Raw genomic sequence first — 53,944 nt, forward strand, 5'->3', positions numbered from 1 at the left:
CTCGACACCGTGGACGGCGGCAACCTCTCGGTGCACTGCCACCCCAAGGAGCCGTACATGAGGGAACGGTTCGGCTGGCCCTACACCCAGCACGAGACGTACTACCTGACCCTCGGCGGCCCCGGAGCCCGCGTGTTCCTGGGCCTTCGTGAGGACGCCGACCTGGACCTCTTCCGCAAGGAGATCGAAGAGGCCGCGCACGACGGCGTGCCGATGGACCCGGAGGACCACGTCATGACCTTCCCCGCGGAACAGGGCCGCCTCTTCATGATCCCGGCCGGCATCCCGCACGCATCCGGCGCCGGAAACGTCGTCCTGGAGATCAGCGCCACCCCCTACCTCTACTCCCTGCGCTTCTACGACTGGCTGCGCCCCGACGCGAACGGCGAACCCCGGCCGCTCCCGTACGAACACGGCCTCGCCAACCTGGAGACGGAGCGGCGCGGCGACGCCGTCGTACGGGATCTCGTCCAGGAGCCGCGCACCCTGCGCCGGGGCGCGGGCTGGCGCGAGGAACTCCTCGGCGCCCTGGCGGAGATGTTCTACGAGGTGCGGCGCCACGTCCTCGACGGCGGCGCGGTGGCCGACGACGACACTAAGGGCCGCTTCCACGTACTGAACGTGGTGGAGGGCGAGGGCGTCGTGGTGCGCACGGCCGCGGGGGAGCGGCACACCCTCTCGTACGCCGAGACGCTGACGGTGCCCGCCGCGGTCGGCCGCTACCAGCTGGCGGCGATCGGCGAACGCCCGGTAAAGGTCGTCAAGGCCCTGGTCCGGCCGGACTCCTGCCGGTCCTCCCGCGGTGACTCATGAGACCCGTCCTGGAGATCGGCGGCACCCATGTGACGGCCGCCCTCGCCGACCCGCGCACCGCGACCGTCGCCCGGAGCGTGCGGCGGCCCATCGACGCCCGGGGCACCGCCGAACACATACTCGGCGCGGTGGTCCGCTGCGCCGGCGATCTGGAGGCGGCAGCCGGACAGGTCTGGGGCGTGGCGGTGCCCGGCCCGTTCGATCATGACAAGGGCATCGCCCGGTTCGAGGGCGTCGGCAAGTTCGAGGACCTGTACGGCATCGACGTACGGTCCGTGCTCCTGGACGGGGTGTGGCCGCGCCCCGCGGAGGCGGTGTTCCTGAACGACGCACACGCCTTCCTCCTCGGCGAGTGGCGGGCGGGCGCCGCGCGCGGGCACCACCGCTGCGTGGGCATCACCCTGGGGACCGGCGTCGGTTCGGCCTTCGCCGTCGACGGCGACGTACGGCGGACGGGGTCGGGGGTGCCGCCGCAGGGCCGCGTCGACCTCCTCCGGGAAGGCGGCAGACCGCTGGAGGACTGGGTGTCGCGCCGCGCGATCCTGGCGCGCTACGGCGGTGACGGGCCGGACGGATCCCTGGACGTGCGCGAGATCGCGGACCGGGCGCGTGCGGGGGAGCGGCGCGCCCGCCACGTCTTCGAGGAGACCTTCACGACCCTCGGCACCGTCCTCGCTCCCTACCTGCGTGCCTTCGACGCGACGGCCCTCGTCGTGGGCGGCGCCATGGCAGCCTCGTGGGACCTGATCCGCCCGGCCCTGCGCGCGGGCCTCGGGGACACGCCGGTCACACTGCGCGCCGGGGCGCTCGGTGAGAACGCGGCGCTGATCGGGGCGGCGGCGTACGTGACCTGAGACGGTGGGCTCGGCGGGCGTGACGACACGGCGGGAGCGGTGGGGCGTTGGACGGAACGGAACAGCACAGAAGGGGTGGCCAGCCCACCCTGCGGGACGTCGCCGAGCGCGCGGGCGTCAGCGCGATGACCGCGTCACGCGTGCTGCGCGACGATCCGCAGGTGCTGCCCGCCACCCGTGAGCGGGTCCGGGCAGCGGCCGCCGCGCTCGGTTACCGCCCCAACGAGGTGGCCCGCAGCCTCCGGCTCGGCCGCGGCTCGGGCCTGGTCGGACTCGTCGTCACCAACCTCGCCAACCCCTTCTACTCACGCCTTGCCCTCGGCGTCGACTCCGTCGTCGTCAAGGACGGGCTGAAGACGGTCATCGGCAACACCGGGCAGGACCCGCACGCCGAACGGGAGCTGGTGGCCGACCTCGTGGCCCGCCGCGTCGACGGCATCATCGCCGTGCCCGCGGGCGCCGATCAGCGTCACCTCGCCGCGGCGGCGGCCGAGGGGGTGCCGGTGGTCCTCGCCAGCCGCCCGCCGGAGGGCTTCGCCGCCGACTGCGTCCTGGTCGACGACTTCGGCGGCGCCCATGACGCCACGGCCCGCCTCGTGCGACGCGGGCACCGCCGCATCGGCTTCCTCGGCTCCCCGCCCGCCGTGCACACCGGCACCGAACGGCTGCGCGGTTACGCGGCAGCCCTGTCCGCGGCGGGCCTCGCCGTCGACGACCGCCTCGTGCGCCAGGGCCAGACGGAACCGCACGAGGCGACGCGCGCGGCCGCCGACCTGCTCGCGCTGCGCGAGCCGCCGACCGCGCTGTTCTGCTCCAACAACCGCAACACGATAGGGGCGTTCCGCGCGATCCGCGCCCTGCGGTCCTCCGGTGGCCCCGAGGTCGCCCTCGCGGGCTTCGACGACTTCGAACTGGCCGACGCGCTGGGACTGCCCCTCACGCTCGTCGCCTACGACAGCGACGAACTGGGCCGCGCGGCAGCCCGGCTCCTCGCCACCCGCCTGAACGCCAGCGGGCCCGGCACGGCCACGAGGGGGCGTCCTGTGCCGCCGCCTCGGCAGGTCGTGGTGCCGACGAGCCTGGTGGAGTACGAGGGAGGCAGATAGTCCGCGGAACGCTCGGCGTGGGGCGGAACCGCCCGCGCGCCCCGTACGTTGAGCGGGGCGGGTCGCGCCGTGCGTGGCCGTCGGGCAGATGACCGTCGGGTGCGGACGAGGGGACGGAGGCACGCGTGTCGCAGCGGAGCCGTCCCGCGCGCCTGGCCGCCGCCGCGCTCTCCCTCGTCGTCACCGTCCTCGCCGTCTTCGCACCGTCCGCCGCCGAACCGCTCACCCACCACACGGTGGCGGCGCACGCGGGCAAGCAGACCGGGCCCGAGGATGTCCCCGCGCTGCGCGTCGTAGCGCACCGCCTCGACACCCATATCCCGGGACCGCATCCGGTCGGCCCCGCACGCACGGCCCCCGACCCGGCGCCGCACCGCGCCACGGGTGGCCCGGCGTCGCACCCGGCCGCCGCGCGAGTGCGAGCGCACGAGGCGGCCGACACCGCCGCCCCGCGCGCCCCGCCCCACCGATGAGCACACAGACAGCCCCCGACGCCTGACCCGGCCCGCGCCACGCCGCCCGGTCACGCGTCCTTCCGTCCTGCCTTCATCGTGGAGAACCCATGTCCCGTGCGCCTGAGCCCAGTGCGCCTGAACCCCGCGAGCCCAAGCCCGCTGCGTCCGCACCGGGCGAGCCCGCGTCCACACCGGGCGAGCCCGCATCCGCTCGACCCCGCCCCGGCACGGGCGAATCCGCTTCGCCCCACGCCGGCACGTCCGCATCCGCTCGGCCTGAACCCGGTCCATCCGAGTCTGCTCGCCCGCTCCCTGGTACGTCTGCGTCCGCGCAGCCCGATGCGTCTGCGTCTGTGTCTGCTCGGCCTGACCCCGACGCTTCTGCGTCCGCTCGGCCCAGCCCCGGTACGGCTGCGTCCGCTCGGCCCGACCCCGGTACGCGCGAACCTGCTCCGCCCCACCCCGATATGCCCGCCTCCGTGCGGCCCGACCCCGGTACGTCCGCGTCCGCTCCGCCCCACCCCCGCACGCGCGAATCCACTCGACCCCACCCCCGTACGCGCAAACCCGCTAGGCCCCGCCCCAGCGGCCCCCGCGCAGCCACCGCGGTCAAGCAGACCGGTACGCGCATGCCCGGTACGGGCAAGTCCCGCGCACCCCTGTGGCGGGCCGTCGTCGCTTTGTGTGTTGTTGCCCTCTCCCTCTACGTCGCCCTCACCCAGACCGCCCGCCTCGGGCTCGATCTGCGGGGCGGTACCCACATCGTCCTGGAGACCAAGGACTCACCCACCGTCGCGGCCGACGCCGCGTCCACCGACCGCGCCCTGGAAGTGTTGAGGCAGCGCGTCGACGCGCTCGGTGTCGCCGAACCCGGCCTCGCCCGCTCCGGTGAGAAACGGATCATCGTCGAACTTCCCGGCGTCCAGGACCCCCGCAAGGCCGCCGAAGTCATCGGCCGCACCGCCCAGCTGACGGTCCACCCGGTGACGGGGGAGAGCCCCGACCCGGGCGAGGCGAAGCCCGCGGCGGACGGCGCGCGCACCCTGGCCGACCCCGACCGGCCGGGGAACCATCTCGTCCTCGGCCCCACCGCGCTCTCCGGCACGGGCGTCAAGGACGCCGAGGCGCGCCTGGATCCGCAGTCGCTCGCGGGCTGGACCGTCTCGCTCGACTTCCACGGCAAGGCGGGCGACGCCTGGGCCCGCGTCACCGGCAAGGCGGCCTGCGCACCGCAGGGAGCGCCGGAGCGCCGCGTCGCCATCGCGCTCGACGACAAGATCATCTCGGCGCCCGACGTCAACCCGGACGTGGCGTGCGAGGTCGGCATCACCGGCGGCGAGACCCAGATCACCGGCGGCTTCAGCCAGACCGAGGCCCGCGACCTCGCCGCGCTCATCAAGGGCGGCGCCCTGCCGGTGCCCGTCGACATCGTCGAGCAGCGGACCGTCGGCCCCACGCTGGGCGCCGACGCCATCGCGGCGAGCACCCAGGCCGCCCTCATCGGCATCGCCCTGACCGCGCTGTTCATCACCGTCGTCTACCGGCTCCTCGGCTTCCTCGCGGCCCTCGCCCTCGCCCTCTACGGACTCATCTCGTACGCCGCCCTCGTGGCGCTCGGCGCGACACTGACCCTCCCCGGCCTCGCCGGTTTCGTCCTGGCCATCGGCATGGCCGTCGACGCCAACGTCCTCGTCTTCGAACGGGCGCGGGAGGAGTACCTCGGGCATCCCGGCGCCCGCTCCAGGGACCTGGCCAAACCGGTGCGCACCGGGTTCGCCAAGGCGTGGAGCGCGGTGATCGATTCGAACGTGACGACGCTGCTCGCCGCCGGACTGCTGTTCTTCTTCGCCACCGGGCCCGTCAAGGGCTTCGGCGTCACCTTGTGCATCGGCGTCCTCGCGTCCATGGTCACCGCGCTCGTCATCACGCGGGCCCTCGCCGACTTCGCCGTCGCCCGGGACTTCGTGCGCGGACGCCCCGCCCTGACCGGCATCGCCTCCACGGGCCGCGTCCGCACCTGGCTGGCCCGCCGCGACCCGGACCTGGTGCGCCACCGCCGCCGCTGGCTCGGCGCGAGCGCACTGCTGGTCGCCGTGGCCGTCGCGGGCATCGCGCTGCGCGGCCTGGACTTCGGCGTCGAGTTCACCGGCGGCCGTCTCGTCGAGTACAGCACCAGCAGGTCCGTCGACGCCGACACGGCGCGCGCCGCGGTGTCGGACGCCGGGTTCCCGCGCGCCGTGGTGCAGGAGTCCGGGGAGGGCGACATCAGCGTACGCACGGAGCGGCTCACCGACGACGAACAGCGGCGCGTCAAGGCGGCGTTGGAGAAGCCCGGCGGCACCGTCACCGTCGAGCGCGACGAACTGATCGGCCCGAGCCTCGGCGCCGAACTGCGTCAGAAGGCACTGATCGCCCTCGGCATCGCCGTCGCCGCCCAGCTGATCTATCTGAGCGTGCGCTTCCGCTGGACGCTCGCGGCGGCGGCCGTGTCCGCCATGGTCCACGACGTGCTGCTGGTGGTGGGCCTCTTCGCCTGGCTGGGCAAGCCGATCGACAGTGTCTTCCTCGCGGCGGTGCTCACCGTGATCGGCTACTCGGTCAACGACACGGTCGTCGTCTTCGACCGCGTACGCGAGGGCCGGCGCCGTGACCCGCGGGCGGAGCTGGCGGCCGTCGCCAACCGGGCGGTCGTGCAGACGCTGCCGCGCACAGTGAACACGGGCATGGGCGCGCTGTTCATCCTGACCGCCCTCGCGGCGCTTGGGGGCGACTCCCTCGCGGACTTCTCCCTGGCGCTGATCGCCGGGGTGGTGGTCGGCATGGCCTCGACGGTCTTCACGGCCGTCCCGATCGCCGTCGCGCTCGAACGGCGCAGCCCCGCGGCGCCGCCGTCCGGCCGAGGAGACCGTACGGCCGAAGTGCCCGACTCCTACAGCCCGTTGGAGGCGCGCAGGAGGAAGGAGCGGGGGACGGGGGCGGTCGTCTGATACGGCGGCGGGCGGCCCGGCGGGACCTCGCCGGGCCGCCCGCGAGGCGGTGCGGGAGTCCGGCGAGCGGAGCTCCGGGGGACTAGGGCCTGTCTGGCAATTCGCGTCGTCGCCCGCGAGGCAGGCGGGAATTGTCAGACAGGCCCTAGCGCCCCGCCCCGCCGTCCAGCGCCGGGACGATCACCGCGAAGGCCTGGTCGAGCAGAGCGGCCGGGTCGTCGGCGCCGTCACTGTCGCACCACCGCCGCAGCACCGCGTCGAAGGCGGTCAGCGCCATCCCGGCCGCCAGTCCCGGATACAGCTCCGTTTCGGGGGCGAGCCCGAGACGCTGCCCCAACTGCGTGGTCAGATCGTCGCGCCAGTGCGCCTGCCGTTCGAGGAAGCGCGCGTGCAGGGCGGGCGTGCGCAGGATCAGCCGCACGACGCACAGTGCCCTCTCGGAGTCGGCGGCGCAGGCGCGCAGGGGGATCCGAACGGCGTGCAGCAGCGCCTCGGAGGGGCGCTCGTCGGCGGGACGGTCCGCCAGCTCCGTACGCATGTCCGAGCCCATGTCGGCGAGGAACTGGACGACCACGTCTTCCTTGGAGGCGAAGTACCGGAAGAACGTGCGCCGGGAGACACCGGCGGCGGCCACGATCTCGTCGATGGTGACGCCGTCGTACCCCTTCAGTGCCAGCAACTGCAGTGCCGACTCGGTCAGTTCGTCGGAGACGAGCCGGCGCTTGCGCTCGGCCATGCTCACTTCTGGACGGTGACTCACCCCGCCATCGTACACGTCATGCCTCCAATGACACTCAGAAGCGCATTGACACTCAGTGTCATGCGGTGCACGATGTGCCGCATGACGCAGCAGCAGTGGACCATCGATCGGATTCCGGACCAGACAGGCCGGGTGTTCGTCGTCACCGGGGCCAACAGCGGTCTCGGCCTGGCGACCACGCGGGCGCTCGCACGCAGAGGCGGGCAGGTGATCCTCGCCGTGCGCGACGAGGAGAAGGGCCGCCGGGCCGTCGCCGAGATCACCGCCGAACAGCCGGACGCGAAGCTGGAGGTGCGCCGCCTGGACCTGGCCGATCTCGACTCGGTCGGCACCTTCGCCGCCCGCATGCGCGCCGAGCACCCGCGCCTTGACGTACTGGTCAACAACGCCGGGGTGATGGCGCCGCCCCGCACGCTGAGCGCACAGGGCCATGAACTCCAGTTCGCCGCCAACCATCTCGGGCACTTCGCGCTCACGGCAGCGCTGCTCGACCTGCTGAGCGCGGGCGACGATCCCCGCGTGGTGACGGTGAGTTCGGTGAACCACCGGCAAGGACGCCTCTTCTTCGACGACCCGCACGGCGAGCGCGGCTACCGGCCCATGGCCTTCTACAACCAGTCGAAGCTCGCCAACGCCGTCTTCGGCCGCGAACTCCACCTGCGCCTCACCGAGGCGAAGAGCCCCGTCCGCAGCGTGCTCGCCCACCCCGGCTACACGGCCACCAATCTCCAGCTGCACGGACCCATCGGCCTGTGGCGCGTCCTGCTCGGCCGCATCGGCAACCCGCTGTTCGCCCAACGCCCGGCCGACGGTGCCCGGCCACAGCTGTACGCGGCCACCGACCCGAGCGTGCGGAGCGGCGAGTTCATCGGCCCCGGCGGCGTCGCCGAGCTGCGGGGCGCGCCGAAGCGGGTGGCGTTGTCGGCCACGGCGACCGATGCCGGGACGGGCCGCAGGCTGTGGGAGCTTTCGGAGCGGCTGACCGGCGTGCGGTACGAGTTCCCGACCTCGGTCTGAGCCCGCGCCCCACGGCCGCCTTTCGGGGGCCCGGGGCGGCGGCAGCGGCCCGTCAGATCTTGCGCCAGCGCGCGTTCACCCAGGAGAAGAGGCCGAAGGCGACGAGACCGACCGCGATGAGGGCGAGCAGCCAGGGCCCGAAGCCGGTCTCGGTGAAGGAGCGCAGGGTGTTGTCGATGCCCTTGGCCTCACCGGGCTCGTGCTGCAACGCGGCGGTGAGGGCGAACCCCCCGGCCACGGCGAAGACCGTGCCCCGGGCCACTCCACCGGCGATCCCGAGGACGTCCGTGACCTGCCGCATCCGTCGCGGCATCTCCGAGAGCCGCAGCCGCTTGTGGAACTTGCGCAGCAGCGCGCGTCCGGCGATCCACAACCCGGCGACGAGCACACCGGCGCCCGCGGCGGCGACGATCCACTGGCCGCCGGGCCAGTCAAGGGCCTTCGCCGTCACGTCCTTGGTCTGCCGGTCGCTGGAGCCGCTGCCGCTGCCCTCGTCGCCCGTCGCGTACGCGAGGACGGAATACGACACGAACACGTAGAAGAGGAAGCGCGCCCCGGACAGCGCCCGCTTGCCCGCCTTGTCCCCGTCGGGTCCCGCCTGCCCGAAGAGGGCCTCCGAGAGCCGCCACAGTGCCATCCCGGCCAGGGCGATGCCGAGCAGCCACAGTAGTACGTTCCCGAAGGGCCGGTCCGCGAGTTCCGCCACGGCGCCCCCGCGGTCGGCCTGCCGGCCCCCGCCGTCGGAGAAGGCGATGCGCAGGGCCAGCGCTCCGATGAGGAGGTAGATCACTCCGCGGCCGACGAAACCGGCCCGCGCCACCGCGTCGACGGTGCGTCCCTTGGCGGCTCGCCTGGCCCGCCCCTTCCCGTTCGCTGTCACCGAAGGCAGATGCATGGCTTCCAAGTGCCCGCGCGGTACCGCCTTATGCGGTCCGAGCGGGTCTTCGCAGGTCACAAAGGGGTCTTTCCGTACACCGTACGTCGGACGGAACTTGTCGCGCGAGCGGTCGGGACGGGGGCCGGGCGGAGGCGGAGGCCGGTCGGCGTCGGGGGGGGGGCGGATCAGTGGTGTCCGGTGCGGGCTCCCGGCCGCCCGCCCGTGTACGGGGGGCAGGCCGGGATCGTGAACGTCCGGTCGAGGCGGGTGATGCGGAGTACGCGCCAGTTCCGCGGACTGCCGGGCACGAGCCACAGGGTGCCCTGCCCCGCGGCCACGTACTGCCGGATCCGCACCAGCAGCCGCAGGCCGCCGGCGTCGAGGAACGTCACCTTTCGCAGGTCGGCCACGACTTGGTGGCCCGCCCGGTCGAGGAGCGCTGTCACACGGGGGGTGAGTTCCTGGTCGGCCCAGGCGTCGAGCTCACCCCAGAACGCAAGGACATCTGTGCCGTTCACCACGCGGTGTTGCAGGCCGAAGGTGAAGTCGGCGGTGCCCGTTTCCCAGTCCAGCAGTGTCCTGCCTCCTTCACTCAGCGTAACCGATCGGGGGGTGGCGAGGCGTTCGGAGACCGGCGCCTGACGCCACCGTCCAGGGGGCACAGTCATGGGCGGCACCGAGGTCCTATGTCCATCGTTCCCGCTCAGCGGCGTTCGTACCCTTGTCTGGGCGGTAGTTTGAGCGAACTGCTGAACTGATCAAGGGTCAAGTCGGCGATTACGGAGTGTAATTACATGTCGGGGGGATGGCGGCGCGAGGGGAGAGTGGGCGGCCGACAGGCTGTGGTGGGCCGCCAAGTCCCTGAAAACGCGGCAAAACCGCCCACTCCAAGAAGCGCGGGCAATTCGTACGGATCGTCGCCAGGCTGTCGTGCGCGGGGCGAGCAGCGGATACGGTGCTGACGTGGTGATCGATAGGGAGGGGCCGGTGCCCGGTACTGCGCTGCTCATCGCGGCGGCCCCCGTCAGCAAGAGCCGTCTCGTGGACGCGGCTTCCGTGCTGCCCGTGCTCGCCGCGGTCTCACCGGCCGCGCTCGTCGGCACGGAGACCGCGAGCGTGGTGGAACTGGCGGACCCGCTGGACCCGCAGACGGTCCTCACCCGGCTGCGGGCCGCGGCCATGGCGCCCGGCCCTTTGACGATCTACCTCGTCGGGCAGGTCCATCTCGACCGCCGCCAGCGCCAGTTGCACGTCGCGCTCGCCCGGACCACCTCCGCGACCATGCGCTATACGGCGTTCCCCTGGCACTGGTTCACCCAGGAGCTGCGGCTGCGCCCGACGGGCAGCACCGCGCTCATCGCCGACCTGCACACCGACACCGAGAGCTGGCAGGCCCTGAACGAGCACCCGCTCGACGCGGGGCCCGGTGTCGCGCTGTACGGCCGCGTCGCCCCGCCGGCCCGGCGCCGCACCCCCGCGGTGCCCGCCTATATGAAGGCGCTCGCCACCATTTTGCGCAGCGGTCACCGCCCCCCGCTGCTCCCGCTCCACCAGCAGGCCGCCCAGTCCCTCGGCGAAGACGCCCCGGACCTGCTGCTCGCGCTCGACGCCCACGCGGCGCCGACCGCCGCCGCGACGCACCTCCCCCCGGCACCGGCCGCGAACCCGGCGGGCCCCGATCAGCACACCGACCCGCACGCGGCGATCACCGCGGCCGTCGAGGCGGGCCGGCACGGCGAGGCGGCGGCGCTCGCGGCCTCCTGGGAACAGACCGCCCTGCGTATGCATGGTCCGGGTTCGAACGAGGTCATCCATTGGATGGAAGTCCGCGCCGACCTGGCGCGGTTCGCCGGTGATCCGGCGCGCAGCTGCGAGACATGGCTCGCGGTGGCCTCGGCCCGCCTCACGGCCGGGCAGGCCCCCGACTCCCCAGAGGTCGAGGCCGCGGCCGACCGCGCCCACCACCTCTGGGACCGGGTACGCGACCCCGAGGCCGTCCGCGCCCTCGGCCCCGCCCTGATCCGCCTGCGCCGTCAGGTCCCGGGCCGCCAACGCGGCACGCTGACGCTGGCGCAGCGCCGCCTGGAGCAGTTCCACGGGCAGCGCGTCGGCTGAGGCCGTTCGGTCACCGGGCCTCGGCGGCGGTCTTCAGGCTACGCAGCCACGCCACGAGTCCGGCGCCCAGCGGGTCCTTCGCGTTCGGTACGGATTCGGATTCCACCTGCTCGCCGCTCCACGTCTCCGCCGTGCGCATGCTGGGCATGGGCCCGTCAGCCCGCCGTGCCGAAGGCCTGCGTCCACCAAGGCCCTCCGGAGCCGTTGTGGATGCCCACCCCCAGCTCCTTGAAGTCGCAGTTGAGGATGTTGGCGCGGTGGCCGGGGCTGTTCATCCAGGAGTCCATCACCGAGGCCGGGCTCTGCTGGCCCCGCGCGATGTTCTCGCCGTACGTGCTCCAGCGGTAGCCGGCCGCCGTGATGCGGTCGCCTGGGTCCGTGCCGTCCGGGCTGGTGTGGTCGAAGTAGTTGCGCGCCGCCATGTCGGCGGAGTGCTTCGTGGCGGCCGTGGCGAGCTTGCCGTTGGAGCGGACCGGGCCGCAACCCGCCTTCGCGCGCTCGGTGTTGACCAGTGCGACGACCTGCTCGGCCGTACCGCCCGCGGGCGCCGGAGCCGGGTCGGGCCGCTCCGGCTCCGGCTTGGGGGCGGGCTTGGACTCCGGCTTGGTCTTGGTTTTGCCGGGCACCGCAGACGGCTTCGGCTTCGGCTTCTTCTTCGGCTTCGTCTTGCTGGGCTTCGGCTTGGCGGACGGAGAGGCCGAACGCTTGGGGGAGGGGGACGCGCTCTTCGAGGGCGACGCCGGATCCGAGGCAGTGGCGGAGCCGGGAGCGGCGGCCGTGGCCGGGGAGGTCTGGTCCGACTCCGGGCCCGTCAGGAGATGGACCGCCGCGCCACCGGCGACCAGCGCGGCGACCGCCGCGGCCACCCCGGCGGTGCGGCGCCGACGCCTGGCGCGTTCCTGCCGGGCCAGCGTCCGCGCCGAGACCGGTACGCCGCCGTCCTGCGAGGCGGTGGCCGAGCCGACCATGACGAGATCGGGCCGCGTGACCCGCTGGGCGAGGGCCGCCCCCACCGGAACGAGAGCGAGCGCCACGAGCAGCCGCTCGGCGGGCACCAGATCGGACCAGTGGCCCGCGCAGACCGAGCAGTCACGGGCGTGACGGGCCAGCCGCTTGCGCCACAGCGCGGAGGGTACGCCGTCCCAGCCCGCGGTCAGCTCCTTGAGCCCGTCGCAGAGCGGCCCGGCAGCCAGGGCACGGACGACCACCCGCGCCGTCTCCAGCTGGGCCTTCATCCGCTGCACCCGCACCGCCGCGTGCTGCGGCGACAGCTCAAGGGCCTCGGCGACCTCCGCCCGCGTCAGCTCGCCCGCGGACTCCAGCCACCACAGGGACAGCAGGGCCCGGTCGTCCTCGTCCAGCCACCGGGTCGCCTCCGCCGTCTCCCTGCGCTGCCCGGAGAGACCGAGCCGCGTGATGGTCAGATCCACGAAGTCCGCGCCCGGATCCACCACGTCGTACCCGTCCTCCAGAGCGCCACCGCCGGGTATCGCGCTCGAAGCGCGCTCCCGCCAGTGGCCGCGTATCTGGTTCATGGTGATGGCCACCAGCCAGCTGCGGAAGTTCTCCGGGTCGCGCAGGCCGTCGAGACCGCCGAGGACGCGGAGCATGGTCTCCTGCACCACGTCGTCCACGTCCGCGTGGCCGTTCAGGGCCCGTCCGACGATGTTGTAGACCAGCGGAAGGTACTCCGCCACGAGCGCGTCCTGCGCCCGCTGGTTGCCGTCCTGCGCTGCCCTGACCATCGCGACTTGGCGTTCGCTGCTCACGCTGTGACCACTTTCTGTGTGGGGACCTGTCTCCTCCGACACAAGGGAGACGCGTGGCCCGGGCCCGGATAACGGAAAACCGGCCGGCCTCACGGCTCGTCGTGGGCGGTGAGCTGCTCGGACCTGGCCACGAGCCGGGACAGTTCGACGCGAGAGCGTACCCCGAGCAGCGCGAAGACGTTGCGGAGGTGATGGTCGACGGTTCTCGGACTCACCGACAGGCGCCGCGCCACCTCGCGGTTGGTGGCGCCCTCCGCGACGCAGCGGGCGATCCGCAGCTGCTGCGGAGTCAGTCCCGACAGGCCGCCGGGTGGCTCGGCGGCGCGGGCCTCCCCGGTGGCGCGCAGCTCGGCCCGCGCCTGCTCGGCCCAGGCGCGGGCGCCGCACCGCTCGAAGGAGACCAGGGCGTCGCGCAGCCTGCCCCTGGCCTCACCGGGGCGGCGCCTGCGCCGCAGCCACTTGCCGTACAGGAGCTGGGTGCGGGCACTCTCGAAGTCGCCGCCCACCAGTTCGTGGCGGGCGAGCGCCACCCTGTAGAGCGCGTCACCGTCCTCGGGGGCGGCGAGCAGGGCGTGGCAGCGGGCCAGCTGGGCGGGGGCCTGCGGGTCGGCGCCCTGAGCCGCCCACGCGGCGAACTCCGTGACGCAGACCCGGGCCGCGTCCGCCTCCCCGGCGAGGGAGGCCGCCTCCACGAAGCAGGGCACCGCGAGCATCCGCACGGCGAAGTGACCGCGCCGCGGCCCGGGGCGCACGACCGGGGCGAGCCGTGCGGCGGCCTCGGGTGCCCGGCCCCGGCCCAGGTCCACGCGGGCCAGCGCCCACTGGACCAGGGTCGCGGCCTGCGCGAGGCCGTGCCGGTCGGCGGTCCGCGCCGCCGCGGCCGCGTGGCCGGCGACGGCTTCGTCCTCGCCCTCCATGGACGCCACCAGGGCGAGGATCGCGTGATGCTGGGCGGCGATGTTGCGCTGCCCGGTGCGGCGCGCCGCGCGAAGGCCGTCCTCGGCGTGGGCCCGGGCGCGCGCGTGCCGCCCGGCCCGCAACTCGGCGTAGGCGAGATACTCCAGCGCCTTCGGTACGTGGATCTCCGTGCCCGAAGCTCGCGCGGCGGCCAAGGCCCGGGCGTTGATCCGCGACGCCGCCGCGAGGTCGCCCACGACGAGGGCCGCCACCCCGGCCCGCAGCAGCCGCGACGGCTCCTCGGCTCCCTGCCCCCGCGCCACGACCCCACGCAGCCCGCGACTCGCGGCACCGAGCCGCCCGCGCATGACGATGGACATGGCGGCGCGGTACTCCTCGGCGAGGATCTCTTCGGTGGGGGGTTCCTGGGCGGACGGCTGTCGGGCTGGCGGTCCTGGGGCGAGCGGCGGCTGTTCAGTAGCCGGTTCGTAGGTCGGGGGCTGTCCGGTAGGCGGTCCTGGGGTCAGTGGCGGCTGTTCAGTAGGCGGTTCGTAGGTCGGCGGCTTCTCGGGCGTCGACTCCTCCGCCAGCGGCTTCTTGAGCAGCGGCTTCTCGGGTGCCGACCCGTCTGCCAGCGGCTTCTCCGCCGGCCACCCTTCCGTCAGCGGCTCCTCGGGCAGTCGCGTCTCCGGCAGTGACCCCTCCGTCAGCGATTCATCGGGCCGTGGCTTCTCGGCCCGTGGATCCGCGCCGGCCGGTGCCGGCCTCGTGGCCTCCGTGCTCTGGGGAGTGTCCAGCACCGCCGGATACGCCGCAGCGTCCGGGGGAGTGCCCAGCGCCGCCAGATACGCCTCGGCGTCGCCCATGTCCCATGCCGCTGCCATCGCGCCCAGGCGGGCTTCCCGGGCGCGCTGGGGATCGTGTGGGGTGAGGAGGTCCGCCGCGAGCAGGAGGGCCTCGCGGGCGTCGGTCACGGGGCCGTCGTCGAGGGCCAGCTGTCCTCGGGTCAGCTCCACCGTGCCCCGTACCCGCGCGTCTGTCGACTCGGACTGGGCGGCGGCGAGCAGCTCCCGCGCCCGCGCCGGGCGGCCCGCGAGGCGGGCGTGGTGTGCGGCGGCGGCGCGGCGCAGGGCGCGCTCCCGCGTGGGCTCCGTGAGGTCGGCGGCAGCGGTGAGCGCCGCCGCGCGCAACGCGTGGGACGGCGCGGTTCCCGGAGCGTCCGCCGCGGCGGCCAGTGCCGTCGCGAGTCGGGTGTCGGTTCCCTCGGTCGCCAGGGCGCAGTGCAACAGGCGCGGCAGCGGAGACGTACGGCTGTCGTCGAGGACCGAGGCGAGCAGCCGGTGCGCGGCGCGGCGCCGGACGGGCGGAGCACCGGCGTACAGGGAGCGGCGCAGGCCGGGCGCGTCGAAGCGGATCCGGTCGGCCGTGCGGCGCACCAGCCCGGCCGCCTCCGCGGGCAGCAGGGACGCGCCGTCGAGCCCGGCCGCCGCCCCGGCCCGCAGGACCACCTCCGCGTCGGCGCCCGCAACCGCTGCCCCGGGCTCGTGCGCGGCGGCCGCAAGGAGCAGCAACTCGGCGGTGTCGGAGGGGAGGTCGGCAGGGTCTACGCCACCGTACGCAGGCACGGAACCGGCACACAGCCGCCGGGGCAGCGGAACCCGCCCCGCCAGCTGCTGCGGCGTCAGCGCGGCGACGAGCGCGCGGAGCGTCCCCGGATTGCCACCGGCCGCCTGGAGGAGTTCCCCCCGTACGACGGTGTCCGCGACCCCCCGCGTGAGGTCGTCGAAGAGCGCGGCGGCCTCGGCCGGGGCGAGCGGGTCGAGGTGGACGACGGGCAGCGCCGCCAGCTGCGGATCGTCCGCGCGGCACGCGGCGACGGAGAGGATGAGGCCCACGGGATGCGGCCCGCCGAGGCGACGGGCGGCGTACCCCAGGGCGGCGCGGGAAGCGGCATCCCACAGGTGCGCATCGTCCACGCAGACCAGCAGAGGCCGCCCGCCCGCCAGCTCGCGGACCACGGCGAGCACGGCCCCCGGCCCCTCCGGCAGCGGGCGCGGCGCGGCCCCCGTACACCAGAGGGAGTGGACCCCGCTGTACGGGATCAGGCTCTCGGCGGGGACGGCGCGCGTACTCAGCACCGTCCCCGACCGGAGGGAACGGAACGAGCGGACGGCGTGGGCGAGCAGCGTGCTCCGGCCGAGCCCCGGCGCCGCCGCCAGCACCAGGGCTCCGCCCCGCCCTTCGCGCACGCCGGTCAACAGGGCGTCGACGGCACGCAGTTGATCGCTCCGGCCGTATATCCGGAGGGGACCCGTCACAGTCGTCAGTCCGGCCACGACCGTCACGTTACTTCTGCGTAAAACTTCTTGGAACCCTCTCAGGAGGTGTGCGGGCAGTTGCCCCGGTACTCCTCTATCGTCGTGCTCGGCCGGGGCAGCGGGCAGAGGAACTTCTCATAGCGCACGTCGTTGTCGATGAACCGCTTGAGCCACGAGACGCTGTACTTCGCGATGGTGGTGTTCGAGGTGTTCGGCGTGAAATGGCTCGCGCCGTTCAGTTCCAGATACGCCTTGTCGAGGGAGCCGGGAAGGCTCTCGTAGAAGGGCTCCGAATGCGAGGAGACCGGGGCGACCGTGTCGCCGTCCGCGCCGACGACCAGGGTGGGCGTACGCAGTTCGGGCCACGTCTTGTCGAGGTTCCAGCCGGTCAGCGGGATCGCCGCCTGGAGCCCCGGCCGGCTCTTGGCGGCCTCCAGCGACCCGCCGCCGCCCATCGAGTGGCCCATGACGCCGAGCCGGCTGCTGTCGATGCGGCCGCGCACGGCGCTGCGCTGCGTCAAGTAGTCCAGCGCCGCCAGGAGTTGGGCGCCCCGGCTGGCGGGCTGGTCGACCGTGCTGAGGGTGTCGATGGTGAAGACGACGAAGCCCTGCGAGGCGAGCCGCGGCCCCAGCCACGAGATGGTCGACTGGGTGGCCGTGAAGCCGGGGGAGATCGCCACCGCGCCGAACGTACCGTCGGCGGTGCTCGTCGGGTAGTAGATCGTGCCGCCACCGAAGCCGGTGACGCCCAAGGAGGACACGCGCGTCTCGGACACGGCGTAGTGGCCGCGGGGGGCCTCGATGCTGGACACGGTCGGCTCGGGACCGCGTTCGTACGGATTCTCCGCGGCGCCCGCGCTGCCCGACTGGGCGGTGATCAGCCCACCCACGGCCAGAAGGGCGGCGAGCGCCGCCCGCAGGAGGCGTGGCCGCGGCCGTGACCTGCGCGGGGACGGAGGGCTGCCGGGGATCTCAAGACTGGACTGCTGCACGACGGTCGCATCCTTTCGACGGTGCGATGACTGGCAGCGGCCACTGTCCGGCCACATCCGCTCCGGGCACATCGGCGAAATCACCGGCCTTGAACGACCGGGCGACAGGACGACAGGGCGGCAGGGTGACAGGACGACCGCGCAACACGTGCACCGCTTTGGACGCGGAGGTACGCGGCTGTCGGCTCTGGCGGGCCGTGGGTGGCGCGTCGCCCGACGCTTGCCCACACCCACGGCCCCCGGCCGCCGTCCCGGGGGTGACGGCGGCACCCTCAGCGGCACCGACCCCGCTGAGGCGCACAGGGAGCGGGGGTCCGGCCACCCGGATGGCCCGCAGCCGGTGGCGGCCGAAGAGGGCTGCCCCTTGCCCCTGTGCTTCCGCCGCCGGGGGGCACGCGGATGCGGGGCGCCGAAGATTCTTCACGCATCTTCAATCACGCGTCGCCTTCACGCGTCTTCTTCACGCACCGTCCCTACCTGTCGCCCGGAGCCGCGTCCCGCAGGAGCGAACGCAGCCGGTGCATACCGCGCCGCGCGTGGCTCTTGACCGTGCCCAGCGGCCATCCGGTGCGCTCGGCGATCTGTGACTGCGTCAGGTCCTCGTAGAACGTCAGACACAGCACCGTCCGCTGCGCCGTCGGCAACCTCGCCAACTCCTCCGCCACAAGCACCCGGTCGAGCACCGCGTCCACCTCTTCGTGGTGCGGCCGCTCGATGCCGTACCGCGCCCCCACGCCTTCCACGAGGGCCGCCCTGCGGGACCGCGCCGCCAGCGCGTCCGCGATCTTCCGCCGGGTGATGCCGGTCAACCAGGCGGTGGGGCTGCCGAGTTCGGGGCGGTACCCCCGCCGACCGCGCCACGCCGCGAGGAACACCTGCTGGGCGACGTCCTCGGCCTCGCGGCTGTCACCGAGCGCGCGCCGGGCCAGCGCCTGCACCCGAGGGCCCCACTGCCGGTACACCGCGACGAGGCACGCCTCGTCACCGCGGGCCAGTCCCGCGGCCAGGGCGTCACGGCTGTCCGGCACCTCGGCTCTGTCCGGCACCTCGGCTCTGCCCGGCACTTCGGCGAAGGCCCGCGCGGGCCTTGGCACCGCTGCACTCATCGACGCCCGTCAGCTCCTCTTCACGATCGTCAACCGCCCTCCACCCGGCGGAAATCGGGCAGGCGGACCGAGGCCCCGGCCACGGCTGCGTCATACTCGGAGCAGCTCCCCGCACCCGGCAACCCGCGTCGTTTGTGCGTCGTATCGTGAGCGGATGAGCGAGCCTCGTGAACGCGGCGACCGTCCGGAGGGCACCCGGACGACCGAGGGCGCCGGGACCCCCGAAACCGGCCTCACCACAGGCGCCCTGGCGAGGCGCCTGGGAGTGTCACCCACGACGCTGCGCACCTGGGACCGCAGGTACGGCCTAGGTCCCGCCACGCGCGAGCCCGGCCACCACCGCCGCTGGACGGAGCGGGACATCGCGGTGGTCGAGGAGATGGGCCGCCTCACCTCGCTCGGGGTGCCGCCGGCCGACGCCGCGCGCGAGGCGCTCCGGCACGGCCCCGAGTCCGCCGCCCGCCTGCCGTCGCCCCGGCAGGCCCCCCGCGCCCACGAGGGATCACCGGACGCCTTCGTACGGCAACGGCGGGGCCTGTCGCGCGCGGCCGTTCGCCTCGACGCTCCCGCCGTCCAGGACGTGCTGACGAACGCGGTGGAGCGGCACGGTCTGATCGCCGCGTGGCAGGAGGTGATGGTGCCGACGCTGCACGCGGTGGGCCGCAGGTGGGAGGAGGCCGGTGACCGGTACGTGGAGGTGGAGCACCTGCTGTCCTGGCACGTCTCCCGTACCCTGCACCGCTGCGCCACCGCCCCGGCCGCGCCGTCCCCGGCGGCACCGCTCGTCCTGGCCTGCGTTCCCGGCGAGCAGCACTCGCTGCCGCTGGAGGCACTCAGCGCGGCGCTCGGCGAAGTGGGCGTCGCCCAGCGGATGTTCGGCGCGGCCGTGCCGGTCGAGGCGGTCTCGGCGGCGGTCCGCAGGACGGGTCCCGCGGTCGTCGTCCTGTGGTCGCAGGCCCGCTCCACCGCGAGCGTGCCGCTGGCCCGGCACATCGCCGACACCCGCTGGGGCGTGCGCGGTGCCCGCGGCAGGCCCGTCGTCATGCTCGGCGGACCGGGCTGGGCGGGGCCCGCGGTGCGCGGCGCCCTGCGGCCGACCACCCTGCGGGAGGCGCTGACACAGATCGGCAAGGTGTGCGGGGAGCGTGTCAACACCGCTTCTCGCCAACGCGGTTGATTCGCGGAGCGCGTCCGGCGCCCTTGACACGTGCGTACTGTTTCGCGACCTTTGAGCATCGCCGAGCAGTTCGCATCGGTCGACGACCGTGGAACCGCGCGTGCGCGGGTGATCACCTCGCGCGGACGTGATCAGCGGTCCGTCGAGATCCGGAGAAGTGGCAGGACGCCGACAGGGCGTCATGGGGGGAGCGGTCGCCCATGCGATCCAAGAGCGATGATCCGCACGCGGTCCCACCGGCAGCCGTGACGCCCGGCAGGCCTTGTGCGGAGACCGACGAAGGGCGGTCGAGCTGAGGTGGACATCACCATCCACGGACTCGACGGGCTGAGCGGCCCGCTCCGCGCGGCCTGGCACCGGGCGATGGACGAGTCGCCCGAGTACGCCAACCCGTTCCTGGCACCGGAGTTCGCCGAAGGCGTCGGCAGGTTCCGCGCCGGCCCCCGGGTGGCCGTGTTGCGGGAGGGCGGTGAGCCCGTCGGCTTCTTCCCGTACGAGCGGAACTCCTTCGGCGTCGGCCGGGCGATCGGCCTCGGCCTCTCCGACTGCCAGGCGCTCGTACACCGCCCCGGAGTCGTGTGGGACACCGAGGAGCTGCTGAAGGCCTGCCGGCTCTCCGTCTTCGAGTTCGATCACCTCGTCGAGGAGCAGAAGCCGTTCGGCGGGCACGTCACCGGCACGTTCGCCTCGCCGGTGATCGACCTGAGGGCCGGTGAGGGCGACTACGCCCAGTGGCTGCGCGACGTCTACCCGCGGCTGGCCAGGGCGACGCTGAAGAAGGAGCGCCGACTCGTCCGCGACCTCGGCGAGTTGCGGTTCGTCTACGACGAGCGCGACCCGCGCGTACTGCGCACCCTCATGCGCTGGAAGTCCGCCCAGTACCGCAGGACGGGCCGCATGGACCGCTTCGCGAGGCCGTGGATCGTCGGTCTCGTGGACCATCTCTTCGAGCTCCGCGAGGAACACCTCACCGGCGTGCTCTCCGTGATGTACGCCGGCGACCGGCCGGTGGCCGCACACTTCGGGCCGGCCTCGCGCACGGTGTTCGCCGCGTGGTTCACCGCGTACGACCCCGAGTTCCGCTACTACTCGCCCGGGCTGCTGATGCATCTGCGGATGGCGGAGGCGGCGGGGCGGCACGGCGTTCGGATCATGGACCTGGGGCGGGGCGAGAAGGAGTACAAGGACTGGCTCAAGACGCGGGAACTGCGGGTGGGCGAAGGCTTCGCGACGCGCCCCCATCCGGTGGCCGCCGCGCACCGGATGTGGCGCAGGCCGGTGCGCGGCCTGCGGAACACCGTCCTGGCCCATCCCGGACTGCGCGAGCCCGCCGACCGGCTCCTGAAGACGCTCGGCACGCTGCGCACGTCGAGCCGGAAGAAGCCCGCCGACCCGGCACCCCGACCTCGCTGACCGCACCCCGGCCCCGCTGACCCCACTCTCGCCCCGGACGCCCCCTCGACCCGAAGGGGACGCCCCCGATGACCCCACTCGACCCGAAGCGGCGGCGGAAGGGAAAGGGTGCCGATGCCCTACGGATCACGGCTCACCGCGGAGATGACACGACGGCTCGGTCGCGAGTGCCTGTACGTGCCTTCGGCCCGGCTGGCCCTCTATCTGGCGCTGCGCCGCTGGTGCAGGCCGGGCGCACGCGTCCTGATGTCACCGGTCAACGACGACGTGATCCTTTTCGTGGTCCTCGCGGCCGGACTGCGCCCGGTCCAGGCCCCCGTCTCCGTCTGGGACGGCAACATCGACCCGGCCGCGGTCCCGGAGTCGACCTGGCGGAACGTGGACGCCGTACTGACCACCAACCTGTACGGAGTGCCGGACCGCGTCGTCGAACTGCGTCGCCGCTGCGACCAGTTGGGCATACCCCTTTTCGAAGACGCGGCGCACGCGATCGGCACGCGCGTAGCAGGACAGCCGATCGGCACCTTTGGCAAGGCGGCGGCGTTCAGCCTGTCCAAGCACGTGGCGGGCATGGCCGGCGGCTTCCTCGCCGTCGAGGACACCGGCACGCGGCGGGAATTGGAGCGGCTGCGCGACGAACTGCTCGTGCCGGGCCGCCTCCGCGGCGACCTCGCCACCACGCTCCGCCCCCTGGCGCGTTCGGCCGTACGCGGCCTGCGTCTGGTGCGCCCGGTGTGGCGGACGATGCAGCGCCTGGGGCTGCTCGAACGCGACACGTTCCGCATGGAGCTGCACCCGCGGCGGCTCGCGGACTGCGCACGCCGCGCGCCGAGCCTGCCGGCGTACGAGCCATGGGTGCGCGTCGACCTCCACGGCTTCCGTGAGCGCCACGGGGCCCTGGTGCGCGGCCAGTTGAAGCTGCGCATGGACCGGCTCGACGGCGCTCTCGCCCGGCGCTCCGTGGGGGTATCCCTGCTGGCAAGCACCGCCTGGGCGGGCCGGGCGCTGCGCGAGCGCACGGCGGAGGACGGCCCGCTCCCTCTCTTCCGTGTGCCGCTCCTGGTCCAGGACCGCGACGCGCTCCTCGACCGTCTCGTGGACCACGGCATGGTCTGCGGGTACGTCTACGACCCTCCGCTCGACGACTACGCGGGCGCGGAGTTCGTCGAACCGTCCCCCGACCCGTCGGCCGCCCGCTGGTTCGCCTCGCACACCCTCCCGGTCGACCCGCTGCTCGCCCACAAGGTCGTCCGCGCCCTGACGAAGGAACGCGTGAGGCCCGCGAGCCCGGAGGCGCGGCACCTGGCGAAACCCCCGACGCGATAGGGACGTTCCGCGGGCACCCGCCGCACCATGTTGCTAGCGTCACGCCATGTCCAAGATCGAGATAGACGCGCTGACCGCCGAGTTCTTCGGCGCCTTCGACAACCGGGGCGGCAAGACCGCCGACGTGGCCCGGATCCGCCGCCTGCTTATTCCGGGCGGCGTGATCGTCGTGGCCGGTCCCGAACTCAAGGTCTACACCGTGGAGGAGTTCATCGAGCCCCGCGAACGGCTGCTGAACGACGGCCGCCTCGTCGAGTTCTCCGAGTGGGAGACCTCCGAACAGACCTTGATCGCGGGGGATGTCGCGGCGCGGTTCGGCGAGTACCGCAAGGCGGGCGTCTTGGACGGCGAGGCCTTCGAGGGCGCGGGCACCAAGAGCATCCAGTTCGTCCGGGACGCCGGTGGCTGGCGGATCGCGGCGTTCACCTGGTGCGACCAGCCCTGACGCGGGAGGGGCACGCTTCCCCCGCCCCCTTACCGGCGGGTAGGGTCGCCGGCCGAGGAACGGAGTCACCCATGCCCCGCACGTTCACCGTCTCCCGCAGCATCCTGGTCCAGGCGCCGCCCCAGGCGGTGTACGAGGAGATCAGCCGACCCGCGCGGATGGGGAGGTGGAGCCCCGAGAACCTGGGCGCCACCCTCCGCGGCGCGGACCGAGCCGCCCACGTGGGCATGGTCTTCGACGGACACAACAAGCGCGGCGCGGTCCGCTGGACGACGCGCTGCACGGTGACCGCGGCCGAGCCCGGAAACCGCTTCGCCTTCCGTGTACACGCGATCGGAATCAAGCGCCCGCGCCTGCGCGCACCCATCGCCACCTGGGAGTACCGCTTCGAGGAGGCGGGCTCCGGGAACGCGAGCGATGCCACGAGGGTGACCGAGACATGGACGGACGACCGGCGCTCCTGGCCGGACTCCGTGGCCGGCGCGTTCGACCGGATCGCCACCCGTGGGCACACGTTCGCCGACTTCCAGGTCGGGAACATCGACAGGACGCTGCGCAACCTCAAGCGGGACCTGGAGGACCGGCGCGGCACCTGACCCCGCCCCCCGCCCCTTCAACACTTTGATGCGCTCGATCGGCAGCTCGGTCTCGGCGGCCGTCATCGGCGTGGTCCTGGCCCAGCCGACCACCGTCTTCGGCGGCCACGCCCGGCCTTCGGAGAACGGCTTCCGCGTGTCCATGCTGATCGGCTGCGCGGTGGGCCTGGCGGCCGCCGCCGTCGCCTGGGGCTCGGCGGATGCGTGTCGGTCGGCTGCCCGGTGAGGTGCCGGAGGCCAAGGTCTGGCACCGCCGGGCGCCCATCGGCACGCCCCCACTACAGGAAGCGCGTCACCGCAGCCGACGGGCCCTGTGGTGCCGGACCGTCAGGCGTGCGTCGACGGCCACGGCGCGGGGCGCCGCCGCGGCCCTCGCCTCGGTGACGGCCTGCCGCGCGAGATCGCGCAGCACCGCCTCCGGGCGGCCGCCTGCGGCCAGGACCAGCGTGATGCGCGCGCGCAGCCGGCGGGGGCGGCCCAGCAGAACCACGCGCGCATGGACCACGCCGTCGATGGCCTCCGCCCGCTCGGCCATCGCCGCCGCCAGCGCCGGACCGGACAAGGTGACGCCCTGCTGCCCGAGCGGCAGTTCCCGCAGGCGCCCCACGCGGATCTGAGCCCAGCCCCACCACAGGAACAGCAGTACACCGACGGAGAGCGCGGCGATCACCACGGCGGGCCACCAGCCCTGGTCCCGCCACCGGCCGAGGGCCTCCCCGTCGAGCCATGTCCTGCCCCCGGGGAGGCGGGGCAGGCTCGCGGGCAGCCGGTCCCGGACGACGCCGGTCGCGGAGGCCAGCGCGGCGCCCGCGACCAGCAATGCCACCGCTACCCCGGACAAGGCGGCGCGGTTGGTGCCGTTACGGAGCCGGCTCATGGCACGGTGCTCCTCCGCGTCGAAGCGTCGGCCGCGGGCGCCACGTCCGCCTCCGGTGGCGCGGGAGCATGCCAGGCGGGCTCGGCGTGCACCCGGACCCGCAGCCGCGGGGGCCTGGCCAAAGCGCAGGCGGCCAACGCCTCCTCCGCGGTCTCGGCCACCGCACGGCGCGCGGACTCCTGGGGGCCGAATGCAAGCCCGGCCCGCACCCGCGCCCGCGCCCCACGGCGCCCGACACGGACCCGCACCCGGGTGATACCGGGCAGCTCCGCCACGGCATCTCGCAGCAGCACCGCCACGGCACGCCGGTCGAGCACCGCCCGGACCCCGGGAGACGCTCCCGCCATGGGCAGCTCGCGCCGCCGCCCCGGCGTGAGGGCCAGGACCAGCAGCCATACGCCGAGGAGGAACACGGCGGCCGCCAGGGCCACGCCGGGCCATGCGCCGCCGTCCGGGCCGTGGGTGGCCAGCCACTCCATCAGCCGGTCCCGCCACCGGGCGGGAGGCCGCCCGGCCGCGTGGACGGACACCACGTCGTACAGGAACAGACCGCAGACCCCCGCGCAGGCGAACGCCAACACTCCGACGAGGGCCCGACGTTGGGACCATGGCCGCCGCGCCCGGCCCCCGGCCGCAGACTCCCCGGCCCGCTTCGGCGACGCGGCCACCGCCCCGGACGGCCCGTGGGCCCTGCCCGCCGTCCCTTCAGCCTCTCCCTCGCCCCCTACCTCTTCGCGCACGCGCAGTTCGCGGATCCGGACCCGGGCCGAGGGCACGGCGAGACCGGTGAGGCGGGCCGTGCGGTCGGCGACGTGCGATCGTACGCGTTCACCCGCCTCGTCGAGCACGGCGGGGTAGGGCAGCGTCACGGTGACCCCCACCCTGGCCCGGCGGCCACGCACCACGGCCGCCCCCCGGCTCACCTGTACCTCGCCCGGCGCCAACGCCTCCGTGGCGGCCCGTTCCGCGATGCGGCGCACCGCGCGCTCGGCCACGGTCGTCACACCGCGCTCGGCCGGGGGCGTGGTGCGACGCTCCACCGGACGCGTGCTCATCGCCGCTCCCGGTCACGGCCACCGAGGAAGTCCCGTATGTCCGTGCCGTTGTCCACGAGACGCCCCAGGACGAAGCCGACCGCGCCGAGCGCGGCCACCAGAAGGAACGCGCCGAAGCCGCCGAACCACCCGGCGAACCCCAGGGCCATCCCGGCGATCATGCCTGCCAGAGCTGTGCTCGCCACCCGCTACTCCACCCGCGTCTCGCCGGCGGACTCGGCGGTCTCGTCGTCGGGCAGCCGTACGTCGTTGACCGCGACGTTGACCTCGACGACTTCGAGACCGGTGATCCGCTCCACGGCGCCGATGACGTTCTCGCGCACGTCATGGGCGACGTCGGTGATCGGCACGCCGTACTCGACGACGATGTCCAGGTCGATCGCCGTCTGCCGCTCGCCGACCTCGACCTTCACGCCACGCCCGACGTTGGGCCGCCCGCCCGGGACCCGGTCCCGCACCGCGCCGATGGTCCGCGAGAGGCCGCCGCCCATGTCGAAGACGCCGGGGATCTCCCGCGCCGCCATCCCGGCGATCTTCACGACCACGACATCGGCGATGGAGGTCTTTCCCCGGGTCGCGGCCGGTTCGCCCGCACCGGTGCCGCCCGCCACCGTGGTGGTCCCCGCCACCGCGGCGGTGCCCGCGCTCTTCTGGGCCGTCCCGGTGGGACCGCTGTCGGTGCCACCGGACGTCGTGGCCGCGTTCGAATGAATGTCCTGAGTCGCCATACCGGCATCTCCTCGTCGTCGGAGTCCTGTGACCGGCCGTCAGCCGCCTGTCGGTCGGCATGCCGGTCGGCTGAGCCTTCGGTACCCCGGCCGGGTGCCCGGCTCCGTGCTTGTCTGACACGGACGGCGGGAATTCGTTACGCGCCTCGGAAGAACTTCTCCTTCCGGGAGGTAACGTGCCTTCGCCGCGTAACGCGGGCGGCCTTCCGTGTGTCGTACGAGCACGACCTGGACGAGAGGAGCCGCGTGTGCCCGGGGACCGGGGCAGAGCGCCCGAGGACGGAGCGGAGGAGTCCGCGCGGCGCGAGGACGGATTGCTGGCGGTACGGGCCGGGGAAGGTGACGAAGAGGCCTTCGAGGAGTTGGTGCGACGCCACGCGCCCGGCCTGCTGCGGCTGGCGACGCGGCTGCTGGGGAGTCGGACGGAGGCCGAGGACGCCGTGCAGGAGTCGTTCGTGAGCGCGTGGCGCAAGCTGCCGGAGTTCCGGCGGGACGCCCGGTTCAGTACGTGGATACACCGCATCGTCACCAACCGGTGCCTGAACGTGCTGCGCGCCCGCCGTCCCGCCGTGGACCTGGAAGGCGTACCCGAGCCGCAGGCCCCGGAGCACGAGGCGTCGCCCGCCAGGGTGGCCGAGGGGCACGCGGCCGTGGCGGACCTGAGCAGGGCGATGGCGGGGCTGTCACCGGAACAGCGGGTGTGCTGGGTGCTGCGCGAACTCAACGGCCTTTCCTATGAATCCATCGCCGAGTCGGTCGGGATCAGCCCGGAGGCGGTGCGCGGCCGCGTCTTCAGGGCGCGGCGCTATCTCACGGAGGCGATGGCCGCATGGCGGTGAACGAGGGGACCGGGCCGGGCGAGGAGCGCGGGACGGCCACCGGGGAGAATCCGGTGGACGGCTTCGCGGAGCGCGAACCGCTGCCCTGCGGACGGGAGTTGTGGAGCGTCTGGGAGCACTGGGAGAGCGGCGAACCCGATTCCCACGCCGACGCGTGCCCGCACTGCACCGAGGCGCTGGACACCCTGCGCCGCCTGGAGGACGTCGTCTCCGCCGCGCGCGCGTCGGAGACGCGGGAGCGGGAGGAGGCCGACGCCTCCGCGCTCGTCGGCCGCGTCATGGAGGTGGTCCGGCTCGAACTGCGGCCGGGCCGGACGCTGCCGCTCGGCGAGGAGGACGAGGACGCCTGGATCGTGGAGGCGGCCGCCGCCCGAACCGTCCGCGCGGCGGCCGAGACCTTGAACGGGGTGCGGGCGGGCAGTTGCCGCATCGAGGTCCGGCCCGAGGGCGACGTGCCCCCCGCCCCGGCGGGACGCCTACGGCGGGGCCCGGTCAGGATCCGCCTCGAAGTGCAGGTCGCCCTCACATGGAATCTCCAGGAGGTCGCCGAGCGCGTCCGCCGCAGGGTGCTGGAGGCGGCCGACGCCGAGCTGGGCATGCCGGTCGCGACGGTCGACGTGACGATCGGCGACCTCATCGATGATGGGACCGAGCACGATGACGACGTGGAAGGACGGCGACCGTGACGGAGCAACACGCATCCGGTGAGCTGACGGACACCGTCGCGAGGGCGGTCCTCGACACGGCCGGAGTCGCCTTCCTGCGGCCCGGCCTGGCCCAACTCCTGCGTGCTTCGGGCCCCTTGAGCCGCGTACGCGCGGGGAGTCCGGTCGCCGGAAGGTCGTCGCACTCCTCGGGCGTACGCGTGAGACGGCTCGGCGGCACCGGCGGGTGGCACATCGAGGTGCACGTCGTCCTGCACCGGGGCCACCGCGCTGTCGACGTGACCCGGTCGGTGCGCGCCGCGGTCACCGAGGCCCTGCGCGGGGCGGCGGACGCCCCCCTCCGGGTCTCCGTGACCGTGACCGGGTTGGTGTGAGGCCCTGAAGTGGCGTGTTGCCGTTCGGTGACATGGATGACAGAGCTGTGACGTGCGCGAGGGCAACGGCCCGGGGGCGGCGCGGGTCGTATGGGGCGTGGGGTCGAAGGGCGGACGGATCCGCCCGGAGCAGGCCGACCGAACCATGTGGGGGAGAACGATGATGAGGACGAGCGTACGCAAGAACAAGGGTCTGTTCGCCGCGGCAGCCGTGGTGGCCGTGGCGGGTGTCGCCGCAGGGACGGTGCCCGCTTCCGCCGCCGACGGGCCCCGCTTCCTGGAGCCTTCCGAGCTGCCGCCGCACGCGTCGTCGCCCTGGTACGCCGGGCCGGTGACATCGGGGCAGCCCGACCCGCTGCCGATGTGCGTCGGCGAGGGGCTGCCGTCGACCTCCGTGCACCGCACGTACCGCACGGACCTCGACACCGGTGCGCTCCAGGTGACCGTGGTCGAGCGCAGCGAGCAGCGGGCCAAGGACTTCGCGGCCCTGCTGCGCAAGAAGCTGGACGGGTGCGCGAAGACGGTGATGCAGCAGAACCCCGAGATCACCGCGGCGCAGAAGTACTACGGCAAGGTGGATGCCGAGGAGGGAGCACACGTCTACGGCGTCCACACGGTCGCCTCCTGGGGAGCCACCGACATCAACATGTTCTCGGTGGGGCGTGACGGCAACACGGTGACGCTCGTGACGTGGGGACAGATGGGCACCTTCGCGGACGCCCAGGCCGGCGACTTCAAGACCACCACCGCCACGGCCGTCAACAAGCTGTATTGACCCTCGACGAGCCGCACTCACCCGCGGCCTCGGCTCCCGGCCCGCATGCCGGGAGCCGAGGCCGCGCCGTTCCGGTGAGGGGCGGGGGCGGCGGTTTCCAGGCGGTAGCCGCCGCCGTCCCTGACGACGTGGCCCGCCGTCGGTGGCGGGAAGTGGCCGCCGAGCAGCAGCGTTCCGGTGTCGGCGAGGCCCGCGAGGAGCTCCCGGCGGCTGCGGACGGCCTGGTCCGGGTCCGTGTCCACGCAGCTGGTGATGTCCGGGTGGCGCATCTGCACCGGATGGTGCACGCAGTCGCCGGTGACGACGGCGTTCCGATCACCGCCCTCGAGCCGCACGGCGACATGGCCCGGCGTGTGGCCGGAGGTGGACAGCAGCCGGACGCCGTCGGCCACTTCGGTCCCGGGGCCCTTCACGTCGACGAGGTCGAGCAGTCCGGCGTCGCGGACCGGATGGACCGAGTCCCGGAACATCTGCCGGCGCGGCTCCTCCAGGTCCCCGTTCGCCCAGTGATCCCATTCGGCGCGGGACGCCACATAGCGGGCGCGGGGAAAGGTGGGCACCCAACGCCCGTCCTGCCGACGGGTGTTCCAGCCGACGTGGTCGGTGTGCAGGTGGGTGAGGACGACCAGGTCGACACTCTCCGGCGTGAAGCCCGCCGCCGTGAGCCGGTGGAGGTAGTCGGTGTCCAGGTCGTGCCAGGCGGGGTTGGCCCGGGTCTTGCCGTTGCCGATGCCCGTGTCGATCAGTACGCGCAGTCCGTTCGCCTCGACGGCGAACGTGTGACTGGCAAGCCGCAGGACGCCGTCGGCCCCGGCGAAGTGCGGCCGGAGCCACGGGGTGCCGTCCACGACGTCGGGAGTGGCGGTGGGCAGCAGCCAGGGACCCGTCTGCGGGGGGAGCGCCACTTCGTCGATGCGGTGCACGAGCAGATCGCCCACGGCCCAGCTCGGCGCGGGACTGTCGGCGGGCTGCGGGGAGGCGCCGTTCTCGGCCATCTCGGAGGCCCTTTCGGATACGAGGAGAGTTAAAAGCAATCTCTTTGCGTTAGCTGACGGTATGCCGTACGGTCCACTAACGCAAACTTTGAGCTTTTAAGGCTTCTCCACCTCGGAAGGAACGCCGTTGACCATGCCGACGACCCAAGATCTCCTCCCGCACGAGGTGGCCCGCTGGGCACAGCGGGCCGGACTGCCCCTCGAACCAGGACGGCTCGACCTGGTGACGGCCACCGCCAACCACATCCAGGGCGTCATCGCCGTACTGCGTGAACTCGATCCGGGCGAGGCCGCACCCGCTTCGGCGTACCCGGCGCGGCGCGGCGTGGAGGAGGGGCGGGACGATGCGGCCGTATGAGTTGACCCTCGCCGAAGCGGCGAAGGCGATCGCGGCGCGCGAACTGTCGCCCGTGGAGCTGACCGACTCGGTGCTGCGACGCGTCGAGTCCGTGGAAGGGCGTTTGAACGCCTACGTGACGGTCCTCGCCGAGGCCGCGCGCCGGACGGCCGTGCGAGCCGAACGGGACATCGCGGCAGGGCGCCACCTCGGTCCGTTGCACGGCATCCCCATGGGCCTCAAGGACCTCATCGACGTCGCCGGCCTGCCCACCAAGGCCGGCTCCCGCGTCCGGGAGTCGGCCCCCGTGGCCGACCGTGACAGCACGGTCGCGAGCCGGTTGCGCGCCGCCGGAGCGGTCCTGCTCGGCAAGACCCACACCCATGAGTTCGCCTACGGACTCACCACACCCCAAACCCGCAACGCCTGGGCCCACGACCGGGTGGCCGGCGGCTCCAGCGGCGGCTCGGCGGTGGCGGTCGCGGCGGGGCAGGCCACCTTCGCCCTGGGCACGGACACCGGCGGGTCCATCCGGGTCCCCGCGGCGCTCAACGGCGTGGTGGGACTCAAACCCACGTACGGACTCGTCCCCGTCCGCGGCGTCACGCCCCTGTCCCGGTCCCTCGACCACGTGGGGCCGATCACCCGCACCGTCGAGGACGCCAGACTCGTACTCGAAGCGCTCCTCGGCGGCGCGGGCGACACCGCGAGCCCCGCCGGCGGGAGCCTCGCCGGGCTGCGCGTCGGCGTCCCCCGGAACCACTACTTCGACCGGGTGCACCCGGAGGTGGAGGAAGCCGTCCGCGCCGCCGTCGACGCCCTCGGCGCGCTCGGCGCCGAACTCGTCGGCGTCGACATCCCGATGAGCGAGTACCTCCAGGCCACCCAGTGGGGGCTCATGGTCCCCGAGGCCACGGCCTACCACCAACGGACCCTTCGTACGTCCCCCGAGCTGTACTCCGACGACGTCCGCACCCTGCTCGAAGCGGGCGGACTCGTCCCGGCGGGCGACTATCTGCGCGCCCGGCGGTCCCGCACGCTCATGCGCGAGGCCTGGACGCGGCTCTTCGAGACCGTCGACGTCGTCGCCGCGCCGACGGTGCCCGCCACGGCCACCCACCGCGACCAGCGGACCATCCCGTGGCCGGACGGATCCGATGAGAGCGTGTCCGACGCCTACGTACGGCTGTCGGCCCCGGCGAACATCACGGGCCTGCCCGCCCTCACCCTGCCCGTCGGCGCCGACACCGCGGGACTGCCCATCGGCATGCAGCTCATCGGCAGGCCCCGCGCCGAGGCCACGGTGGTGCGGACCGGCCGCGCGTACGAGGCGGCTCACGCGCCGGGGCCGGGAGAGCGGGGGAGGGGACTGCCACCGCACACCACCGCAGCGCACTCGGCGGCGCCGACTGGAGCAATGTCTTTGCGTTAAGGTGAAGGGGTGAGCCCAAGACCAGCCGTCCGCCCTGGAGGACGCAGCGCCCGAGTCCAGCAATCGGTGCACACCGCGGTGCGCGAACTACAGGCCGAGGGCGGCGATCTGACCGTCCCCCGGATCGCCGCACGTGCCGGTGTCACCCCGTCGACGGTCTACCGCCGGTGGGGAGACCTCCAGGAACTCCTCGCGGACGTCGCCGTGGAGCGGCTGCGCCCCGAGACGCCCCCGGGCGACTTCGGGAACCTGCGCGAGGACCTGGAGCGCTGGGCCGCGGACTTCCTGGAGGAGATGTCCTCGCCGCCGGGCCGCTCCTACATCCGCGACGCCCTGGCCGCAGACCCCGACGGAGGAAGCGCCGGCCAGTGCTCCGCCTACGCCGTCGAACAGGTCGAGACGATCCTGCGCCGCGCGGCCGAGCGCGGCGAACACGTCCCCGGCACCGACACGGTGATGGACCACGTCGTGGCGCCGATGATGTACCGCATCCTCTTCCGCCCGGGGCTGCTCGACGCCCAGTACGCCCGCGACCTCGTCGCCACCGTGTTCTACCGCCTGATGCCGCTGCCCTGACCGGCCCTTCCCATCCCGGCGGGCTCCCCTCTTCCCGGAGGACTTCCTGCCCTCCCGTGAGAGTCGTTGGTCCCGCGTGACGCCCGGTCACCAGGGCAACCGTTCCTTACTCCGGTCGCCGGATCCGTCTGGCGGCGCCCCGCCGTGTAGTCATGCTGAAGGCGGGTACCGGAGGGACCGATCGACTCGAAAGTGAACGGAAGGTAGCACCGTGGGCGTCATCGCCTGGATTCTGGTCGGCTTGATCGCGGGGGCGATCGCCAAGGCACTGACCCCGGGGAAGGACCCGGGCGGGCTGATCGTCACGATGCTGCTCGGCATCGTGGGCGGGCTCCTCGGCGGCTGGCTCGGCAAGCTGATCTTCGGGGTGGAGTCGATCAACGGCTTCTTCCACCTGTCGACCTGGATCGCCGCCGTCGTCGGATCGGTGGTCGTCCTGTTCCTGTACCGGATGGTGACCGGCCGCTCCGCCCGCTGAGCCCGGCCGCGCCGCGAGAGCGCGACAGCAGACGAAGAACCCCCCAGGAAAAGGCGAAAGGCAATGTCATGGCTGACAACACCCTGAACGGCCGCCGCGTACTGGCGATCGTGACCAACTACGGAGTCGAACAGGACGAGCTGGTGGTGCCGGTGCGGCACCTGCGGGAGCGAGGGGCGCACGTCGACGTGGCCGCCGTGTCCGGGGACGAGATCCGTACCCTCGTCGGCGACAAGGACCCGGGCAAGACCGTCGACCCGGACCTCACCCTGGCCGACGCGGACGCCTCCTCCTACGACCTGCTCCTTGTACCCGGCGGCACGGTCAACGCCGACACCCTGCGCCTGGAGGAGAGCGCCGTCGCGATGGTCCGCTCCTTCGCGGAGTCCGGCCGCAAGGTGGCGGCGATCTGCCACGGCCCGTGGCTGCTCGTCGAGGCCGGTGTCCTGGACGGCAAGACCCTGACGTCCTACGCCTCGGTCGCCACCGACATCCGCAACGCCAAGGGCACCTGGGTCGACAAGGCCGTCATGCACTGCGGTGCGCAGGGCTGGGACCTCATCACCTCCCGCACCCCGGACGATCTCGACGACTTCCTCCGCGAGATCGGCTCCGTGTTCGAAGCGGCCGCCTGACGGACGCACGCCGAACGGCCGGGAGGTCCGCCCTCCCGGCCGTTCGGCGTGCGCGTCAGTACTGCCGGCGCCGTAGCCGGTACGCGGTGTACCCGCCTGCCGCGAGGACCAGCGCGATACCCGCTCCGATGTAGACGACGTCCGCGCCGTGCGAGCCGCCGCCCCCGGCGCGCACGCCCCGTTCGGGGGTCGTCGCCCCCGCCACGGTGATCGAGTACGTGGAGGTGCCGCCGCCGGGACAGGAGACGCTCACGGTGTGGCTGCCCGCGCGGGCGTCGGCACGGATGGTGCCCGTGCCCGTGTAGACGCCGGCGGAGCCGGTGGACAGCTGGACGTTCTGGGTGAAGGCGTTCGAACGGGCGGTGGCCGAGTCGGCGGTGCAGCCACCGCTGACGGAGACGACCACCGACTGCCCCGGCCGGCCGGGGCTCGGGGTGATCGACAGGGACGGCTCGGTCTGGTCCTCGGTCCGGCCGTCCGTCCGGGGCCCGGTCTGGACCTCGCCCTGGATCGGTGGCTCCACCGGGGGTTCGACGTCGGCCAGTGCCTGCGGCGCCATCAAGGCGAACGCGGCGACGCCGAACGCGGCTGCGGTGACGGTGGGACGGACGCGCATGAGACAGACCTCGATCCTTCGCGCGGCCGGGAGCATGCCGTCCCTGCGGACTCCGCGCGCTGCCCTCATGCAAGGCGCAACCGGCGCCGTCGGCGCGCCGGACACGGCCACGCGGAGTAGCCGCCGACGGGCTAACGCACCGCCCAGACCAGCACCCCGCCGAGGACGAACAGCAGACCGATGCAGATATTGGTCCGGCGGTAGGCCACGAGCACGGCGGCGAACTCGCGGATCGTCGCGTTGGGCCAGAAGTACGAGGCCGTGGGGGCGCCCACCACCTGGGCCCTGACCCCGGCCCGGCGCGCGGTGAGCGCGGCACGGAAGGCGTGGTAGTTGTTCGTGACGACGACGCACCGGTAGTCGGGCTTCGTCTTCTCCATGATGGCCTTGCTGAACCGCAGGTTCTCCTCCGTCGTCGTCGAGCGGTCCTCACGCTCGACCAGCCCGGCGGGAAATCCCCGGTCGGTCAAGTAGTCGGCCATGGCGTGGGATTCCGGCAGATCCTCGTCCGGCCCCTGACCGCCCGAGGTGATGAGCACCGGAGGGTCACCGTGCGCCGAGAGCCGCGCGTGCACCTCCTGCGCCCGCCGGAGCCGGCTGGCCAGCAGCGGCGGCACCGTGGAACCACCGACGAGCCCCGAGCCGAGGACGACCACGAAGTCGGCCCTGCGGCGGACCTGCAACCGGCCGTAGAGGAACGCGTAACAGACGAAGCTCAGGAAGAGGAAGGAGACGTAGCCCGACAGCCCGAGCGCGGCCGCTCCCACCCCGAGCAGCACCGGCGTACGCACGAGGGCGGCAGTGATCACGAGGGCGATGACGCCGAGGATGCTCAGGGCGGCCGCCAGCGAGAGCAGATTGGCCGGGCTCCTGCCCTCCTTGCGCAGCATCCGCAGGCCGTTGACGAAGAGCAGGTACGTGAGCACGAGGATCCCCAGCGCGCCCACCGCGAGCAGCGAGAAGGCGATGACCAGGCCCGACGTCGAACCGGACCTGATCAGCCGGGACATCCAGGCGACCAGCCCGCAGAGCACGGCGAGGCCCAGGATCACCGCGTTGCCGAACCTTCGGCGCTCGCGCAGCATCCGCCAGGAGAAGACGAGGAAGAGCAGGGCCGCCGGGATGTAGACCAACATCCGCACAGCGTATGGGGCGTGAAGTCACGGGCGAAGCGCGCCCCTTGCCATCGGTCCCGGTGGCAAGGGGCGCCGCCGCCGGATCAGTACCGGCTGGAGTGCGCGGACCGCTGCGGCGGAACCCTGAACGGGCGGTACGGCCGCGCATGACCGGCCATGGCATCGACCTTGCGGTCCTGCGGACGCGGGAGGAGCAGCTCGTGGAAGAGCTCGTATCCGGCGAGCATGGCGCGGCGCATGGCCTCGGTGTCCATCTCGCCGGCGGCGGCACGCCGCGCCGCCTCGTGCAGTTCACGGCCGCCCTGCGCGTGCCGCGGGCAGTGCAGGGAGAGGGCATCGGCCTGGCGCTCGCGCGACTCCGCGGGGAAGCCGCGCTCGGCTGCCAGCCGGTTGAGGAGGGCGTTGGCCCGGGCGACCGTCTGCCCCGGGGAGTCGATGAACCGTGCCTGGAGCATTGCCCACTCGGCGCTGTACCGCTCACGGGCAACAGTGCTCAGACCCTTCACCCGCAGCCCGCCGAAGCGCCGCAGCCGTTCGCTGAGCTCTCGCTCGGCTGCCTCTGTGTCCCCACGGTGCCGCGCCACCGCGCGGTCGAACTCGGGACCGAAGCGGCGCCGGAGGTCGTCGGTGGTCGTCTGGTTCAGCGGGCGGGCGAGCAGCAGCGCCGTGACGATCGCCACCGCAGCACCCAGGATGGCCAGCATGCTTGCGGACATGTGCCTGCCTTCCGCAGAGGATCCCTCACGCGAGGCTTTCGCTACAGCGAGTTACCAATTAGGGGGTCACATAAACGCATGGGGTGACATCCGCGGCGGCGATTCACCTTTCCAGGCCTGAGAAGACCACGTCAGGGCCTCGCCGCGCCACGCCTGCTCCGTCAGGCGCCCGCCGTGCCACGCCGGGTGAACCGGTGCCACCAGTGCCGCCGCCGGGGATGCACGGCCCGCCCGAGCCGGCGCCCCAGGACGAGGTAACCGAGCAGCGCGCCCGTCGTGTTGAGGATGACGTCGTCGATGTCGAAGGTCCGGCCGGTCACAAAGGCGCCCTGGGCCAGCTCGACGAGGACCATGGTCACCGCCGTGGCCACCGCCACCCGCACCAGACCGCGCGTCCGGGGCAGCAGCACCGGCAGCAGCAGCCCGAACGGCACGCCCAGGAGGATGTTGCCGCCGATCTGTTTGACCGTGTCACGGAAAGCGGGTTGGCCCAGGTAGTCGCGAATGGAGTCACCCGGCTTGAAGTTGCTGTGCGTCAGCGCCTCGGACGCCGCCGAGGGCTCCAGGGTCAGCCGGGCGAGGACCACGCCGAAGGCCACCATCCCGGCGAAGGCGACCAGCATCGTCGCCGCCCGAGCCAGCGGGGACAGGGTCGTACGGCGGGGGGAGGTGGTGTCGTCGGCGGGGCCCCCCTCACTCGGGTTCGCATAGCGGTCCGTTCGTGCCATCAGTGCCTCCAGGAAGGGTCTCTGGACGGTGCGGGCGACGCGGGCGGTGTGCGGCGCCCGATGCCGACGGGTTCCTCGCACCGCGTGTCCCAAGCGCGGAAGACCCCCGCGGGCGCGGAAGACGCCCCCGCAGGCGCGGGAGACGCCTCATCAGCGAGAAGACGCCTTACCGCCCTCTCGGCGGGGTGCGACAATCTGCTGGCAGGACCACGGCCGTGACCTGGACCGGTGCGGTGGTCCTCTCGCTCGACGAATTGGCTGAGGACGGGCCCGGGACGTTGTCGTGCCCGGAACCCGGTGGTGGGGAGGAACCGACGGTGATGGAGTGGCGGTACATAGCCAAGGGCGCGAGAGCGGTTCCCGAACCCATGGCCACACCCCTCATCTGGACGGCGGCTTCCTGGGGCTCCTTCGTGCTGGTGAGCACGTTCGACCTGCTCGGCGCCCTCGACCGCACCAGCCTCGCCCTGACCGCGCTGTCCCTGCTCGCGGCGGTCCTCGGCATGCTGGGCCGGTTCGTCGCGGCACCGGGGACGGCGCTGCTGTGCTGGGCGCTGCTCAACTTCTTCGCCACCCACCCCACCGGGGAGATCTCCTGGGCGGGTCACCGTGACCCTGGCTGGATGGCCTGCCTGCTGGCGGCGGCTCTCCTCGGCACGGCGACGGCCCGGGTGCTGTACGCGCGCGCCGCGTACCGGCGCGTCACCCCGTACGACGGAGCCGCCTGACACCGGGCCGTCCGGTGGGGGACAGGCGGGTGCGGGCCTCCGTCACTCCGCGGCGGCCCGCACGCGGGCCAGTTCCACGGTGAACTGCGCCCCGGCGAGCAGCGCCAGGTTGGACACCCAGAGCCACACCAGGAAGACGACGACGCCCGCGAGGGAGCCGTAGAGCCTGCCGTAGGAGCCGACACCCGAGGCGTACCACGTGAAAAGACCCGAGGAGAGCAGCCACAGGGGCGCCGCCAGCAGGCCGCCCGGCATGATCTGACGCCAACCGCGGGCCCCCGGCGGCGCGTTGCGGAAGAGCACCAGGACGAGCAGCGCCACCAGGCAGACCAGAGCGGGCCACTTGAGGACGCCCCACGCGGTCTGCCCCGCGTCGCCGAAGCCGAGCCGCCGCCCCAGTCCCTCGGCGAGCGGGCCGCTCAGCACCAGAAGCAACGCGCTGGCGACGAGGATCGCGAGGAGCGTCACCGCGGTCATGAGCACTCGGTGCGCCTTGCGCAGGGCGGGCCGGCAGTCCTCCACCCCGTGCATCGCGTGCAGCGCCCGCCGGAAAACGGCCGCGTAGCTCGACGCCGACCACACCGCGCTGACCGCTCCGCCGATCACCACCATCAAGGCCGCGGAACGGGCCTCTGCCATCTCGCTGAGCGCCTGGTGCAAGGAGTGGCCCGCCTGAGCGGGGGCCCAGTCCGTGACCTCGGCGATGAGCGCCTCGGTCGTACCGGGACTGACCAGGCTGATGAGGCTGACCGTGACGAGGAGGGCGGGGAGCAGGGCCAATATCGCGTAGTACGTCAACGCCGCGGCCCAGTCCGATATGTCGTCGTTCCACATCGATATGGGGGTACGACGCAGGGCGGTCCGTCTCCGCGCGGGCGGCGGTGGACTGTCCATGGGGCTGCTCCTTGTCACACGTACGGCGCGCGGGGCACCGTCTTCCGTTTGAAGCGCCGGTCAGTCCCGCTGCTCGGCCTCGTTGCGGTTCAGCCCGTGCGCCAGTTCCTGAAGTACTTCGTGCTGCGTCTTTCCGGTCATCTCGGCGATCTGGAAGAGCAGTGCGGCACACAACGCGGTCGCACTGTCGGCGACTTGGTCGAGATTTCCGTCGGCGGCGCGTTTCTCCGCGACGTATTCCTCCATTACCTGTTCGCCGGAAATGTATGCCGTCATGGCTTCGATGCCGGCGCGTACGCGGTCGTAATCATTCATCGTCATGTCCGTAGACTTTCATGTCACCTCGCCTGCACGCCAAAGCGGCTTCCGGCCCTGCTCGTGCTGCCGTGCATGAGGGAGCGGCCCGGGGGCACACGGTGCACTGGAGGTTGATAACGATGGTTCCCCTTTTGATTGTTCTTCTGCTGGCCCTGGTTCTCTTCGGTGCCGGATTCGCGCTGAAGGCGCTGTGGTTTGTCGCGGCGGTGGTGCTCGTCCTGTGGCTGCTCGGCTTCGTGATGCGTTCTGCTGGAGCGGGCGGTCGGCGAGGGCGTTGGTACCGCTGGTAGGAACCGGCGGAAAACCGCAGCACCACCGCGGCCGGGGCCCGGACGAATTCCGTCCGGGCCCCGGCCGCGTATCGATCAGGCGGCATCCCTGTCCCGCATCCGCTGCCCGAAACTCTTGGGCGTGGACGCGGATGCCGATGCCATGGCCGGTGAAACGTCACCGCCGCCGGGAATCAGGCGCAGATGACGCCGACGGGGGTGCCTGGCGTGACGGGCGGCAGGAGCCTGTCCTTTGGTGTCGAGCAGCCCGTCCTCCAGACGCACCACCACGAACAGCAGAAGCGCCAGCCCCGGCAGGAGCAGGACGGCGACCGCGATCATGCCGCTCCCCTTTCCGTTGAGGACGCGGTGCGGGTGCCCGTCAGACCGGCGGGCAAGAGCGTTCTGCCGTGAAGATTCCGCAATAAATTCGGCTTCCGCCCGCCGTGGAGCCACGCCCCGCCCCGGTAGGCGAGGGGCGCGTCCGCTACTTCTGGCGCGCGAGGGCCAGTTGGTGCAGGTCTTCCAGCGCGTCGAGGACGACCGTGCGCCGGTGCCAGTCGATCCACGTCCCGATGGCACGGCTGGTGTGGTGCAGGGCCAGGAGCTGGGAGCGCGCGAAACCGTCCAGGGGGTTCGAATGGTGGGAGGAGATGACGCCGCGCACCGTCCTGGTGTCGTCCACGAGAGGAACGCTGTGGACGCCGCGTGCGCCGGCCGAGAGGATCACATGGCGGGAGACGTCGAACCCCGGCGACAAGGCGACCTCTTTCACGGTGACCTGGTTGCCGCCGTCCGCGGCCCGCGAGCAGGCGGTCCTCCCGTCGACGAACGCGAAGTGGTCGGTGAACTGCCGGGGCAGACCGGTGTGTCTCTCCATGCGCAGCGTGCCGTCCTCGACCAGCTGGACGTTGCCCATGTGCGTACTGGTGATCTCCAGGACGCGGCGCAGGGCGGCGCCGAGCACCTCGCCCTGGTTCCTCGCGTCGAGGGTGCCGGCACCGAGAGCGGTCAGGGGCGGGGCCGGAGTCTGTGTCCGTTCGCCGAACCACAGCGAGGCGCCGCGGGCCGGTCCCGGCACACGGGCGACGGCGACCGCCACCTGGTGGAGCTTGATGTTGGCCCGCTGGGAGGCCTGGCGCATCAACGCGAACGCCGCGTCCGCGTCCGGCAGGCCGTACCGCTCGACCAGCACCCCCTCGGCCAGCGCGATCTTGGGGCGAGCGCGTACCTGCACCTCCAGCTCGAACACCTGCTGCCGAAGCTGCTGTGCCTGGGCGGCGAGTCGCTCTGCCTCCTCTCGGGGGGAGGAGGGCTGCTCGCCATGAGGGTGGGGCACGAGTTGGTGGTCACGTCGGTGGTCCGTCATGCTTTCTTTCTTCCGCGGGCGCGCCCCGAACGGGGCTCGCTCCCGAGCACTAAGGGTGACAGTAGCCCGCCGCGCACGGAGTCGTCATGGCACCCCGGAGGTCGGCTGGGAAGTGCCCGCGGATCCCGCGCTCCGCTGGTCGGTCGCGGCGGGCAGGAATGGACGGTACGCCGCTGGGGACCCGGCCGGTGAGCCGCCCCCCGCACCGCCGCGGGCGTCGGGCCGCCCTTCCCGAAGGAGTAACCGTGCTCGCTATCGGCGCAGCCGTCGTGTTCGTCACAGCCTGGATCCTGCACCTCACCGAGACCTCCACCAACATCTTCTTCGGCACCACCAGCCTGATGCTGCTCGGCCTGACGCTGACGGCCGCGCACCTCGCGGGCGTCGGCGCCGGCTGGGCCCCGCAGCGCGGCCGCCGCCGCTGACCCGCGGCGACGTCCGCGGGCAGCGCCACTCGCGGCCTGCGGCCGAGGGGCGTCAGTCGTGCCCCACCTGCGTGAGGCGGTCGTCGCCGAGGCGCCGCTGAACGTCTGCGAGGAGAACGTCGAGCAACTCGGTGAGCTGTGCCTGCTGGTCCGAGGTGAGCCCGTCGACCAGCTCCGCCTCCCTGCCCAGTACCTCGTCCACGGTGGCTTCGACGAGGTCGTGCCCGGCCTGCGTCAGCGTGATCTGGACGGTCCGGGGCCGCCCCTCACCGGGGAGGCGGGTGACCAGCCCCTCGCGCTCCGCACGGGCCACGCGCTGGGAGATGGCGCCCGGCGTGATCATGGAGCGGTGGCCGAGTTCGCGCGTGCTCAGGGTGTACGGGGCGCCGCTGCGGCGCAGCACGCTGAGCAGGTCCAGGGTCGCGGAGTCGACGCCGGCCCGGGCCAGGACCCGGCGGCGGTCGTCACCGAACAGCTTGGCCAGCTGCCAGATCGGCGTGACGATCCCGACCGAGGTGGCGGGGGTGCCGGGGCGCTCGCGAGCCCAGGCGGCCGCGATGTCGCGCGCGGTCCGGTCGGCGCCCCCGGGTGGTGCGGGGCGGCTGTCATGCGACTGCTGAGGGTCGGGCTCACTTGCCATGAGGGGCACTCCCGGTGCTACGTTTAGAGCTAAATTTAGACCTCAATGGGAAAGTCGGGAGCCAGCATATGGCACGCAACGTCCTGATCACCGGCGGCGGCACGGGCATCGGCCGCGCGACGGCCCGGCACTTCGCCGAGCGCGGCGAGACCGTCTTCGTCACGGGCCGCCGCCGCGAACCGCTCGACCGGCTCGCGGCAGAGGCCGGCGTACGGACCCTGGTGTGCGACCACACCGATCCCGCCGCGCTCACGGCGCTGCTGACCGGCCTGCCGGAACGGATCGACGTCCTGGTGAACAACGCCGGCGGCAACACCGACCTGGACGCCGACGGGGATGACGACCTCGCCTCCTACGCGCGGGCGTTCCGCGCCAACCTGGACGCGAACCTCCTGAGCGCCGCGCTGACGACGAAGGCGCTGGACGAGCGGCTCGCGGCCGGCGGCGCCGTCGTGCACATCGGGTCGATCGCCGCCGAGCAGGGAGGCGGATCCTACGGCGCCTCCAAGGCCGGGCTCGCCACCTGGAATCTGGGCCTGGCCGGTGAACTCGGCCCGCGCGACATCACCGCCAATGTCGTCGCGCCGGGCTACATCACCGACACCGAGTTCTTCCGGGACCAGCTCCCGGAAGAACGGCGTGAGCAGCTCGTGGCCGCCACCGCCACGGGCCGCGCCGGTTCGCCCGCGGACATCGCCGGTACGGTCGCCTTCCTCGCGTCGCCCGCGGCACGGCACATCACGGGCCAGGTCCTGCACGTCAACGGAGGGGCGCGCGGAACCCGCTGACACCCCTCGCCGGCGGCCCCGGATCGCTGCCGCTCACCCCGGCCAGAGGGTGAGCAGCGCGACCGCGAGCAGGGCGAGCAGCGCCCAGCCGAGCACCCCGATGCCCCTGCGCCGCGGATCGCGTCCCTGGTGCCCCGCCCCGAGGCCGTGCGCTTCGTCTCTCATGACCGGCCAGCGTACGGCCTGACCTCCATGGACACGTGAAACGGCGGCCGACTTCCCGCCCGGCGGGAACTCCACCGCTCCCGCGTACGACTTCTGAGACGTCAACCGTCGGACGATCGAGGGGTGTTGGTGGGACATGAGCACGGATGATGGCAAGCGGACGCCGAGCCGTCGCGGTCTGCTGCGCGGCACGGCCGCGGGCGCGGCGGTCGCGGCCGTCGGGGCGGGGGGCTCGGCGCGGGCCGCTTCAGGGACTGGGCAGGACCGGGCCGCCGCGGCCAGCGGGCAGGTGCGGGTGGCGATACTGCTCTACGACGGCTTCACCGCGCTGGACGCGGTGGGACCCTACGAAATGCTGTGCCGGGTACCGGACACGCGGGTCACGATGGTTGCCCGGGAGGCCGGACCGGTGCGCACGGACACCGGTGAGCTGAGCCTGGTCGCGGAGCGCGCGATGCGGGACGTGCACCGGGCCGAGGTGCTGCTCGTGCCGGGCGGCGGGCAGCGGGGTACCGAGGCGATGATGCGCGACACCGAGGCGCACGACTGGATCCGCCGCATCCACCGCCGCTCGGTCTGGACGACCTCGGTGTGCACGGGCTCGCTGATCATCGGCGCGGCGGGACTGCTGCGCGGCCTGCCCGCGACCACGTACTGGGCCTCCCGCCCGTACCTGAAGGACGTGGGCGCGGTCTACACCCCGGGGCGCTTCGTCGAGACGGGGAAGATCATCACGGCCGCCGGTGTCTCCGCGGGGATGGACATGGGCCTGCACCTGGTGAGCCGCCTCACCGACGAGAAGGTGGCCCGGGCGATGCAGCTCGCGGTGGAGTACGACCCCGACCCGCCGTACGACACCGGGAGCCCGGAGAAGGCCGACGCGGCGACGCGGGCACTCGCCCTGAAGCTGCTCGCCGACGCGGCCCGCTGACGGGCGCACTCCTTGGGCGAGGGGGCGGCCGCTCGGTGGGCGGCCGCCCGGCCCCTCCCGCCGCGGCTAGTCGAAGCGCGTGGTGTCGCCCGCGCCGTGGCGCACGACCTCGGCCTCACCGCTGGAGAAGTCGATGACGGTGGTGGGCTCGGTGCCGCAGTCACCGGAGTCCAGCACGACGTCCACGACGTGGTCGAGGCGCTCCTTGATGTCCCAGCCCTGGGTGAGCGGCTCGTCCTCGTCGGGCAGCAGCAGGGTGCTGGACAGCAGGGGCTCACCGAGTTCGGCGAGCAGGGCCTGGGTCACCGTGTGGTCGGGGATGCGGACTCCGACGGTCTTCTTCTTCTGGTGCAGCAGCTGGCGGGGGACTTCCTTGGTCGCGGGCAGGATGAACGTGTAGCGGCCCGGGGTGGTGGCCTTGATGGCGCGGAACACGTCGTTGTCGAGATGGACGAACTGACCCAGCTGTGCGAAGTTCTGGCACACGAGGGTGAAGTGGTGGCGCTCGTCCAGATTGCGGATCGTACGGATGCGGTTGATGCCGTCGCGGCTGCCGAGCCGGCATCCCAGCGCGTAGCAGGAGTCCGTGGGATACGCGATGAGCGCGTCGGAGCGGATGCTGTCGACCACGCTCGTGATGCTGCGCCGCTGGGGGTTGTCGGGGTGCACGTCGAAGTACTTCGCCATTGGCCGAGTCTAGGTGATCGGCAGGCGCGGGCCGCGGTCCCCGGGCCGGGGATCAGTGCCAGGGACAGCGCGGCAGCCCGGGGAACGGGTCGGTGTTCGTGAGGACGCTGCTCGCGGGCATGTTGCCCCAGGCCTGGATGCCGGGCAGGTTCACCGTCTCGTCGCCCTGCGTGTAGTACCAGATGTTGTTGCCGCCCTTGTGCGCCTCGCCGATCGAGTAGCACACGAACCAGCTCTGGGTCGTCTTGAGGCGCCCGGTCACGGGGGCGTCGAAGGCCGGGCGCCCGTACAGGTCCCCCGGGGCGTTGGCGCAGTACAGGTCGCCGGTGAAGGTGTTCCCGAGTGTGTCCTTGTGGACGACGCCGGGACGCAGGACACAGGTCACCTCCTCGTCGGCGGCCGCAGAGGCCGGGGTGGTGGCGGGCACAGCGGCCGCCGCCGCGAGGACGAGGGCCGAGGCGACGGTGCGTCCACGGCGTATCACCTGGGAAAGGGCCACGAGTTCACTCCTGGGGTTCGATGGGGCAGATCAGCGGATCGGCGGATCAGTGGATCAGCTGGGCAGGCAGGCCGGTACGCCCGGGAACGGGTCGGGCTCGGTCTCGATGCGGAACGCGGGAACGTATCCCCAGCCCTTCCACAGCGGCCAGTTGGTCACCTCGTCGCCCTGCGTGTAGTACCAGATGCGGTTGCCGCCCTGATGCAGGTCGCCGCTCTCCCAGCACACGAACCAGCTCGGTGACGTCTTCAGCTTGGCGATGACCGTCCCGTAGACCTCCGGGGTGGCGAAGACGTCCGCCACCGCGTTCTCGCAGTACAGGTCCTTCGTGTACGTGTGGCCCTTGACGTCGGTGTGCCGCACATTGTCACGGACGTAGCAGACCGGCCCGGCCGCGTCCGCCGCGCTCGCCGTCGCGGGCAGGCACAGCGCCGCCGTCGCCGCGGCCAGCGCCGCCCCTACGAAACGGTTCGTCATCCCCGTCACCCCCACGAACACTTGGGCAGGCCCGGCACCGGGTCCTGCGGTGTCTCCAGCATCACGGCGGGCATGTAGCCCCACCCCTGCGCCGTCGGGCGCGAGACGACCTCGTCGGCCTGGGTGTAGTACCAGATGTTGTTGCCCCCGGCGTGCGGGTCACCGACCTTCCAGCACACGAACCAGCTGCGGGTGGTCACCATCCGGCCGACCACCGGGCTGTCCTTGAACGACTGGAGGCGTACGTCACCGGGCGCGTTGTCGCACAGGATGTCCGCGTCCCACGTCATCCCGGTCCAGTCCGTGTGCGCGCTGCCCTCACGCATGACGCACGCCGTGGCCGCGTCCGCGCCGTGGGCCGGCACGGCCGCCGTGCTCATCAGGCCCGTGGCGGCGACCACCGCCGCGAGCAGCACACCGCCGGTTCTTCGCTTCATCGAAACTCCCCGTCCTCCGGTGAATCCCTTCGTTGGCCGAAGTCTGACGGGGGCCGCTGACGGCGCGCTGACTGATCCGAACGGAGCGGTCGCGCCACCCGGAGCCCGGCTCCGGACCAGGGACCACGGGCAAATAGGGTAGCCGCATGTCCGAGGACTCCCCCCTGATACGAAGCTTGCGCACGGCTGTTGAGGCGGCACCCGCCGACGTACCGCTACGGCTGCATTTGGCCGATTTGCTGCTACAGGCCGGACAGGCGGACGCCGCCGTCGCGGAGGCGGCCGTCGCGCTTCAGCACGCGCCGGGCGACGGCGAGGCCCGGGCACTGATGGCCCGCGCGATGGGCGCTCCCGCCCCTGCCCCCACGCCCTCGGCCGACCCGCCCGCCCCCGACGCCCGCACCGGCTTCGACTGGCGTGCCGCCGCCGACCAGGTGGGCGACGTGCTCCCGCCGCGCTTCGTCGAGGCGCCCCTGACCGCCGACGGCAGCGGCGACCCCGAGGACACCGCCGCCTGGGACGTGGACACCCCCGGCAGGATCCGCCTGGCGGACGTCGGCGGCATGCGGGAGGTCAAGGAGCGCCTGGAGGCGGCGTTCCTCGCCCCCATGCGCAACCCCGAACTGCGCAAGCTGTACGGCAAGAGCCTGCGCGGCGGACTCCTCCTGTACGGGCCGCCCGGCTGCGGCAAGACCTTCATCGCCCGGGCCATCGCCGGTGAACTCGGGGCGGGTTTCCTGTCCGTGTCGGTCAACGACGTCCTCGACATGTGGATCGGCAACTCCGAGCGCAACATGCACGAGATCTTCCGGACCGCCCGCCGCCAGGCACCCTGCGTCGTCTTCCTCGACGAACTCGACGCGCTGGGCGCCAAGCGCAGCCGCACCCAGCACAGCGGGCTGCGCAACACCGTCAACCAGCTCCTGACCGAGCTGGACGGCATCGACTCGGCGGCCAACGAAGGCGTCTTCGTGCTCGCCGCCACCAACGCCCCCTGGGACGTGGACATCGCCCTGCGCCGCCCGGGGCGCCTGGACCGCACTCTGCTCGTCCTGCCGCCCGACGCCCCCGCGCGCGAGAGCATCCTCCGCTACCACCTGAGCGAACGCCCCGTCGAGAACGTCGACTTGGGCAAGCTCGTCAAGGCGACCGACGGCCTGTCCGGCGCCGACCTGGCCCATCTGTGCGAGTCCGCCGCGGAGAGCGCCCTGCTCGACTCGGCGCGCACCGGCACGGTCCGCATGATCGGCATGCGGGACCTGCTCGCCGCCGCACGGCAGACCGTTCCCTCCACGGAGCCGTGGTTCGCCTCCGCGCGGAACGTCGCCATGTACGCCAACGAGGGCGGCACGTACGACGACTTGATCACCTATCTGAAGAAGAAGCGGAAGCTGTGAGCACGCCGACCCCCGTCCTCGACCAGGCCCAGGCCCTGATCGAACTCGAACGCTACGGCCAGGCCCAGACCCTCCTGGCCCGCCACCTCGCCGAGGACCCCGGCGACGTACGCGCCTGGGTCAAGATCGGTTACTGCCACCTCAACACGGAACAGCCCGCGCAGGCGCTTGCGGCGGCCGACGAGGCCCTCCGGCTGGCCCCCGAGGACTACGGCGCGCTCAGGCTGCGCGCCCAGGCGATGGTGCGCGACAACGGCTGGCTCAAGGTCCAGCCCGTCCTGCGCGAGATGATCCGTGTCGCTCCCCACGACTCGTTCGCCCACGCCATGCTCGCCGACGCCGTCTGGCGGGAGGCCCTGGTCCGTCACGCCCGCGAGAGCGGCGCCGGGCAGATCACCCACGAGGCCGCCGACCGGGTCACCCGCGAAGCCGCCGACCTGGCGATGGAGGCGCTGCGGCTGGGGCCCGAGGACGTCTACGCCCACGAGATCGCCCACCGCATCGCGAGCACGGCCGGGAACGGCACGGTCTCCGACATGCTCGACGAGGCCATCCTCCGCATCGACCCGCACCACGCCGAGGCCCTCGCCCGCCGGACCCGGAAGGCGGCACAGGCACCGGGCGTGGGGGCCGCCCGGGCCACCGAGCTGTACGCGGACGCGCTCGCCGCGGAGCCCGGCTCCCCTTCCATGCGCCAGGCACTCGACCACGCCACCTACCGCCTGCTGCGCGGCACGCGATGGCTCGCCGTGCTCTGCGTGGTGCTGGCGGGCGCCATGGTCGACGTCTTCCCCGCCGACGAGCGGACCGCCCCGGAACTGCCCGTCCCCATCGGCCAGCGGCTGTGGTTCCTGTTCATCATGGCCGTGATCTGGGCGTTCGGGGCGTGGCGCCGCTACCGCCGACTGCGGGCGGGCGTCCAGCTCAACGTCCGCTCCCTGGTGCGCCGCGGCCGCTGGGCCCGCGCCGTCCTGGCCCAGGCGGGCTGGGCCATGGTGTGCGCCCTGCTGATCGCCGAGATCCCGTGGACGGACCGGGCCGTGCCGCAGATCATCTTCTGGGCCGGACTCGTGCCCACCGCGGCGACCATCTGGTTCGACAAGAAGAAGGCCCGCTGACCGACAGAGCGGCCAAGGCGGCCAGGACGGCCCGGCCCTGACCCTTCCTCAGTCATCTCGCGAGCTCCGCGAGGAGTTCGGCGGCCGGCCGCGGATGCACGAGCCAGCGCAGATGGCTCCCTTCCAGGGTGCGGACCTCGAAGGGGTTGTCGGGGGTGAGCGCGTCCGCTTCGCGGATCATCCGGTCCTGGATGGCCGGCGGCACGCTGGTGTCGCTCGCCAGGCGCACATACGTCCTCGGGATCCGCCCCCAGGTCGCGGCCCGCGCCCGGTCGGCGGGGGTGCCGACGTCGAGGTTCTCGTCGGGCTGGAAGGTGTTGAGGAGCGCCCGGAACTCCTCGTCGGTGAGGTCGGCGCCGAAGGCCTCCTTGAAGGCGGCGAGCGTCGCCGGGTCGGCGGTGCGGAAGTTGGTGCGCAGCAGACCAAGATCGGCCGGGTTCCCGAGGAGCGCCGCGGCGAGGGCGGCCGGGTCGACGTCCGCCATCTCCGGTTCGGCGTAATAGTCACCGACGGTCAGCTCCACGGGGCACCAGGCGGAGACGTAGACGATGCGGTCGACCAGGTCGGGCCGGGCGTTGCCGACCGCGGTGATCGTCACGCCGCCCCTGCTGTGCCCGACGAGAACGGTCGGCCCGTTCCGCTTGGCCCGCTCCAGGACCTCTATGACGCGGGCGACGTTGTCGGCGAGCGTGACGCGGCTGATGCTCCCCGGTTCCGTGGCGAGCACTTCGGGGTCCTGAGGTGCCTGGTAGGCCACCGGGAAGGTCGCCTCGAACCCGTGCCCCGGCAGGTCGACCGCCAGGGAACGCTGTCCGAGCAGGGCGAGTTCGGCCTGGAGCGGCGCGAACGAGAACGAGTTGGCGAAGGCGCCGTGTACGAACACGAACGTCGGCAGATTCTGCATGTCCGCAGCCTTCCACCGAAATGATCTTCACGACAAGCCCCGGAGCCACGGATGTCCGCCCCGGGGCGCGTCGGCCGACGGGGGGCGTCAGGCGATGCTGCGCCGTACGAACACGTCGTACGCGGCGTTGGTGTCACCGGGGACGAGGTCGGAGGCGTAAGAGGAGAAGACGGTGAGACTGCCGTCGGCGCTGATCGACCCCTCCGACGAGTAGCCGTCGCCGCCCTCGCCGTCGGCGTGGCCGGTACTGACGCGCTGCGTCTTCCCGGTCTCCCGGTCGCGGACGAAGACGTCGCTCACGGCGTTGGCGTCCCGCGCGATGAGGTTGGCGGCGCTGGAGGAGAACGCGATGTACCGGCCGTCGGCGCTGACCGACGCCACGCCCGAATGCCCGTCGCCCTGCGTGCCGTTGTCGGCGACGCTCACCCGCTGCGTCGTCCCTGCCTGACGGTCCCTCACATACACGTCGATGCGCCCGTTGGTGTCGCCGGGCACGAGGCCGACGGCGCTGGAGGAGAAGGCGACATGACGCCCGTCGGCGCTGATCGAGGGCGACATCGAGTCGCGGTCGCCCTGGGCGCCGGTGCCCGTCACGCTGACGCGCTGGGTGGTGCCGGACACCAGATCGCGTACGAAGACGTCCTCGGCCGCGTTGGTGTCGCCGGACACGAGGTTGGACGCGTCGGAGGTGTAGGCCACGTACCGGCCGTCGGCGCTGATGGAGGGCGTCGTCGACTCGGCGTTGCCCTGGGCGCCGCCGCCCGCGACGCTGACGCGCTGTGTGGTCCTGGTCTGCCGGTCGTGGACGAAGACGTCGTCGGCCGCGTTGGTGTCGCCGGACACGAGGTTGGACGCGCCCGAGGTGAAGGCCACGTACCGCCCGTCGGCGCTGACCGAGGGGGAGAACGACCAGTTGTTGCCCTGCGTGCCGTTGCTCGCGACGCTCACGCGCTGCGTGGTGCCGGCGGTGCGGTCGCGCACGAACACGTCCCTCTGGCCGTTGGTGTCACCGCTCACCAGGGCACGCGCGACGGACTCGAAGGCGACGTACCGTCCCTCGCCGCTGATCGACGGCTCGTCGGACCACTCGGCGGGGGCGCTCTCGGCGTCCCCGTCGGTCAGGCTGACGCGTTCGGTGGTGCCCGTCGACCGGTCCCGCACGAACACGTCCGGCGCGAGGTTCTTGTCGCCGGGTACGAGGGAGGGTGCGTCGGAGGTGAAGGCGGCGTACCGCCCGTCCCCGCTCAGGACCGGCGCGCTGTCCATGATCTGCATGGACGTCTGGGCGCCGCCGGAGGTGAGGTTGACCCGCTCGGCCACGGTGGCGGGAGGCAGCACGGGCGGGGCGTCGAGCGGCGTACCGTTCCCCGCCCGGGGCGCCCGCTGGACGAAGCCGCTACCGGACTGCCCGTAGCACTGGGCGAGTTGGAGGGGTACGCCGGACGCGTGGGAGCCCGAGGTGACGTCGAGGCAGAGGGCGGGGGAGGGGGCGGCGGCCTGGATCCCGACGTGCTCGGCCCCGCTGTCGACGAGGCGGAAGTCGGCACCGGCCGCCGCGGTGCAGGCGCCCTGCCGCGTCTGCGTGCCCACGTGGGCGGAGCCGGGGTCGGGAACGGTCAGGCAGTGGTTGCTGCGGGCGTTGACGACGTTGATGGTGCCGCCGCCGGTGGGGGACTCGCGCAGGTACCACTCGGCGCCGGGCTGCCCCGTGCAGTCGGCCTGGACGATCGGTGCGTCGAGGGACTGCGACGAATCCTTGGCCTCCAGGCACTTGCCGCTGTGCACGGCGGTGATGTTCACCGCCGAGGCGGCATGAGCCCGCGGAGCGCTCACACCCACCGCGGCCATCGCCACCACGGCCGTCCATGGGACGACCAGTAACCGCGTCCGACGCGACCACATGAGCTGACGCACGATCAGGCTCCTTATGCCGAAACGATGTGAGCGATGCGACCACTATGGAGTGATGCGACGACTGTGAAGCGATGTGACCGCTATGAAGCGATGCGGCGGACGAAGACGTCGGGGCGGGCGTTGGTGTCCCCGCCGATCAGATTGGCCGCAGCGGAGGCGAAGGCGACGAAGCGCCCGTCACCGCTCACCGACGGCGAGGTGCACAGGCCGTCCGCCTCGATCCCGCTGCCGGAACTGCTGACGCGATGGGTGGCGCCCGTCTCGCGGTCCCGTACGAAGACGTCCGCCACGCCGTTCGTGTCGCGCACGAGCAGATTGGTCGAGCCGGACGAGAAGGCGACATACCGCCCGTCGCCGCTGACCGCCGGATCCGTCGCGTAGGCATTGCCCTGACCGCCACCACCGGAGAGGCTGACGCGTTCGATCGTGCCGGCCCGCCGGTCCCGCAGGAAGACGTCCTCCTTGCCGTTGGTGTCGCCCGCCACCAGGTTCGAGGCGTGGGAGGCGAAGGAGACATGGCGGCCGTCCGAGCTGATCGAGGGGGCGGAGGCGCCGCCGTTGCCCTCGCGCCCGTCGCCGGCGACGCTGACGCGTTCGGTGGCGCCGGACTGCCTGCCCCAGACGAAGACGTCGTGCTGGTTGTTGGTGTCACCGGGTACGAGGTGCGCCGAGTTGGAGAGATAGGCGATGTGCCCGCCGTCCGCACTGATCGACGGCCGGGTCGAGTTGTCGTAGCCGTCGTTCCCCTCGCCCGTCTCGCTGACGCGCTGAGTGGTGCCGGTCTGCCGGTCCCGTACGAAGACGTCCCATTCGTTGTTGACGTCCCCCGGCACCAGGGTGGCGGAGAAGGACTCGAAGGCGACGTGGCGTCCGTCGGCGCTGATGGAGGGGGCGGACGCCCCGTAGTTGCCCTGTGCGCCGCCGCTCGCGACGCTGACCCGCTGGGTCGTGCCGGCCTGGAGGTCGCGTACGAAGACGTCCCCCGAGCTGTTGGTGTCGCCGGGCACGAGGTTGGACGAGCCGGACTCGAAGGCGATGTGGCGTCCGTCGGCGCTGATGGCGGGCTCGGAGGACCCCGAGTTGCCCTGGCCGCCGCTGTCCGTGACGCTGACCCGCTGGGTCGTGCCCGCCTGGAGGTCGCGTACGAACACGTCGCTGTGGCCGTTGGTGTCACCCGGCACCAGGTCGGCCGCGTTGGAGACGAAGGCGATGCGGCGCCCGTCCGCGCTGATGGCCGAAGCGCCGTGGGAGTCCGAGGCGGGCTTCGTCTGGGCGCCGCCCGAGGCGACGCTGACCCGCTCGGGAGCCGCGGTCGGGGTACCCGGCGGCAGCGGATCGAGGGGAGTGTCGTTGCCGTCGCGCGGCGCCCGTTGTGCGAAGCCGGTGCCGGACTGCCCGTCGCAGGTGCCGAGTTGGAGGGGTACGCCGGATGCGTGCGAGCCCGAGGCGACATCGAGGCAGAGGGCCGGGGCGGGCGCGGCGGCCTGGACCCGGATGTACGCGGTGCCGGTGTCCACGAGGCGGAAGTCGGCGCCGGCGGTGACGGAACACGCCCCCTGACGCGTCTGGGTGCCCACACGCGCGGAGGCCGCACCGGGCACGGCCAAGCAGTGGCCGCTGTGCACGTTGACGATGTTGATCGTGTTGCCGCCGCTCGGGGACTCGCGCACGTACCACTCGGCGCCGGGCTGCCCCGTGCAGTCGGCCTGGAGGACCGGCGCGTCGAGGGACTGCGAGGAGTCCTTGGCCTCCAGGCACTTGCCGCTGTGCACGGCGATCACGTTCACCGCCGAGGCGGCATGGGCGGCCGACGCACCAGGGCCGACCGAGGCCGCCGCGACGCCCCCCACCGCGACCAGTGCCGCGCACACCCGGTACCGCCACCGCTGCTGGCCCATGGACCTCGTCCTTCCCGCTGGTGCGCGGCAGCCTGCCGGGCGGCGCTGACATGCCGCTGACACAGGGGTGCGGCGAGACGTCACGGACTGCTCCGCGTGACGTCACGGACCGCCCTGCGAGGGAATGGAGGGTCCCGTCCCGGTGGTGACTCCGCCGTTGGCCGCGCGGGCCGCGTGCGTCTTGTTGACGGCCGCCATGAGCTGCGTGTGGACGCCCTCGGGCAGGCTGCTGCCCTGTGCGGTGCTGACCAGTTCACCCGCCAGGCGGTGCAGCTTGGTGTTGGTGTTCTGCGAGGCGGTGACGAGCACCTCCCAGGCGGCCTCGGGGCTCAGGCTGAAGGAGGACATCAGGATGCCGCGGGCCAGGTCGATGGTGGGCCGGGTCTGCATGGCCCTGCGCAGCTGGGCGACGACGGTCCGCAGGTCCTGGCCGGACTCCTCGTCCTTGTCCGGGTCGTCCGGGGCACGGACCGCTCCCGGCGTGGCGGTCCCGTCCTCCTGGCCCCCGGGCGTGAACAGGTAACGGGTGCCGGTCAGGTCCAGAATCCGGTCGACCGCCGGGCTCCCGGAGGCGATGCGGACGGCCTTGCCCTGATGCAGGGCCCGCCGACGCAGGCCGAGCAGGAGGTTCAGACCGGAGCAGTCGCAGAACCCCACCCCGCTCAGATCGAGGTCGACGAAGCGGGCCGCCCGGCCGAGGGCCTGGTTCAGCCCGGGCCGGAGCCGGCGGCCCGCCTCCAGGTCGAGCTCTCCCCGCAGCGCCAGGGTGATCCGGTCGTCGCCGTCCGGCACCGTCTCGAAGGACGCCGGGGACGGCGTCGGCGGTAGAGGCACCCGTGTGGAGCCGCCCTGGTCATGCTCGGCGCCTTCTCCCATGAGGGGCCGCTCAGGGTGTGCAGGCTCCGGCATGGCTTCTCCCTCTCGTCATCGCCTACCGCCGCTCCAAGGCTGCCCGTCGCGGCGCACACACGTCAACTAATACCTGAAATGTAGTACGTGTTTTTGAAATCGCGTATGCCGAGTCGCTAGAGTTGGGACATGGATGGAGTGCCCGAGCCACACACTGGATGGACGTTTCTCACTAACCACGCACGGGTGCTGGCAGCTATCGCGGACAATCACAACGCCCGTATCCGCGACATTGCCGCACACTGTCGGCTAACGGAGCGCGCGGTGCAGAAGATCATCGCCGACCTGGAGCAGGAAGGTTATCTCTCCCATACGAGGGAGGGACGGACCAATACGTACCGGATCGACCCGGCCAAGGTATTGCGCCACCCGGCCGAGTCCGGGCTGGCCGTGGCCTCCCTGCTCTCGCTGCTGGCCCGTGACGAAGCCGACCGCACCGCGACGTCCGACGCGGACGGCCGGCACCACGCCACGGCCTGACAGGACACGGGGCGGACGTGGTCGTCGGCTGGGAATGGGACGACACGCTGTTCGCGGGCGCCGCCCCGTACTACACACGCGGCAGGCTCCCCTACGCCCCCGGCCTGGCGGAGACGCTCGCCGGAGTTCTCGCGCCCGACGGGCGAGGACGCCTCCTCGACGTGGGCTGCGGGCCGGGGACGCTCACGCTGCTCCTCGCCCCCTTCTTCGGCGAGGTCGTGGGCGTGGACCCGGACCGGGAGATGATCGCCGAAGCCGGGCGGCAGGCCTCCCGGCGGGGAGTGGCCCACAAGGCGCGGTGGGTGCGCGCCCGGGCCGAGGAACTGGCCCCGGACCTCGGGCAGTTCACCGCGGCGGTCTTCGGCCAGTCCTTCCACTGGATGGACCGCGAACGGGTGGCGGCGACCATCAGGGACCTGCTGGGGCCCGGCGGCGCGCTCGTGCACGTCTGCGACCTGAAGACCGAGAGCCGTGGCGTCGACGGCCTCCCCCACCCGGCGGTGCCGTACGAGGCGATTGCTGAACTGGTCAGGCATTACCTCGGACCGGTGAGGCGAGCCGGTCAAGGGGTGTTGACACAGGGCACGCCGGGCGGTGAGAGGGAGATCCTCACCAGGGCGGGCTTCTCCGGCCCGCGGCGTCACGTCGTGCCGGGCGGTCAGGCGCTGGAGCGTACGCAGGACGATGTCGTCGCGTGGGTGTTCTCGATGTC

61 protein-coding genes and 1 pseudogene (2 of these 62 only partly in view) are annotated in these 53,944 nt (G+C 72.7%); 31 read left to right on the plus strand and 31 right to left on the minus strand.

Going from position 1 to position 53,944, the window contains the following annotated elements; translation table 11 throughout:
* The 5 genes from ACF062_RS19485 to secD all read left to right on the plus strand — a co-directional run.
* Positions 1–813: the final stretch of a class I mannose-6-phosphate isomerase gene (locus ACF062_RS19485; RefSeq protein ID WP_392139673.1), read on the plus strand. The gene continues 912 nt to the left of window position 1, outside the view; 813 of the gene's 1,725 nt are visible here — the last part of the coding sequence; the start codon falls outside the window, past its left edge; the stop codon is at positions 811–813.
* On the plus strand, positions 810–1,667 hold the full coding sequence (locus tag ACF062_RS19490) for an ROK family protein (RefSeq protein WP_392139675.1): 858 nt from the start codon (positions 810–812) through the stop codon (positions 1,665–1,667). Before ACF062_RS19485 ends, ACF062_RS19490 begins: the two co-directional genes overlap by 4 nt.
* Positions 1,668–1,792: 125 nt before the next feature.
* A complete protein-coding gene (locus tag ACF062_RS19495) occupies positions 1,793–2,773 on the plus strand; it encodes a LacI family DNA-binding transcriptional regulator (RefSeq protein WP_392140247.1) in 981 nt (326 codons plus the stop codon).
* Between the two features lie 125 nt (positions 2,774–2,898).
* Positions 2,899–3,246 (plus strand): hypothetical protein, encoded by a 348-nt coding sequence (locus ACF062_RS19500; RefSeq protein ID WP_392139677.1) that lies wholly within the window; start codon positions 2,899–2,901, stop codon positions 3,244–3,246.
* 611 nt (positions 3,247–3,857) lie between these two features.
* Entirely contained in the window at positions 3,858–6,215 is a 2,358-nt protein-coding gene (secD, locus tag ACF062_RS19505) for a protein translocase subunit SecD (protein ID WP_392139678.1), read from the plus strand.
* Between the two features lie 145 nt (positions 6,216–6,360).
* On the opposite strand, the gene ACF062_RS19510 is transcribed toward secD, so the two are convergent.
* On the minus strand, positions 6,361–6,951 hold the full coding sequence (locus ACF062_RS19510; protein ID WP_392139680.1) for a TetR family transcriptional regulator: 591 nt from the start codon (positions 6,949–6,951) through the stop codon (positions 6,361–6,363).
* 105 nt (positions 6,952–7,056) lie between these two features.
* On the opposite strand from ACF062_RS19510, the gene ACF062_RS19515 reads away from it, so the two are divergent.
* Positions 7,057–7,992 carry an oxidoreductase gene (locus tag ACF062_RS19515; RefSeq protein WP_392139682.1) on the plus strand — a complete coding sequence of 312 codons (936 nt, stop codon included), beginning with the start codon at positions 7,057–7,059 and terminating at the stop codon, positions 7,990–7,992.
* A 52-nt stretch (positions 7,993–8,044) separates the two neighbouring features.
* Here the strand turns inward: ACF062_RS19515 and ACF062_RS19520 are convergent, their stop codons facing one another.
* Both ACF062_RS19520 and ACF062_RS19525 read right to left on the minus strand, forming a co-directional pair.
* Complete coding sequence (locus ACF062_RS19520; RefSeq protein WP_356570768.1) at positions 8,045–8,887, minus strand: DUF1206 domain-containing protein; 843 nt, start codon at positions 8,885–8,887, stop codon at positions 8,045–8,047.
* A 167-nt stretch (positions 8,888–9,054) separates the two neighbouring features.
* Positions 9,055–9,537: an STAS domain-containing protein gene (locus ACF062_RS19525; RefSeq protein ID WP_392139684.1), complete on the minus strand. Its 483-nt coding sequence runs from the start codon at positions 9,535–9,537 to the stop codon at positions 9,055–9,057.
* Between the two features lie 319 nt (positions 9,538–9,856).
* Between ACF062_RS19525 and ACF062_RS19530 the strand changes: the two genes are divergently transcribed.
* The gene (locus tag ACF062_RS19530; protein WP_392139686.1) at positions 9,857–10,984 is read left to right on the plus strand and encodes a hypothetical protein; all 1,128 of its coding nucleotides are present in this window, start codon (positions 9,857–9,859) and stop codon (positions 10,982–10,984) included.
* A gap of 10 nt (positions 10,985–10,994) precedes the next feature.
* Here ACF062_RS19530 and ACF062_RS19535 read toward each other — a convergent pair whose 3' ends face one another.
* The 5 genes from ACF062_RS19535 to ACF062_RS19555 all read right to left on the minus strand — a co-directional run bounded on the left by ACF062_RS19535 (position 10,995) and on the right by ACF062_RS19555 (position 18,066).
* Positions 10,995–11,132: a hypothetical protein gene (locus ACF062_RS19535; protein ID WP_392139688.1), complete on the minus strand. Its 138-nt coding sequence runs from the start codon at positions 11,130–11,132 to the stop codon at positions 10,995–10,997.
* A 7-nt stretch (positions 11,133–11,139) separates the two neighbouring features.
* Positions 11,140–12,753 carry a sigma-70 family RNA polymerase sigma factor gene (locus tag ACF062_RS19540; protein ID WP_392139690.1) on the minus strand — a complete coding sequence of 538 codons (1,614 nt, stop codon included), beginning with the start codon at positions 12,751–12,753 and terminating at the stop codon, positions 11,140–11,142.
* A gap of 89 nt (positions 12,754–12,842) precedes the next feature.
* Entirely contained in the window at positions 12,843–15,986 is a 3,144-nt protein-coding gene (locus ACF062_RS19545; protein WP_392139692.1) for a LuxR C-terminal-related transcriptional regulator, read from the minus strand.
* 41 nt (positions 15,987–16,027) lie between these two features.
* Positions 16,028–16,960, minus strand: a complete 933-nt coding sequence (locus ACF062_RS19550) for an alpha/beta hydrolase (RefSeq protein ID WP_392139693.1) — start codon at positions 16,958–16,960, stop codon at positions 16,028–16,030.
* A gap of 473 nt (positions 16,961–17,433) precedes the next feature.
* The gene (locus ACF062_RS19555) at positions 17,434–18,066 is read right to left on the minus strand and encodes an RNA polymerase sigma factor (protein ID WP_392139695.1); all 633 of its coding nucleotides are present in this window, start codon (positions 18,064–18,066) and stop codon (positions 17,434–17,436) included.
* Between the two features lie 154 nt (positions 18,067–18,220).
* Here ACF062_RS19555 and ACF062_RS19560 point away from each other — a divergent pair, with 154 nt between their 5' ends.
* The 6 genes and pseudogenes from ACF062_RS19560 to ACF062_RS19585 form a co-directional block, all read left to right on the plus strand.
* Positions 18,221–19,243, plus strand: coding sequence for a MerR family transcriptional regulator (locus ACF062_RS19560; protein WP_392139697.1), 1,023 nt, complete (start codon positions 18,221–18,223; stop codon positions 19,241–19,243).
* A gap of 297 nt (positions 19,244–19,540) precedes the next feature.
* On the plus strand, positions 19,541–20,656 hold the full coding sequence (locus ACF062_RS19565) for a GNAT family N-acetyltransferase (protein ID WP_392139699.1): 1,116 nt from the start codon (positions 19,541–19,543) through the stop codon (positions 20,654–20,656).
* A gap of 114 nt (positions 20,657–20,770) precedes the next feature.
* Positions 20,771–21,982 (plus strand): DegT/DnrJ/EryC1/StrS family aminotransferase, encoded by a 1,212-nt coding sequence (locus ACF062_RS19570; protein WP_392139701.1) that lies wholly within the window; start codon positions 20,771–20,773, stop codon positions 21,980–21,982.
* A 46-nt stretch (positions 21,983–22,028) separates the two neighbouring features.
* Positions 22,029–22,427, plus strand: a complete 399-nt coding sequence (locus tag ACF062_RS19575) for a DUF4440 domain-containing protein (protein WP_392139703.1) — start codon at positions 22,029–22,031, stop codon at positions 22,425–22,427.
* Positions 22,428–22,498: 71 nt separating this feature from the next.
* A complete protein-coding gene (locus ACF062_RS19580; RefSeq protein WP_392139705.1) occupies positions 22,499–23,023 on the plus strand; it encodes an SRPBCC family protein in 525 nt (174 codons plus the stop codon).
* Positions 23,024–23,039: 16 nt separating this feature from the next.
* Positions 23,040–23,210, plus strand: a pseudogene (locus ACF062_RS19585) (MFS transporter); the annotation flags it as partial.
* Between the two features lie 105 nt (positions 23,211–23,315).
* Here ACF062_RS19585 and ACF062_RS19590 read toward each other — a convergent pair.
* The 4 genes from ACF062_RS19590 to ACF062_RS19605 are packed head-to-tail and all read right to left on the minus strand — an operon-like array spanning position 23,316 to position 25,683.
* A complete protein-coding gene (locus tag ACF062_RS19590; RefSeq protein WP_392139706.1) occupies positions 23,316–23,900 on the minus strand; it encodes an alkaline shock response membrane anchor protein AmaP in 585 nt (194 codons plus the stop codon).
* The gene (locus tag ACF062_RS19595) at positions 23,897–24,955 is read right to left on the minus strand and encodes a DUF6286 domain-containing protein (RefSeq protein ID WP_392139708.1); all 1,059 of its coding nucleotides are present in this window, start codon (positions 24,953–24,955) and stop codon (positions 23,897–23,899) included. The genes ACF062_RS19590 and ACF062_RS19595 overlap by 4 nt, the downstream gene beginning before the upstream one ends.
* Complete coding sequence (locus tag ACF062_RS19600) at positions 24,952–25,140, minus strand: hypothetical protein (RefSeq protein ID WP_223779368.1); 189 nt, start codon at positions 25,138–25,140, stop codon at positions 24,952–24,954. The genes ACF062_RS19595 and ACF062_RS19600 overlap by 4 nt, the downstream gene beginning before the upstream one ends.
* A gap of 3 nt (positions 25,141–25,143) precedes the next feature.
* The gene (locus tag ACF062_RS19605) at positions 25,144–25,683 is read right to left on the minus strand and encodes an Asp23/Gls24 family envelope stress response protein (protein WP_392139710.1); all 540 of its coding nucleotides are present in this window, start codon (positions 25,681–25,683) and stop codon (positions 25,144–25,146) included.
* Between the two features lie 248 nt (positions 25,684–25,931).
* Here ACF062_RS19605 and ACF062_RS19610 point away from each other — a divergent pair, with 248 nt between their 5' ends.
* The 4 genes from ACF062_RS19610 (at position 25,932) to ACF062_RS19625 (ending at position 28,336) form a co-directional block, all read left to right on the plus strand.
* The gene (locus tag ACF062_RS19610; protein WP_392139712.1) at positions 25,932–26,522 is read left to right on the plus strand and encodes an RNA polymerase sigma factor; all 591 of its coding nucleotides are present in this window, start codon (positions 25,932–25,934) and stop codon (positions 26,520–26,522) included.
* Positions 26,513–27,208, plus strand: a complete 696-nt coding sequence (locus ACF062_RS19615; protein WP_392139714.1) for an Asp23/Gls24 family envelope stress response protein — start codon at positions 26,513–26,515, stop codon at positions 27,206–27,208. Before ACF062_RS19610 ends, ACF062_RS19615 begins: the two co-directional genes overlap by 10 nt.
* Positions 27,205–27,561, plus strand: coding sequence for an Asp23/Gls24 family envelope stress response protein (locus tag ACF062_RS19620; RefSeq protein WP_392139715.1), 357 nt, complete (start codon positions 27,205–27,207; stop codon positions 27,559–27,561). Before ACF062_RS19615 ends, ACF062_RS19620 begins: the two co-directional genes overlap by 4 nt.
* A 160-nt stretch (positions 27,562–27,721) precedes the next feature.
* A complete protein-coding gene (locus tag ACF062_RS19625; protein WP_392139717.1) occupies positions 27,722–28,336 on the plus strand; it encodes a hypothetical protein in 615 nt (204 codons plus the stop codon).
* A 17-nt stretch (positions 28,337–28,353) separates the two neighbouring features.
* On the opposite strand, the gene ACF062_RS19630 is transcribed toward ACF062_RS19625, so the two are convergent.
* Positions 28,354–29,331: an MBL fold metallo-hydrolase gene (locus tag ACF062_RS19630; RefSeq protein ID WP_392139719.1), complete on the minus strand. Its 978-nt coding sequence runs from the start codon at positions 29,329–29,331 to the stop codon at positions 28,354–28,356.
* 133 nt (positions 29,332–29,464) lie between these two features.
* Here ACF062_RS19630 and ACF062_RS19635 point away from each other — a divergent pair, with 133 nt between their 5' ends.
* From ACF062_RS19635 to ACF062_RS19655, 5 genes are all read left to right on the plus strand, one after another.
* Positions 29,465–29,689, plus strand: a complete 225-nt coding sequence (locus ACF062_RS19635) for a hypothetical protein (protein WP_392139721.1) — start codon at positions 29,465–29,467, stop codon at positions 29,687–29,689.
* The gene (locus tag ACF062_RS19640) at positions 29,676–31,100 is read left to right on the plus strand and encodes an amidase (protein WP_392139723.1); all 1,425 of its coding nucleotides are present in this window, start codon (positions 29,676–29,678) and stop codon (positions 31,098–31,100) included. Before ACF062_RS19635 ends, ACF062_RS19640 begins: the two co-directional genes overlap by 14 nt.
* A gap of 9 nt (positions 31,101–31,109) precedes the next feature.
* Positions 31,110–31,676, plus strand: a complete 567-nt coding sequence (locus ACF062_RS19645; RefSeq protein WP_392139725.1) for a TetR/AcrR family transcriptional regulator — start codon at positions 31,110–31,112, stop codon at positions 31,674–31,676.
* Positions 31,677–31,887: 211 nt separating this feature from the next.
* A complete protein-coding gene (locus ACF062_RS19650) occupies positions 31,888–32,154 on the plus strand; it encodes a GlsB/YeaQ/YmgE family stress response membrane protein (RefSeq protein WP_392139727.1) in 267 nt (88 codons plus the stop codon).
* 68 nt (positions 32,155–32,222) lie between these two features.
* Complete coding sequence (locus tag ACF062_RS19655; RefSeq protein ID WP_392139729.1) at positions 32,223–32,789, plus strand: type 1 glutamine amidotransferase domain-containing protein; 567 nt, start codon at positions 32,223–32,225, stop codon at positions 32,787–32,789.
* 55 nt (positions 32,790–32,844) lie between these two features.
* Here ACF062_RS19655 and ACF062_RS19660 read toward each other — a convergent pair whose 3' ends face one another.
* From ACF062_RS19660 to ACF062_RS19675, 4 genes are all read right to left on the minus strand, one after another.
* A complete protein-coding gene (locus ACF062_RS19660; protein ID WP_392139731.1) occupies positions 32,845–33,405 on the minus strand; it encodes a hypothetical protein in 561 nt (186 codons plus the stop codon).
* A 131-nt stretch (positions 33,406–33,536) separates the two neighbouring features.
* A complete protein-coding gene (locus ACF062_RS19665; protein WP_392139733.1) occupies positions 33,537–34,541 on the minus strand; it encodes a YdcF family protein in 1,005 nt (334 codons plus the stop codon).
* Positions 34,542–34,624: 83 nt separating this feature from the next.
* Positions 34,625–35,257 carry a hypothetical protein gene (locus ACF062_RS19670; protein ID WP_392139735.1) on the minus strand — a complete coding sequence of 211 codons (633 nt, stop codon included), beginning with the start codon at positions 35,255–35,257 and terminating at the stop codon, positions 34,625–34,627.
* 161 nt (positions 35,258–35,418) lie between these two features.
* A complete protein-coding gene (locus tag ACF062_RS19675; protein WP_392139737.1) occupies positions 35,419–35,985 on the minus strand; it encodes a VanZ family protein in 567 nt (188 codons plus the stop codon).
* A gap of 215 nt (positions 35,986–36,200) precedes the next feature.
* Between ACF062_RS19675 and ACF062_RS19680 the strand changes: the two genes are divergently transcribed.
* The gene (locus ACF062_RS19680) at positions 36,201–36,713 is read left to right on the plus strand and encodes a hypothetical protein (protein WP_392139739.1); all 513 of its coding nucleotides are present in this window, start codon (positions 36,201–36,203) and stop codon (positions 36,711–36,713) included.
* A gap of 42 nt (positions 36,714–36,755) precedes the next feature.
* Here ACF062_RS19680 and ACF062_RS19685 read toward each other — a convergent pair whose 3' ends face one another.
* Together ACF062_RS19685 and ACF062_RS19690 are read right to left on the minus strand one after the other, a co-directional pair.
* Positions 36,756–37,607 (minus strand): YihY/virulence factor BrkB family protein, encoded by an 852-nt coding sequence (locus tag ACF062_RS19685; RefSeq protein WP_392139741.1) that lies wholly within the window; start codon positions 37,605–37,607, stop codon positions 36,756–36,758.
* Between the two features lie 60 nt (positions 37,608–37,667).
* Positions 37,668–37,928, minus strand: a complete 261-nt coding sequence (locus ACF062_RS19690; protein WP_230899031.1) for a hypothetical protein — start codon at positions 37,926–37,928, stop codon at positions 37,668–37,670.
* Between the two features lie 116 nt (positions 37,929–38,044).
* On the opposite strand from ACF062_RS19690, the gene ACF062_RS19695 reads away from it, so the two are divergent.
* Positions 38,045–38,215: a hydrophobic protein gene (locus ACF062_RS19695; protein WP_223772719.1), complete on the plus strand. Its 171-nt coding sequence runs from the start codon at positions 38,045–38,047 to the stop codon at positions 38,213–38,215.
* Positions 38,216–38,290: 75 nt separating this feature from the next.
* Here ACF062_RS19695 and ACF062_RS19700 read toward each other — a convergent pair whose 3' ends face one another.
* Both ACF062_RS19700 and ACF062_RS19705 read right to left on the minus strand, forming a co-directional pair.
* A complete protein-coding gene (locus tag ACF062_RS19700; RefSeq protein ID WP_392139742.1) occupies positions 38,291–38,536 on the minus strand; it encodes a hypothetical protein in 246 nt (81 codons plus the stop codon).
* Between the two features lie 145 nt (positions 38,537–38,681).
* A complete protein-coding gene (locus tag ACF062_RS19705; RefSeq protein ID WP_392139743.1) occupies positions 38,682–39,563 on the minus strand; it encodes an ANTAR domain-containing protein in 882 nt (293 codons plus the stop codon).
* 245 nt (positions 39,564–39,808) lie between these two features.
* On the opposite strand from ACF062_RS19705, the gene ACF062_RS19710 reads away from it, so the two are divergent.
* Positions 39,809–39,988 carry a hypothetical protein gene (locus tag ACF062_RS19710; RefSeq protein ID WP_223772716.1) on the plus strand — a complete coding sequence of 60 codons (180 nt, stop codon included), beginning with the start codon at positions 39,809–39,811 and terminating at the stop codon, positions 39,986–39,988.
* A 52-nt stretch (positions 39,989–40,040) separates the two neighbouring features.
* On the opposite strand, the gene ACF062_RS19715 is transcribed toward ACF062_RS19710, so the two are convergent.
* Entirely contained in the window at positions 40,041–40,628 is a 588-nt protein-coding gene (locus ACF062_RS19715) for a MarR family winged helix-turn-helix transcriptional regulator (protein WP_392139744.1), read from the minus strand.
* A 68-nt stretch (positions 40,629–40,696) separates the two neighbouring features.
* On the opposite strand from ACF062_RS19715, the gene ACF062_RS19720 reads away from it, so the two are divergent.
* On the plus strand, positions 40,697–41,416 hold the full coding sequence (locus ACF062_RS19720) for an SDR family NAD(P)-dependent oxidoreductase (RefSeq protein ID WP_392139745.1): 720 nt from the start codon (positions 40,697–40,699) through the stop codon (positions 41,414–41,416).
* Between the two features lie 33 nt (positions 41,417–41,449).
* Here the strand turns inward: ACF062_RS19720 and ACF062_RS19725 are convergent, their stop codons facing one another.
* Complete coding sequence (locus ACF062_RS19725) at positions 41,450–41,581, minus strand: hypothetical protein (protein WP_392139746.1); 132 nt, start codon at positions 41,579–41,581, stop codon at positions 41,450–41,452.
* A 136-nt stretch (positions 41,582–41,717) separates the two neighbouring features.
* Between ACF062_RS19725 and ACF062_RS19730 the strand changes: the two genes are divergently transcribed.
* The gene (locus tag ACF062_RS19730; protein WP_392139747.1) at positions 41,718–42,512 is read left to right on the plus strand and encodes a DJ-1/PfpI family protein; all 795 of its coding nucleotides are present in this window, start codon (positions 41,718–41,720) and stop codon (positions 42,510–42,512) included.
* A 66-nt stretch (positions 42,513–42,578) separates the two neighbouring features.
* Here the strand turns inward: ACF062_RS19730 and ACF062_RS19735 are convergent, their stop codons facing one another.
* Genes ACF062_RS19735 through ACF062_RS19750 form a run of 4 tightly spaced genes read right to left on the minus strand, consistent with a single transcriptional unit; the run spans position 42,579 to position 44,612 of the window.
* The gene (locus tag ACF062_RS19735) at positions 42,579–43,199 is read right to left on the minus strand and encodes an L-threonylcarbamoyladenylate synthase (RefSeq protein ID WP_223772714.1); all 621 of its coding nucleotides are present in this window, start codon (positions 43,197–43,199) and stop codon (positions 42,579–42,581) included.
* Between the two features lie 52 nt (positions 43,200–43,251).
* Positions 43,252–43,698: a hypothetical protein gene (locus tag ACF062_RS19740; protein WP_392139750.1), complete on the minus strand. Its 447-nt coding sequence runs from the start codon at positions 43,696–43,698 to the stop codon at positions 43,252–43,254.
* Positions 43,699–43,752: 54 nt separating this feature from the next.
* Positions 43,753–44,175, minus strand: coding sequence for a hypothetical protein (locus ACF062_RS19745; RefSeq protein ID WP_392139752.1), 423 nt, complete (start codon positions 44,173–44,175; stop codon positions 43,753–43,755).
* 5 nt (positions 44,176–44,180) lie between these two features.
* Positions 44,181–44,612, minus strand: coding sequence for a hypothetical protein (locus tag ACF062_RS19750; RefSeq protein WP_392139754.1), 432 nt, complete (start codon positions 44,610–44,612; stop codon positions 44,181–44,183).
* A 146-nt stretch (positions 44,613–44,758) separates the two neighbouring features.
* Between ACF062_RS19750 and ACF062_RS19755 the strand changes: the two genes are divergently transcribed.
* Both ACF062_RS19755 and ACF062_RS19760 read left to right on the plus strand, forming a co-directional pair.
* On the plus strand, positions 44,759–46,009 hold the full coding sequence (locus ACF062_RS19755; protein WP_392139756.1) for an ATP-binding protein: 1,251 nt from the start codon (positions 44,759–44,761) through the stop codon (positions 46,007–46,009).
* The gene (locus tag ACF062_RS19760; protein WP_392139758.1) at positions 46,006–47,127 is read left to right on the plus strand and encodes a tetratricopeptide repeat protein; all 1,122 of its coding nucleotides are present in this window, start codon (positions 46,006–46,008) and stop codon (positions 47,125–47,127) included. The genes ACF062_RS19755 and ACF062_RS19760 overlap by 4 nt, the downstream gene beginning before the upstream one ends.
* 52 nt (positions 47,128–47,179) lie before the next feature.
* On the opposite strand, the gene ACF062_RS19765 is transcribed toward ACF062_RS19760, so the two are convergent.
* The 4 genes from ACF062_RS19765 to ACF062_RS19780 form a co-directional block, all read right to left on the minus strand.
* Positions 47,180–48,031, minus strand: coding sequence for an alpha/beta fold hydrolase (locus ACF062_RS19765; RefSeq protein ID WP_392139760.1), 852 nt, complete (start codon positions 48,029–48,031; stop codon positions 47,180–47,182).
* Positions 48,032–48,118: 87 nt separating this feature from the next.
* Complete coding sequence (locus ACF062_RS19770; protein ID WP_392139762.1) at positions 48,119–49,945, minus strand: RICIN domain-containing protein; 1,827 nt, start codon at positions 49,943–49,945, stop codon at positions 48,119–48,121.
* Between the two features lie 80 nt (positions 49,946–50,025).
* A complete protein-coding gene (locus ACF062_RS19775) occupies positions 50,026–51,843 on the minus strand; it encodes an RICIN domain-containing protein (protein WP_392139764.1) in 1,818 nt (605 codons plus the stop codon).
* 102 nt (positions 51,844–51,945) lie between these two features.
* The gene (locus ACF062_RS19780; RefSeq protein ID WP_392139766.1) at positions 51,946–52,752 is read right to left on the minus strand and encodes an ANTAR domain-containing protein; all 807 of its coding nucleotides are present in this window, start codon (positions 52,750–52,752) and stop codon (positions 51,946–51,948) included.
* Between the two features lie 129 nt (positions 52,753–52,881).
* Here ACF062_RS19780 and ACF062_RS19785 point away from each other — a divergent pair, with 129 nt between their 5' ends.
* Both ACF062_RS19785 and ACF062_RS19790 read left to right on the plus strand, forming a co-directional pair.
* Complete coding sequence (locus ACF062_RS19785; protein WP_392139768.1) at positions 52,882–53,232, plus strand: helix-turn-helix transcriptional regulator; 351 nt, start codon at positions 52,882–52,884, stop codon at positions 53,230–53,232.
* A gap of 17 nt (positions 53,233–53,249) precedes the next feature.
* A protein-coding gene (locus ACF062_RS19790) for a class I SAM-dependent methyltransferase (RefSeq protein ID WP_392139769.1) crosses the window boundary here: on the plus strand, positions 53,250–53,944 show its 5' portion. The gene runs 157 nt beyond the window's last position; the window shows 695 of its 852 coding nt (coding positions 1–695); the start codon lies at positions 53,250–53,252; its stop codon lies off the right edge, out of view.

The organism is Streptomyces sp. NPDC015345, from assembly GCF_043078805.1.
GTDB lineage: Bacteria > Actinomycetota > Actinomycetes > Streptomycetales > Streptomycetaceae > Streptomyces.

What these genes read in the sequence shown, in the direction of transcription:
- ACF062_RS19490 (WP_392139675.1), top strand. Translation starts at nt 810, where the DNA reads ATGAGACCCGTCCTGGAGATCGGCGGCACCCATGTGACGGCCGCCCTC.
- ACF062_RS19495 (WP_392140247.1), top strand. Translation starts at nt 1,793, where the DNA reads ATGACCGCGTCACGCGTGCTGCGCGACGATCCGCAGGTGCTGCCCGCC.
- secD (WP_392139678.1), top strand. Translation starts at nt 3,858, where the DNA reads ATGCCCGGTACGGGCAAGTCCCGCGCACCCCTGTGGCGGGCCGTCGTC.
- ACF062_RS19510 (WP_392139680.1), bottom strand. Translation starts at nt 6,951, where the DNA reads ATGGCCGAGCGCAAGCGCCGGCTCGTCTCCGACGAACTGACCGAGTCG.
- ACF062_RS19515 (WP_392139682.1), top strand. Translation starts at nt 7,057, where the DNA reads ATGACGCAGCAGCAGTGGACCATCGATCGGATTCCGGACCAGACAGGC.
- ACF062_RS19520 (WP_356570768.1), bottom strand. Translation starts at nt 8,887, where the DNA reads ATGCATCTGCCTTCGGTGACAGCGAACGGGAAGGGGCGGGCCAGGCGA.
- ACF062_RS19525 (WP_392139684.1), bottom strand. Translation starts at nt 9,537, where the DNA reads ATGACTGTGCCCCCTGGACGGTGGCGTCAGGCGCCGGTCTCCGAACGC.
- ACF062_RS19535 (WP_392139688.1), bottom strand. Translation starts at nt 11,132, where the DNA reads ATGCCCAGCATGCGCACGGCGGAGACGTGGAGCGGCGAGCAGGTGGAA.
- ACF062_RS19555 (WP_392139695.1), bottom strand. Translation starts at nt 18,066, where the DNA reads ATGAGTGCAGCGGTGCCAAGGCCCGCGCGGGCCTTCGCCGAAGTGCCG.
- ACF062_RS19560 (WP_392139697.1), top strand. Translation starts at nt 18,221, where the DNA reads ATGAGCGAGCCTCGTGAACGCGGCGACCGTCCGGAGGGCACCCGGACG.
- ACF062_RS19570 (WP_392139701.1), top strand. Translation starts at nt 20,771, where the DNA reads ATGCCCTACGGATCACGGCTCACCGCGGAGATGACACGACGGCTCGGT.
- ACF062_RS19575 (WP_392139703.1), top strand. Translation starts at nt 22,029, where the DNA reads ATGTCCAAGATCGAGATAGACGCGCTGACCGCCGAGTTCTTCGGCGCC.
- ACF062_RS19580 (WP_392139705.1), top strand. Translation starts at nt 22,499, where the DNA reads ATGCCCCGCACGTTCACCGTCTCCCGCAGCATCCTGGTCCAGGCGCCG.
- ACF062_RS19590 (WP_392139706.1), bottom strand. Translation starts at nt 23,900, where the DNA reads ATGAGCCGGCTCCGTAACGGCACCAACCGCGCCGCCTTGTCCGGGGTA.
- ACF062_RS19595 (WP_392139708.1), bottom strand. Translation starts at nt 24,955, where the DNA reads ATGAGCACGCGTCCGGTGGAGCGTCGCACCACGCCCCCGGCCGAGCGC.
- ACF062_RS19605 (WP_392139710.1), bottom strand. Translation starts at nt 25,683, where the DNA reads ATGGCGACTCAGGACATTCATTCGAACGCGGCCACGACGTCCGGTGGC.
- ACF062_RS19615 (WP_392139714.1), top strand. Translation starts at nt 26,513, where the DNA reads ATGGCGGTGAACGAGGGGACCGGGCCGGGCGAGGAGCGCGGGACGGCC.
- ACF062_RS19625 (WP_392139717.1), top strand. Translation starts at nt 27,722, where the DNA reads ATGATGAGGACGAGCGTACGCAAGAACAAGGGTCTGTTCGCCGCGGCA.
- ACF062_RS19630 (WP_392139719.1), bottom strand. Translation starts at nt 29,331, where the DNA reads ATGGCCGAGAACGGCGCCTCCCCGCAGCCCGCCGACAGTCCCGCGCCG.
- ACF062_RS19635 (WP_392139721.1), top strand. Translation starts at nt 29,465, where the DNA reads ATGCCGACGACCCAAGATCTCCTCCCGCACGAGGTGGCCCGCTGGGCA.
- ACF062_RS19640 (WP_392139723.1), top strand. Translation starts at nt 29,676, where the DNA reads ATGCGGCCGTATGAGTTGACCCTCGCCGAAGCGGCGAAGGCGATCGCG.
- ACF062_RS19655 (WP_392139729.1), top strand. Translation starts at nt 32,223, where the DNA reads ATGGCTGACAACACCCTGAACGGCCGCCGCGTACTGGCGATCGTGACC.
- ACF062_RS19660 (WP_392139731.1), bottom strand. Translation starts at nt 33,405, where the DNA reads ATGCGCGTCCGTCCCACCGTCACCGCAGCCGCGTTCGGCGTCGCCGCG.
- ACF062_RS19665 (WP_392139733.1), bottom strand. Translation starts at nt 34,541, where the DNA reads ATGTTGGTCTACATCCCGGCGGCCCTGCTCTTCCTCGTCTTCTCCTGG.
- ACF062_RS19670 (WP_392139735.1), bottom strand. Translation starts at nt 35,257, where the DNA reads ATGTCCGCAAGCATGCTGGCCATCCTGGGTGCTGCGGTGGCGATCGTC.
- ACF062_RS19675 (WP_392139737.1), bottom strand. Translation starts at nt 35,985, where the DNA reads ATGGCACGAACGGACCGCTATGCGAACCCGAGTGAGGGGGGCCCCGCC.
- ACF062_RS19685 (WP_392139741.1), bottom strand. Translation starts at nt 37,607, where the DNA reads ATGGACAGTCCACCGCCGCCCGCGCGGAGACGGACCGCCCTGCGTCGT.
- ACF062_RS19690 (WP_230899031.1), bottom strand. Translation starts at nt 37,928, where the DNA reads ATGACGATGAATGATTACGACCGCGTACGCGCCGGCATCGAAGCCATG.
- ACF062_RS19695 (WP_223772719.1), top strand. Translation starts at nt 38,045, where the DNA reads ATGGTTCCCCTTTTGATTGTTCTTCTGCTGGCCCTGGTTCTCTTCGGT.
- ACF062_RS19700 (WP_392139742.1), bottom strand. Translation starts at nt 38,536, where the DNA reads ATGATCGCGGTCGCCGTCCTGCTCCTGCCGGGGCTGGCGCTTCTGCTG.
- ACF062_RS19705 (WP_392139743.1), bottom strand. Translation starts at nt 39,563, where the DNA reads ATGACGGACCACCGACGTGACCACCAACTCGTGCCCCACCCTCATGGC.
- ACF062_RS19715 (WP_392139744.1), bottom strand. Translation starts at nt 40,628, where the DNA reads ATGGCAAGTGAGCCCGACCCTCAGCAGTCGCATGACAGCCGCCCCGCA.
- ACF062_RS19720 (WP_392139745.1), top strand. Translation starts at nt 40,697, where the DNA reads ATGGCACGCAACGTCCTGATCACCGGCGGCGGCACGGGCATCGGCCGC.
- ACF062_RS19725 (WP_392139746.1), bottom strand. Translation starts at nt 41,581, where the DNA reads ATGAGAGACGAAGCGCACGGCCTCGGGGCGGGGCACCAGGGACGCGAT.
- ACF062_RS19730 (WP_392139747.1), top strand. Translation starts at nt 41,718, where the DNA reads ATGAGCACGGATGATGGCAAGCGGACGCCGAGCCGTCGCGGTCTGCTG.
- ACF062_RS19735 (WP_223772714.1), bottom strand. Translation starts at nt 43,199, where the DNA reads ATGGCGAAGTACTTCGACGTGCACCCCGACAACCCCCAGCGGCGCAGC.
- ACF062_RS19745 (WP_392139752.1), bottom strand. Translation starts at nt 44,175, where the DNA reads ATGACGAACCGTTTCGTAGGGGCGGCGCTGGCCGCGGCGACGGCGGCG.
- ACF062_RS19750 (WP_392139754.1), bottom strand. Translation starts at nt 44,612, where the DNA reads ATGAAGCGAAGAACCGGCGGTGTGCTGCTCGCGGCGGTGGTCGCCGCC.
- ACF062_RS19755 (WP_392139756.1), top strand. Translation starts at nt 44,759, where the DNA reads ATGTCCGAGGACTCCCCCCTGATACGAAGCTTGCGCACGGCTGTTGAG.
- ACF062_RS19765 (WP_392139760.1), bottom strand. Translation starts at nt 48,031, where the DNA reads ATGCAGAATCTGCCGACGTTCGTGTTCGTACACGGCGCCTTCGCCAAC.
- ACF062_RS19775 (WP_392139764.1), bottom strand. Translation starts at nt 51,843, where the DNA reads ATGGGCCAGCAGCGGTGGCGGTACCGGGTGTGCGCGGCACTGGTCGCG.
- ACF062_RS19780 (WP_392139766.1), bottom strand. Translation starts at nt 52,752, where the DNA reads ATGCCGGAGCCTGCACACCCTGAGCGGCCCCTCATGGGAGAAGGCGCC.
- ACF062_RS19785 (WP_392139768.1), top strand. Translation starts at nt 52,882, where the DNA reads ATGGATGGAGTGCCCGAGCCACACACTGGATGGACGTTTCTCACTAAC.